The following is a 51,293-nucleotide window of genomic DNA, read 5'->3' as shown; positions in this document are numbered from 1 at the left end:
TCTTACGTCAAAAATACCAATATGCATAGTGAGATACGGTCTTATCGAGAAGAGGGCAACAAGCGCGCAGGCAAGATTTTCCAGTACGCGGCGGGTCGTCGGTCATTAATTCAAGTCTCACCCCTTGTCGTCAACGATGGTAGCTCCGAAGATAAACTGGTGAAGAATGAAGGGGCAAGAGCAGCGGATCCCATCCAGTTAAAATCGTTTAACATTTCATCCTTCAGCAATCGAAGGGGCCAGGTATTTGGCAAAGAGTGATAAACGTATTTGTGTACTCCTGCCGGGGAGAATAAAAGCAAAATTATTAACCTCTGGCGCGGCGATTGCGTGGTCACTGGATACTATTTACCCGACGTTAATCATGAATTGTTATTCAACATCTGCTGGTGCGGTAACTTTTGTCGCACACAATACTTCGGCAGCGCCAATTACAATTAACGCACGAATTTGCGTAAGCGGTATATCGAAGTCGTTTTTATAAAACGGGCATGGAGTTAACTGCAGCGCCTGAAAAACCCGCTCTCGCGGGTTTTTTATTGTCACTTAACCAAAGGTTGATCGCTGGCGGCGGTTTTGAATTTCGCCATGTACTGCGGCTGGAAGATGCACATGCGCAGCACGGTACGGTATTCACCGTTAACGAAGAATTCGTCAATCAGCTCGCCTTCGACTTCAAAGCCCAATTTGCTGTAGATGTGGATTGCCTTCGGGTTTTCTTTATCGACGATCAGGTACAGCTTGTACAGGTTCAGTACCGAGAAACCGTAGTCCATCGCCAGCTTGGCGGCGATAGTGGCGTAGCCTTTGCCCTGATGCGTCGGGTCGATGATGATCTGAAATTCCGCGCGGCGGTGGATATGGTCGATCTCCACCAACTCCACCAGCCCGACCTTGGCACCCTGGTGTTCGATGATAAAGCGGCGTTCGCTCTGGTCGTGGATATGTTTGTCGTAGAGATCGGAAAGTTCTACGAAGGCTTCATAGGGTTCTTCAAACCAGTAGCGCATCACGCTGGCGTTGTTGTCCATCTGATGGACAAACGTCAAATCATCCCGTTCCAGTGGGCGTAGCCTGACGTTGGTAGTGCTGGACATGGGGGTTCCTCAATGTCGTTATAGATAGGGGCGGTTGCAACTGTGGGCAAGTATAACGTCGGCGATGGGTTGCGGCGAAAAAAAAACGGCGCCGTGAGCGGCACCGTTTAGAAGGGGTTAAGATTGGCTTTTTAGTCTGCCGCATGCCCTTGTTCGGGCAGGCGCTCGCCATCCAGCCAGGCGGCGTTATCGCGCATCGCCAGGCGGCCTTCGACAAACCAGTTCACCACCAGCGGGTAAAGGGTATGTTCCTGAGCCTGTACCCGTTCAACCACCTCGTCTTCCTCGTCACCGGGGAAGATTGGCACCTTGGCCTGCAGGATCACCGGGCCGCCGTCGAGCTGTTCGGTCACGAAGTGCACCGAAGTGCCGTGTTCGCTGTCGCCGTTGTCGATGGCCTGACGGTGAGTATGCAGCCCAGGGTATTTGGGCAGCAGGGAAGGGTGGATATTCAGCATGCGTCCGGCATAGCGCTGCACGAACTGCGGGCTGAGAATGCGCATGTAACCGGCCAGCACCACCAGATCCGGTTGGTATTGGTCGATGGCATCCGCCAGGGCGACGTCAAACGCGGCCCGGTCGGCAAAGGCCTTGGCGTCCAGTGCATGAGCGGCAATACCTGCCGCTTCTGCACGTTGCAAACCGTAAGCCTGCGCCCTGTTGCTGAACACCGCCACAATCTCGCCGGCAATTCTGCCCTGCTGGCAGGCGTCAATCAGCGCCTGGAGATTACTCCCCTGGCCGGAGACCAACACCACGATCTTTTTCATCCGTTGATGACCACTTGTTGTTCGTCAGAAGAAGCGGTCAGTTTACCGATCTTCCACGCTTTTTCACCGGCTGCGGTCAACAATGCGATGGCGGATTCCACGGCTTCCTCCGGCAGCGCGATCACCATGCCCACGCCACAGTTAAAGGTGCGGTACATTTCGTGACGGCTGACGTTGCCGTTTTGCTGCAGCCAGTTGAAGACGGCCGGCCATTGCCAGCTGGATTCTTCGATCACGGCCTGCATGCCTTCCGGCAGCACGCGCGGGATGTTTTCCCAGAAGCCGCCACCGGTCAGGTGGGCGATAGCGTGCACGTCGATTTTCTCGATCAGCTCCAGCACCGATTTCACGTAAATCTTGGTCGGCGCCAGCAGGTGGTCCGCCAGCGGTTTGCCTTCCAGAACGGTAGTGGTTGGGTCGGTGTTGCTGACTTCCAGAATTTTGCGTACCAGCGAGTAGCCGTTGGAGTGCGGGCCGGAAGCGCCCAGGGCGATCAGTGCGTCGCCGGACTGCACTTTGCTGCCGTCGATAATCTCGGACTTTTCGACCACGCCGACGCAAAAGCCGGCCACGTCGTAGTCTTCGCCATGGTACATGCCCGGCATTTCAGCGGTTTCACCGCCCACCAGAGCACAGCCAGACTGCTTACAGCCTTCGGCGATGCCGGTGATCACGCTGGCCGCGGTGTCCACGTCCAGTTTGCCGGTGGCAAAGTAATCCAGGAAGAACAGCGGCTCAGCGCCCTGAACCACCAGGTCGTTCACACACATTGCGACCAAATCGATGCCGATGGTGTCGTGTCGTTTCAGGTCCATCGCCAGACGCAGCTTGGTGCCTACGCCGTCGGTACCGGAAACCAGTATCGGCTCGCGGTATTTCTGCGGCAACGCACACAGGGCGCCAAAACCGCCCAGACCACCCATCACTTCCGGGCGGCGGGTCTGTTTTACTACACCTTTGATGCGGTCTACCAATGCATTGCCAGCATCGATATCGACACCTGCGTCTTTATAGCTGAGAGAGGTTTTGTCGGTCACTGCGCGATCCCCACGACGGTTTGCGGTTTGAATACTGTGCTTCCGGCATTGATTCCGGAATAAGGCGCGGCAATTCTAACAGCGCAGGCAAACGTTTGCGAGTGGCTTGTGAACCAGCTCCGCTTTTTCGTCATCTATACTGTTATTCAAACTTTTGTTGATCCCGATCGGGCTATTGTGGGTGGCGCAGTCGGCAAAAGGAGGTATAATCCGGCGATTTTTTTGGCCGTAAACCACCTTAATAGGAGAAAAATGATGAAGATCGTTGAGGTGAAACACCCGCTGGTGAAACACAAGCTTGGCCTGATGCGTGAAAATGATATCAGCACCAAACGCTTCCGTGAGCTGGCCTCAGAAGTGGGTAGTTTGCTGACCTATGAAGCGACCGCCGATCTGGAAACAGAGAAAGTCACCATCGATGGCTGGTGCGGCCCGGTTGAAATAGACCAGATTAAAGGGAAAAAAATTACCGTTGTGCCTATTCTGCGTGCCGGTCTGGGCATGATGGAAGGGGTACTGGAAAACGTACCGAGCGCACGTATCAGCGTGGTTGGCGTTTACCGTGACGAAGAAACTCTGGAGCCGGTGCCGTATTTCCAAAAGCTGGTGTCCAACATCGAAGAGCGTTTGGCACTGGTTGTCGACCCTATGCTGGCTACCGGCGGCTCGATGATCGCCACTATCGATCTGCTGAAGAAAGCCGGCTGCAACAGCATCAAGGTGCTGGTGCTGGTTGCCGCGCCGGAAGGGATCGCCGCGCTGGAGAAAGCGCACCCGGACGTCGAGCTGTATACGGCCTCCATCGATCAATGCCTGAACGAGAAGGGCTACATCGTACCGGGCCTGGGTGATGCGGGCGACAAGATATTTGGTACCAAATAAACAAAAATAAAGCCGACTGATGAGTCGGCTTTTTAATGCTCGTCGTCTTTCAAGCTACAGCGTTGTTGTCTGCGGGCGCTAACCCCAGTCACTTATTATAAATAAGCTCCAGGGGATTAACGCCCTTGCCGCCTAGCTGTAACTTGAAATCCATTGAGCATATATCATTAGGCTTACACAACTGATAACGACCCAGAGGAAAAACATCCATGACCCGTCGCGTGATAGGCGTAAGCGAACGCCCGCCGCTACTCCAGACTATTCCGCTCAGCTTCCAACACCTGTTTGCCATGTTTGGCGCGACCGTGCTGGTGCCTATTTTGTTCAAGATTAACCCAGCGACGGTGCTGCTGTTTAACGGCGTCGGAACCTTGCTGTACCTGTTTATCTGCAAGGGCAAGATCCCGGCCTATCTCGGCTCCAGCTTTGCGTTTATTTCCCCGGTGCTGCTGCTGTTGCCGTTGGGTTATGAAGTGGCGTTGGGCGGTTTTATCATGTGCGGGGTGCTGTTTTGCCTGGTCGCGTTGCTGGTAAAAAAAGCCGGTACCGGCTGGCTGGACGTCATTTTCCCTCCGGCGGCGATGGGGGCGATTGTGGCGGTCATCGGCCTGGAATTGGCCGGTGTGGCGGCGAACATGGCGGGCTTGTTGCCGGCTGACGGCGTCAGCGCAGACACCACTACTATCACTATCTCGCTGGTGACGCTGGGCGTGACCATCCTGGGTTCCGTGCTGTTCCGTGGTTTTCTGGCGATTATCCCGATCCTGATCGGTGTGCTGGTAGGGTATGCGCTGTCGTTCTTTATGGGCGTGGTGGATCTGACCCCGATCCGCGAGGCGCACTGGTTCGCGCTGCCGACGTTCTACACCCCGCGTTTTGAATGGTTCGCCATCTTCACCATCCTGCCGGCGGCGCTGGTGGTGATCGCCGAGCACGTCGGCCACTTGGTGGTGACTGCGAATATCGTCAAAAAAGACCTGCTCCGTGACCCTGGCCTGCACCGTTCAATGTTCGCTAATGGCATATCGACGGTGATTTCAGGCTTCTTCGGCTCCACGCCAAACACCACCTACGGTGAGAATATCGGCGTGATGGCTATCACCAAGGTATACAGCACCTGGGTGATCGGCGGCGCGGCGGTTCTGGCCATTCTGCTGTCCTGCGTCGGTAAACTGGCGGCGGCTATCCAGGCGGTACCGGTGCCGGTGATGGGCGGGGTCTCTTTGCTGCTGTATGGGGTGATCGGCGCGTCAGGTATTCGTGTGCTGATTGAATCCAAAGTGGATTACAACAAGGCGCAAAACCTGATCCTGACCTCGGTGATCCTGATTATCGGCGTCAGCGGGGCCAAGGTGCACATCGGTGCTGCCGAGTTGAAAGGCATGGCGCTGGCGACCATCGTCGGCATCGGTCTCAGCCTGCTGTTTAAGGTCATCAGCCTGTACCGCAAGGAAGAGGAAGTGATCGAAGCGCCGGACGAGTCGGCCGAACAGAAGTAGTAAGGAAAACGGGCAGCCAATGGGCTGCCCGTCAGATTATTGACAAAGGGGATAAAAGCGTGGTTTTTCCCCCTTTGTGTTATCAGCCGAAAATCAATAAATTGATTTTCCTGATTTATTTTCAAAACCTTTAGCGCCTGCCGCCAAACATTATATGTTTGTCAGCCGTCTCACGGGCAGCCAATGGGCTGCCCGTTTTGTTGATGCGCAATAAATTAACTGCGGATTTTACGGTATACAAACAGCACCACGATGGCACCAATCACCGCCACCACGAAGCTGCCGAAGTTGAAACCGTCAACTCTGCCGTAGCCAAAGAAGGTGCTGATATAGCCCCCAACCACGGCACCGACGATACCCAGGACAACGGTCAGAATAAAACCGCCGCCGTCTTTGCCTGGCATAATCCACTTGGCTAAAATACCGGCGATCAGACCGAAGATAATCCAGGAAATAATCCCCATTTACTGCTCCTTTCTTTATTGCTAAGTATTATTGTTGTGCGGCCGGCGGGGTATTTTCTTTCCCTGCTGCATCGGCATCACTTTTTAATTCTTCCGCTTTATTTTCTGCGCTGTTTTTAATCGCTTCGGTTTTCGCTTTGGCTTGCTCGGTCAAATCATTGGCACCATTAATGGCATCGTTCTTAATGGTTTTAGCCTGATCGACCAACTGCTGGCTTTGCTTGCTGGCATCCTCTTTGATGGCGTCAGCCTTGGCTTTCGCATCATTGGTGATGGCATCAGCCTGCTTGGCGGCATCGTCTTTGATTGCCGAAGCCTTGTCTTTCAATTGGTCGGCCTGAGTGGTGGCCTCTTTCTTGATGTCCTTGGCCACTGCGGCGGCTTTATCGGTCAGATCGTCCGCTTTTTTCTGTGCGGCATCTTTCATCTGCTCAGCGCTGTCTTTGGCTTTTTCAAGATTGGCGTCGACTTTGGATGAGTCATCACAGCCGGCAAGCAATAGCCCAATGATTGAGGCCAAAAGCACTTTATTCCATACTTTCATTGTCTATATCCTTGTAGAAACCTTGTTTAAGGAGATTGCGTTTCGCCCCTCTATACTAGGATAACTCTTGGATAAAATACAAATTTCACCGGTGAAAGTCGTTGGCAATTTAATCTTGCTGCCGAGCGTTGTTCACTATTACGCCATAAAATCCTGCCGGTTCAACAGAGCCCGTTTTCTGTGGTAGACTTACCGCGTTTTCCTGCCAGTTTTGGTTGAGGTGCTTTTCTGAATACGCCGGCACAGCTTTCACTGCCACTTTATCTTCCCGATGATGAGACTTTCGCCAGTTTTTATCCGGGGGAGAACCCATCCCTATTGAGCGCGATCCAGTCCGCCGTTCGTCAGGAACATGGCAGCTATATCTATTTCTGGTCACGCGAGGGCGGTGGGCGCAGTCACCTGTTGCATGCGGCCTGTGCGGAGCTTTCGCAGCGCGGTGAAGCCGTGGGCTATGTGCCGCTGGATAAGCGAGCCTATTTCGTGCCGGAAGTCTTGGACGGGATGGAGCAGCTGGCGCTGGTGTGCATCGACAATATCGAATGCATTGCCGGTGACGAAGAGTGGGAAATGGCGATCTTTAATCTCTACAACCGCATTCTGGAAACCGGCCGCACGCGCCTGTTCATTACCGGCGATCGTCCGCCACGTCAATTGAACCTTCATCTACCCGACCTCGCTTCTCGCCTGGACTGGGGGCAAATCTACAAGTTACAGCCGCTGTCAGATGAAGAAAAACTGCTGGCCCTGCAACTGCGCGGCAAACTGCGCGGCTTTGAGCTGCCGGAAGACGTCGGTCGTTTCCTGCTGAAGCGGCTGGATCGCGAAATGCGCACCTTGTTTATGACCCTGGATCAACTCGATCACGCCTCGATCACCGCCCAACGCAAGCTGACCATCCCGTTTGTGAAAGAGATCCTCGGGCTGTAGCAGAGCCATTTCGGGCACTCTAAACGAGCGCCCTGGCTAAACTTATAAAATCTCCAGCACCTGTTCCGGTGGCCGACCGATGCGTGCCTGGGTGCCTTTGACCACGATGGGACGCTCAATCAGCTTTGGATTGTCTACCATCGCCTGCAACAGTTGGGCTTCGCTCAGGCTTTCATCCGCCAGCTTCAATGCCTTGTACAGATCTTCTTTTTTGCGCATTAACTCGCGTGCGGAACTGAAACCCAGTTCTTTCAGCAGTTTCTTCAGTTGGTCTACCGACGGCGGCGTTTCCAGATACAGCACCACGTCGGGCGTCACGCCATGCTGTTCCAACAGCGCCAAGGTTTCACGGCTCTTGGAGCAGCGTGGGTTGTGGTAAATAGTGACGTTTTTCATTTAACTTCATCCTTTATGAAAATCAGCTGCGCTGGTACTGGCGGAAACGCTGTTGCAACTGGCGCAGTTGGTCGATGCGAGCATCATAACGCGCCTGTTTCAGGCTGCCGAGTTTTTGCAGTGAACTGGCATTGCTGAGCAAGCCAATAGCCTGATCGAGACGGCCGGTCAGGGCCAGGCTTTCGGCACGGGCGGAAAGCTCTTCATCGCGCAGCCCCTGTGCGGCGCTGGCCTGCGCCAGCAGATCCCAGGCGTTGGGATCGTCCGGATGGGCGAAGGTGTAACGGTTGAGAATTTTTGACGCCTGCGCCGGTTGGTTACCTTCCACGTAGGCGTTGGCCAGGTTGAGCTGCAGCACCGGGTTGTTGCTTTGAGCGGCATTGGCGGCCTGCAGACGGGCAATCGCCTGCGGCGCACGTTTCTGACCGAGGTCGATATCGGTCATCAGATCGATCAGCCAGACGTTTTTCGGATCTTGCGTCAGCAGTGGCTGAATGATGTTACGGGCATCGTCATACTTTTTGGCCTCGTAGAACAAAATGGCGCGGCCATATTTGGCTGCCGTCTGCTCGCGTACGTTACCTTTGCTGTAAGTATCGAGCAGCTCTTCACGCAGGCCGTACCCCTCTGAGCTGTACATACCAAGCGAACGCACCTTGGCCATCAGATAATCCTGCGTCGATTGCACCAGGTGCTTGGGCATCTGGTTGGCGCGGTTGCGCGCATCGGACAGGCGGCTGTCGGGCAGGGGGTGGGTCAACAGCATTTCCGGCGGTTTGGAGGCGTAGCGTGACTGATCGGAAAGCTTTTGCAAAAAGTCGGGCATGGCTTCAGGATCGAACCCGGCGCGTTGCAGCACCTGAATGCCAATACGATCGGCTTCCTGTTCGTTCGATTGGGTAAAGCTGATCATGCCTTGCTGGGTGCCGGCCAGAGTGCCGCTCAACGCCGCCATCCCCATGGTCGGGTTGGCCATCGCCAGCAGGATGGAGCCAAGGGCACCTACCCAGGTCAGCGGGGCGTTGCGTTGCTGGTCTTCCATCGCTCGCGCCAGGTGGCGTTGAGTCACGTGCGAGATTTCGTGCGCCAGTACCGATGCGAGTTGGCTTTCGTTGTCGGTTTCGCGGAACAGGGCTGAGTGCAACACCACGTTACCGCCAAAGAAGGCGAAGGCGTTGATCTCGTCGTTGCGCACCAGATAAAAATGAAACGGCGTGCGTACCGAATAGGCGCTCGCCACCAATCGGTTACCCAATTGGTTAATATATTGTGTGAGTAGGGGATCGTTGATCAGGGGCGCGCTGGCGCGAAGCTGACGCACGTAAAAATCACCCATCGCCATTTCCTGGCCAATACTCAGGGTGCCACCCGCAGAGGTGCCCATATCCGGCAGTTGATCCTGGGTTTCCGCCTGCACCGGCGCCAGCGCCGTGGCGTTGAGTGTGCCGAGCAACAGTACTGCAATCGCTGTTTTGGTCAACCGGGTGGTCATAGTCAGGCCTTTCCCTTAAATAGTCATCTCTAAGACGTCAGCATCACACAAGAGTTCTTCTTCCTTGCCGGACTCGCCAAAACAATCAGTGCGAAAGCGTGTTGGCTCACAAAAATGCACGCATTGCGGCGCCCTGTCGGCAGATAACATCATAGTCAGCCGAAGACGACAAGGAAACTTCTGTTCGGCAATAATCAGACAGAATTGTTTGATTTTTCATTTCTGAATCTTCCCTTGATGATCAAAGTACTTGCGCCTGCATCTTGGCGTTTTTTCGCGCTCCACAAAAAACAAAGACAAAGTTTGTCCGTGTTTTAATTGACAGAATAAACGTGGACTAATATAGTCTGCGTTATTGAATTCAAGAGTGCAGCGCAAACCCAATATGGCTTACATCACTACCAGCGTTGAATACGGCATCCACTGCTTGCTTTGGTTGGTCGGCGAGGATCAACGCGCGTTAAGCAGTCGCGATCTCGCGGAACTGCAGGGAATTTCACCCAGTTTCCTGGCCAAGATTTTCCCCAAGCTGGAGAAGGCGGGGATCGTCGCCGCCAGCGAAGGCGTGCGCGGTGGGTATCGGTTGGCCCGTCCGGCAGAGGAGATCACTTTCCTGGAGATTATCGATGCCATTGAAGGACACAAGCCGTTGTTCGATTGTCAGGAAGTCCGCGGTCGCTGCGCGGTATTCGATGATAGCCCGCCTGACTGGGCCATATCAGGCAAGTGTGCGATCCATGCGGTGATGCTGCAGGCCGAAAAGGCCATGCGCGATGCGCTGGCGCTACAAACACTGGGCACTGTCGCTTCTCGTTTTGGGCGCAAGGCGCCGGAAGGGTTCTTTGGCGAGGTCAATATCTGGCTTGATGAACGCCTGAGCGAGCGTACGACTCGCAGCGGCAAGCCCCCTCGCGCCAAACCGCAATAACGCCCCCGTCATTTTTCTGATGCTTTTTACCCGCCTGTGTGCCACAGGCGGTCACCCTTCTGCACCCTTTTTCAGGGGGGCAGCGGTAAAACTCGCCTGAAAAATACGTCAGGCGCTCGACAACAGGTATTTGAAGGAGTCATTCCATGACGCAGAAAATAGTGATCGCCGGTTCTGGTTTTGCCGGGTTTTGGGCCGCTGTCTCCGCCATGCGAGCCGTAGCGCTTGCCGGTAAGGAACACAGCGTTGAAGTGACGATGGTTTCGCCGACCCCGAACGTCACCATCCGCCCTAGATTGTACGAAGCCGTATTGGAAAATATGAGCCCGGACATCTCGGCACAGCTCGCTGCGATTGGCGTTCGTCATTTGGCCGGTCTGGTTGAGGAGATAGACGGCGAAAACAAGACGCTGGTGGTGGAGAGCGTCGAAGGGAAAAAACTTCAGTTGGCGTATGACCGGCTGGTACTGGCAACCGGCAGCAAACTGTTCGTGCCTGCGGTCGCCGGTTTTGCCGAGCATGGTTTTAATGTCGATACGCTGCAAAGCGCGCAACGGCTGGATGCCCATTTAAAAGCGTTGGCGACTCAACCTGAGACCCCGGCACGCAATACCGTGGTGGTGGTCGGTGGTGGGCTTACCGGACTGGAAAGCGCTGCTGAAATGCCGATGCGCTTACGTGCCATTTTGGGCAACCAGGCCGATATTCGCGTGGTGATTGTCGATACGGCGGCCGAGGTTGGCGCCGGCATGGGGGCTGAACCTGCCGTGGTGATCCGCCAGGCACTGGAAGAATGTGGCGTTGAGTCTCGAGCCGGGGTTCGCGTTACGGCTATTGACGCAGGCAGTGTGACTTTGTCTGGCGGTGAGCGCATCGCCACCGATACGGTGATTCTGGCCGCCGGGGTACGGGCGCATCCATTAGTTGAGCAAATCCCGGGTGAGCGCGACGGTGCCGGACGTATTGTCGGTGATGCCTTCCTGCACGCGCCTGCGGCGGACGGCGTGTTTGTTAGCGGGGACACGGTCAAGGCAGCGACCGACGAGCTGGGCAATCACAACCTGATGACCTGCCAGCATGCGATGAGTCTGGGCCGTGTAGCGGGCCACAATGCCGCAGCGGAACTGGTAGGTTTGCCGCTGCACCCTTACAGCCAGCCAAAGTATGTGACCTGCCTTGATCTTGGAGCCTGGGGCGCGCTCTACACCGAAGGTTGGGATCGTCAGGTGCGCTTTACGCGTGAAGAGGGAAAAAAGATCAAACAGGAAATCAATACGCAGTGGATTTATCCACCGGCAGCGGATCGGCAGGCGTTGTTCGCCGTTGCCAATCCCGACTACGTGATTGTGCCCTGAATACCCTATGGGAGCGGAGACGCTCCCATTTTTTTCACCAGAACGGCAGCCCAGAGAGCGGTAATGACCCTGGTAACGCCCGTAAAAGCAAGGTAACCGGCGCTACTTATCGCTCCAGCCACTCAATTGCCAATTCGCGCGCTTCATCCAAATTGACATCACGACCTTCGCGGGTGATCGCCGTTTTAAGCTCATTGATCACGTCCGCTTTTTGCGTTTCATGCTCTTCATTGGCCAACGCCAGAAAGGCATCGCCTACCACCGTGCATATGCCGATGTACAAGGCCTTTGAGTCCTCGAAACCACTGTTCATAACTGTATCCTTCTGGATTTGATTGTGATCTACAACGGCAGAAAGGGCCGGTCCTGCACCACGCTTTTCATCACCAGCGTGGAGGTCAGGCGTTGAACGCCGGGCAGGGCGGAAAGCTGTTCGTCGTAAAGCCTCTGAAAAGCCGGTAAATCGCGGGCGATGACATGCAACAGGTAGTCGGGATCGCCGAACAATCGCTGCGCCTGGATAACCTGGGGAATATCCACCATGGCGTTTTCGAAGGCTTCAACAGCCTGGCGATCCCCTTCCCGCATGGTGACGAAAACCAGCGCGGAAAAGTTAAAGCCCAGACTGCCGGGATCGAGGTGAGCACGATAGCCTCTGATCACGCCAGATTGTTCCAACGCTCGCACCCTGCGGTGGCAGGGGGAAACGCTCAGCCCAATTCGGTCAGCCAGGTCGGTAACAGAAAGACGCCCATCAAACTGAAGTTCAGCAAGGATTTTGCGGTCAATCTTGTCCATTTGGAAAAATTTCCCTCAATTTGCGATTTATAAGCAAATAATTGAAACCACATTCTAACAACTTGGGGATATTCTTTTCAATAATTGAACAACTTTGGACATAAATGGCTTTCGGCCTGTTAACGCTGTCCAGCGGAGGAACGCGAAGTGATTAAATGGATAAGCCAGACTGCCGCGTGTCGGTGGCGGGGACGATATTTATGACGCTCGCCATTTTTGCGGCTTTCTGGGCCGTTTCGATTCTGTTCGTTATTACGCCGGGGTTGGACTGGGCGTACATCATCTCGGCCGGCATCCGTGGGCGGGTGGTGGTGCCTGCGGTAGTAGGGTTGCTGTGTGGGCACCTTATCGCTATAGCGATCGTGGCGGCAGGCGTGGGCGCTTTGGTGACAGGCAATCCTATGGCCCTCACGGCGCTCACCCTGCTGGGGGCTGGCTACCTGTTGTGGATTGGCATCAACATGCTGCGCCATCCCCCGACGCCGAGCGCCGGCGATGCGCAGGCGTCTGGCTCCTGGCTGCGTTGGGCCGGCAAGGGCATTTGCGTCAGCGGCCTGAACCCCAAGGTATTCCTGCTATTTTTGGCTTTACTGCCTCAGTTCACCGATGCGGGTGCCAGTTGGTCGATCCCCAACCAAATTCTCGCGCTTGGCTTGTTGCATCTGATCAGCTGCGGGGTGGTTTATTTGATCGTGGGGTATGGCTCGCAGTCGGTACTGCAGACGCGCCCGCAGGCTGCACGGGTCGTCAGCCGTTTTTCCGGCGCGGCCATGGTGTTGATCGCCGTCGGGCTGCTTGTCGAGCAGGGGATAAAGTAACGTCTCAGGCAGTTGCCTCACTAAAAAGCCCGCCGATGCGGGCTTGAAAGGGACTGGAAACTACGCCCTGACGGCAAGCAGCACGGAGGAGGCTTTGATCAGAGCGATGACACGGGCCCCGTTCTTTAACGCCATCTCCTGCAGGCTTTCATTGGTGATCACCGAGGTCAGTTTGAAACCGGTATCCGTTTTAATGTGCACGGTGCTGTTTACCGCCCCTTGCTCCACTGCACTGACTTCCCCGGCGAATTGATTGCGGGCGGAGAAACGCAGTCCGCAGTCTTCCGAAGCCAAAATAACCCAGGGGGCCTTAATCAGCGCCACCGCTTCCTTACCGGCGACCAGGCCAAGCGACTGCTGGCTTTGTACCGTCACAATAGCGACTAACTTCTCGCCGCCCGGCAAAGTGATTTCCACCTCGTCATTTACGGCGCCTTTAGCGACGGCAGACACGGTGCCGGATAACTGGTTACGGGCTGAAACTGACATAAATTCTCCTTGGTCAGACATGAGGATGAGATGGCCTTACAGCATGACCACTTCCCGCCGCGTTTGCCAATGTCGCGAGATAATTCTGTGAGCGGCGGAGGGCATTCGCAGCACGACGTTTTCCCCTGTTCAAGATGACCAATTACATTTGCTCGCCAAAAAAGTAATGAGTATGATTATTATTCTCTTTGTCATTCGCAGCTAAGGCGGTCCAGCCGCCTGCGATAAAGTGAACCCCCATTCACAAGGAAACATTGAGACGTACGGTGGAGCTCATTTCTCCTGTTGAGAAAGCCAAAAATAATCCGCAAGAGCCTCCACTCAATCAGTTTATATGGCCAAGGATTTCCTGATGAAGATGAAAGTTTCTGCGCTCGCCGTGGTGATGACCCTGGCGCTGAGCGGTTGCGTCGCCCCTAAGCAGCACGCCGCTTCTCCGATTGCCCAACCTGTCGCTGCGGCGGCTCAATCTGCCGACAACGTGGTTAGACGCGATCTGGCGGATGGCCTGTATGAGATGGCGCTGACGCCGGCGGGCGATGCCTTGTACGTGGCCAGTTCCGAAGGCTTTAAAGATGTGCAGGGCGGGGTGGTTTATAAGCTGGATGCGAAAACGCTGAAAACGCTCGGCGCTACCCACACCGATCTGAAAAACTTCGCCATGCAGATCTCCCCGGATGGCAAAACCCTTTATGTCACTAACTCCCTGGACGGCGGCATCAGCGCGATCAATACCGCCGACGGCAAAGTGAAAGGCCGCTTGCTGTTTAGCGAACGCAACGAGAAAGGGCTGCCGTATGGCGCGCGTCAAATTCTGCTGCACAAAGATACGCTATACGTAGGCGCGGTGGCTGACCCGGCGTTGATTTGGGTGGTGGACGCCAACACGCTGAAATTAAAAGCGCGGATCAAAAACACCGGCAAATGGATGACCGGCCTGCATTACTCGGAACAAACCCAGCGTTTGTACGCCGCGAACGGCAGTGGTGAAATTCTGGTCATCAACCCGAAAAACAACCGAATCGAAAAACGCTGGAAGCCACTGGGCGAGAAGCCGGCGCTGCTGCTTAACCTGGCGGAAGACAGCGAAACCGGGCGCCTGTTTGTGACCGACAATTCCAAAGCCAAAACCACGCTGGTGCTGGATATTCATAGTGGAAAACTGCTCAAGCAGCTGGATGTCGGCGACTCTCTGGCGGTGCTGTTCAATGCCAAACGCAATGAAATCTACCTCTCGCAGCGTGAGTCCGGCAAGGTGCTGAGCCTCAATGCCACGACCTATGCCGTGAAACAGAGCTGGGCGGTAACGCCAAATCCAAACAGCCTGCAGCTTTCCCCAGACGGCCAGGTGCTGTTTGTCACCGTCAAGCAACCCTTTAATAAGGATCACTCTACTCAGGGGCCGGACAGCGTCGTTCGCATTGATTTAAATAAATAAGCTCTATCGGCCCGGTAACGGGCCATTTTGTTCCACTTCTCCTCATACATGAGTGAATTATGCACAACACCAGTTCAACATCATTTCCGCAACGCCTGACGTTATTGGCGCTGGCCATCGGTGCGGTAAGCCAGGGCGCGCTGGCCGCTCCGGCAGAAAGCAGCAAAAAAAATCAGGAAGAAACCCTGGTGGTTCAGGCCACCAAAGAGAGCGATTTTAAAGCTGGCGGCGAAGATCTGGTTCCCGCTTATCTCGATGGACAAATCGCGCATGGCGGACGTCTGGGGATGCTGGGCGAACAAAAAGCCATGGACGTACCTTTTAACGTGGTCGGCTACACCGCGAAGCTGGTGCAGGATCAACAGGCGAAAACCATTGCCGATGTCATCAGCAATGACGCAGGCGTTCAGGCGGTGCAGGGCTACGGCAACTTCGCCGAAACCTACCGCATTCGCGGCTTCCAGTTGGATGGTGAGGACATGACCATGGGCGGCCTGTCGGGCGTGGTGCCGCGTCAGGTGATGGATACCCAAATGCTGGAGCGCGTGGAGGTGTTCAAAGGCGCTAACGCCTTGCTGAACGGCGTAGCCACCAGTGGGGTGGGCGGTATGATTAACCTCGAACCCAAACGTGCGGAAGAGACGCCTACCACGCAGGTGGGCATCGATTACACCTCTGACTCTCAGGTCGGCGGCAAGCTGGATGTAGGCCGTCGCTTCGGTGATGACAACCAGTTTGGCGCGCGGGTGAACCTGGTGCACCGCGAAGGTGAAGCTGCCGTCAACGATGACAAACGCCGTACCACGCTGGCCTCGGTGGGACTGGATTACCGTGGCGATCGCTTCCGCACTTCGCTGGATTTCGGCTACCAGAAGAAGACCTTCCACGGTGGAACCATGGGGGTCAACATCAGTGGCGTCGACTTTATTCCAGCCGTGCCGGATCCGACCAAAAACTACAGCCAGAAATGGGGCTACAGCGATATCGAAAACGAATTCGGTATGGTGAAGGCGGAATACGACCTCACTCAACGCTGGAAAATCTATACCGGGTTGGGCGCGCAGCATGCTCATGAAACCGGGCTCTACAGCGCACCCAAGCTGATCAATGCCAACGGCGACGCCACGGTAGGGCGTCTGGACACCAACCGCATTATCGATGCGTTCAGCGGCATGGCCGGGGTCAGCGGCGAATTCAATACCTGGGATGTCTCGCACAAGGTGAACCTGGGTTATTCTGCGCAAATCAAACGCGACAAAACCGCCTGGCGAATGTCGGCCAACAACCCGACGACCAATATTTATGACAATCACGATGTGGCGGTGCCGGATAACGCTTACTTTGGCGGCAACTATTCCGATCCGTTAACCACCGCCCGTAATCGCACCCAGGGCTGGCTGTTCAGCGATACTTTGGGGTTCTTTAGCGATCGGGTGTTGTTTACCGCAGCGGCGCGCCATCAGAAAGTGGTGGTGCGCAACTACAGCAACGCCACCGGCCTGGAGGACACCTCGTCCCGTTATACCCAAAGCCGCTGGATGCCGACCTTTGGTCTGGTCTACAAGCCGTGGGAAGAAGTGTCGCTCTACGCCAACCACACCGAAGCCCTGCAGCCGGGGAGCAACGCGCCGAAGGAAGCCACGAACTTTGGCCAGAGCACCGGTATTGCCCGTTCCAAACAAAATGAAGTGGGGGTGAAGGTCGATTTCGAACGCGTGGGCGGTTCGCTGGCGCTGTTTGAAATCAAGAAGCCTTCAGCCATGCTCAACAGCGAGAATTATTATGCGCTGGATGGCGAGCAACGTAACCGCGGCGTGGAACTGAACGTGTTCGGTGAGCCGATGCTCGGGCTGCGCCTTAACGGCAGCACCACCTGGCTGTCGCCTGAGCTGACCAAAACCAAAAATGGCACCAACGACGGCAAAGATGCTATCGGCGTTTCGAATTTCTATATGGTGATGGGCGCCGAGTATGACATCCAACCGGTTGAAGGCCTGACTGCGACCGCCAGGGTTCGCCATACCGGCTCGCAGTTTGCCGATGCGGCGAACACCAAGAAACTCAACAGTTACACCACGCTGGATCTCGGTGTGCGTTACCGGATGCGCATGAACGCGGATCAAAACACCCTGGTTTGGCGCGTTGGCGTGGATAACGTCACCAACGAGAAGTATTGGTCCAGCGTGGAGAGCAACGGCACCTATATCTTCCAGGGGCAATCGCGCACCCTTAAAGCCTCGCTGACTTACGACTTCTGATCTTCTCAGGCCTGATGGCATAGCGGCGGTTTGACTCACCGTTAAACCGCCGCGACTTTCCCCGCAGTAAATCGATCGTTTTCTTTCCCCCGGTCTGTGCCGACAATCGCTGGATGGCAAAGGGGCGGCATGGTACAACCATACGCTGAATGTCCGGCCTTCAGCCTTTCCTCTTTTTGGCTTGGCCAGCGTAGGGTCAATAATACTTATTACAGGAACAGCAATGCCTGCCAGTCAAACCTCTAGGAGCCCTCTCTGATGCTGGAGATGTTATTACAGTGGTACCGCCGCCGCTTCACCGATCCGCAAGCCATCGCGCTGTTGGTGATCCTGCTCGCCGGGTTCCTCATTCTCTATTTTCTGCATGGTATTCTGACCCCGCTGCTGGTGGCCATCGTGCTGGCGTATCTGCTGGAATGGCCAACCGCGCGGTTGCAGCGCATCGGCTGTTCGCGAAATTGGGCGGCAAGCATGGTGATGATCCTGTTTGCCGGTATCGCGATGCTGCTGGTCTTCGTGGTGGCGCCGACCGCCTGGCAACAGGGCATCAACCTGATGACCGATCTGCCGGGCATGCTCAACCAGTTCTATAACTTCGCCGCGACGCTGCCGAAGCGTTACCCGGCGCTGGTAGATGCCGGCATCATCGACATGATGGCGGAGAACCTGCGCGGACGCCTGTCGGGCATGGGCGAGTCGGTGGTGAAATTCTCGTTGGCGTCGCTGGTGGGCCTGCTGACGCTGGCGATTTATCTGATTCTGGTCCCGATGATGATGTTCTTCCTGTTGAAGGACAAGGAACAGATGCTCAATGCCGTGCGCCGGGTACTGCCACGCAACCGTGGGCTGGCCGGGCAGGTGTGGATCGAAATGAACCAGCAGATCACCAACTATATTCGCGGCAAGGTGCTGGAGATGGTGATCGTCGGGGTGGCGACCTATCTGGTGTTCGCGGTTCTCGATATGCGCTATTCGCTGCTGCTGGCGGTGCTGGTCGGTTTTTCGGTGCTGATCCCCTATATCGGTGCGGTTCTGGTGACCATTCCGGTGGTGGTGGTGGCGATGTTCCAATGGGGTGTTGGCGCCGATTTTTGGACGCTGATCGTCGCCTATCTGGTGGTGCAGGGGCTGGATGGCAACCTGCTGGTGCCGATTCTGTTCTCTGAGGCGGTCAACCTGCATCCGCTGGTGATCATTCTGTCGGTGATTATCTTTGGCGGGCTGTGGGGTTTTTGGGGCGTGTTCTTCGCTATCCCGCTGGCAACCTTGGTGAAGGCGGTTATTCATGCCTGGCCGGACGAACTGCGGGTAGAAACGGAACAGGAATAAGCGTGGATAACGAAGCGCAGCAGGTCGCTGCGCTTCGTGAGAATTATTGTTTCAGGTAATCCAGAACGATGTCGTGATGATTGGTGGTCTTAAAATCATCAAACACTTTTTCAACCTTGCCTTTGGCGTCGATCAGGAAGCTGATGCGGTGGATGCCGTCATAGGTTTTCCCCATGAAGGTTTTCTCACCCCAAACGCCGAACTGCTGCGCCACCTGATGATCCTCATCAGACAACAACGTGAAGTTTAACAACTCTTTCTCGGCAAAACGCGACAGTTTCTCTGGTTTATCCGTGCTGATGCCCAGAACTTCGACACCCGCTTTTTTCAAGTCATCCATGTTATCCCGCAAACCGCAGGCCTGTACGGTACAGCCCGGCGTCATCGCCTTGGGATAAAAATAAACAAGCACTCGCTGTCCCTGGAAGTCGGCCAAATTAATTTCCTCACCGTCCTGGTCAGGCAAACTAAACTTCGGCGCTGTGTCACCGGCTTTCAATGGGCTCATCACTACTCTCCATCTTTCTCATCATGCTGTGGATAGTTCACAACGCTAATACTGCCTTGTGCTTTCAATTCTGTACATAGGCGATGAAAGGCTTGTTCAATATTTGAGGCATCCTGATTGCCGGGGCTGTGCGCGGTGATCTGGATATACAGCTGCGGCGGCAGGTCGCCTTCCGCAGGCTGGGTGCGCGATACCAGCTCGGCAATGTTCATCTGGCTGGAGTCGAACAAATCGGTAAAGCGTTCGATGATGTGCGGCGAGTCTTTCACCTCAACCTGCACCCACACCGTGGCCGGCATCGGTGGCCTTTCGTGTGAGTTGGTGCGCTTCATCACAATCAGCAGCTCCAGCTCCGCGCCTTTTTGCGGCAGGGTTGATTCGATCAGGGTAATGGCGTTCCAACTGCCGGAAAGCAGCATGATGAAAGTGAACTCTTCACCCAGCATGGCCAGACGGCTATCTTCGATATTGCACCCGCAGCTGCTGACGTGGCGGGTGATGGCATTGACGATTCCGGGGCGATCGGCGCCGAGCGCGGTAATCACGAGATAGTGTTCATCTGGCTTAGGCAAAATGGAGCTTCCTGTCGTGCTCAATGGGGTTACCATGGTAAACATAAAAAAAACCGCCTGCCAAGCGCTTACAACGCCGTTGTTTGCTTGCTTTTGGATAGGCAGCAAAAGTACCATGAGTGACTTGTTTGTGGAGGGGACGGCCAATGTTTACGGGAAGTATTGTTGCACTGGTTACGCCGATGGACGACACAGGTGCTGTCGATCGCGCGAGCCTAAAAAAATTGATTGATTATCATGTAGCCAGTGGAACTGCGGCCATCGTTTCCGTAGGGACTACCGGCGAGTCCGCAACGCTTGCCCATGACGAGCACGTTGACGTGGTATTGCAGACGCTGGAACTGGCCGCAGGCCGTATTCCGGTGATCGCAGGTACCGGCGCCAACGCCACCGCCGAAGCCATTTCGCTGACCCAGCGCTTTGAAAATACCGGCGTAGTGGGTTGCCTGACGGTCACGCCTTACTACAACAAACCGACTCAGGAAGGGCTGTACCAGCACTTCAAGGCGATTGCCGAAAGCACCGCACTGCCGCAGATCCTCTATAACGTGCCTTCGCGCACCGGGTGTGACATGCTGCCGCCGGTGATTGCGCGTTTGGCAAAAATTAAGAATATTGTTGCTGTTAAAGAGGCAACAGGGAACTTAAGTCGTGTAAGTCAGATCCAAGTGCTGGTTGATGATGAAGATTTCATTTTGCTGAGCGGCGATGACGCCAGCGGTCTGGACTTCATGCAACTGGGCGGCAAAGGGGTGATTTCCGTGACGGCCAACGTGGCGGCGCGTGAAATGGCGCAGCTTTGCGCGCTGGCAGCACAGGGCGACTTTGCTGAAGCACGCCGCTTAAATCAGCGCTTGATGCCGTTGCATCAGGATTTGTTTGTAGAAGCAAACCCAATTCCGGTGAAATGGGCCTGTAAGGCATTGGGATTGATGGCAACCGATACGATGCGTCTGCCTATGACGCCGTTGACCGACGCTGCCCGTCCGGTAGTGGAACGCGCGTTGAAAAGCGCCGGTTTGCTGTAACTCTAAGGGAAATTTGATGGTTTATTCATTGCAAAAGTCGACGGTAGCAAAAGTCGTGGGTATTTCGCTGGTTATGATGCTGGCCGCCTGCACCACCGATCAGCGTTACAAACGCCAGGTGAGCGGCGATGAGTCTTACCTCGATGCGTCGGTGCTCAAGCCACTGAACGCACCAGCCGGTATGATCCTGCCGGTGCAAAGCGGTAATTATGATGTTCCGGCCACCACGCTGAAAGGCGGCGTCGGCAAGCAACTGGATATTCGTCCGCCGGTGCAGCCACTGGCATTGCTGAGCGGTTCACGCGCGCAATATGCCGGCGACAGCGGTACGCTGCTGTTGGAAAACAATCCGCAGAACCAGAACCTGTGGTCGCGCGTTGTCAGCATGCTGCAGACGAAAAATATCGCAATCGCCTCACGTCAGGACGCCGGTCAGACGCTGACCACCGACTGGGTGAAGTGGAACCGTCTGGATGAAGACAACCAGTACGAAGGCCGCTACCAGATCAGCGTACAGCAGCAGGGTTACCAGCAGGCGTTGACGGTGAAAACCGTGGGCCTGCAGCAGCAGGGTAAAACCGAACAGATTACCGACCCGTCAGAAGTGCAGCGCTACAACGGCATGATGATGAACACCATCGTTGAAGGCCTGGACAAGCAGGACAACCTGGCAAGCAGCCAGACGGCCAACCGCTTCGGCGCGCTGGACGTGCAGAGCAGCGCCGATGACACCGGCCTGCCGATGCTGGTAGTGCGCGGCCCTTACACCGTGGTATGGGATCGCCTGCCTGCGGCGTTGGAGAAACTGGGGATGAAAGTGGGTGACCGCAGCCGTCCGCAGGGCACCGTCGCCGTCACCTACAAATCCCTGAGCGGTAGCGATTGGGATGCGTTGGGCGCCAAGGATCCTGAACTGAAAGAGGGCGATTACAAACTGCAGGTCGGGGACTTGAACAACCGCACCAGCCTGCAATTTATCGATCCTAAAGGGAAGCCATTGACCCAGTCGCAAAACGACGGCTTGGTGGCGGCCTTCCAGGCAGCATTCAGTAAAACCAGCGTTAACTGATTGAAAAGGGGCTACGGCCCCTTTTTCTTTGAACAATACGGTATCGTTTGCGTCGCAGTTTTGGCACAATATACCCATCATTTTTGAAGCTACAACCGTGTTGGCTACGTGTATTCGCCCTGTCACTTACTTGAGTAAGCTCGCGGGGAGTCCCGCACCTGCCGCCTTGCTGTAACTCCAATTATTTTGGGTATATCACGCCTGTGTGTTAAAGCATTTTTAAAACAATTCTTTATTGGAGTATGTAAGATGCAAAAGCTAGCTGAGTTGTATCGCGGAAAGGCAAAAACCGTCTACACCACCGAAAACCCTGATTTGCTGGTGTTGGAGTTCCGCAACGATACGTCAGCACTGGATGGTCAGCGCATTGAGCAGTTCGATCGCAAAGGCATGGTGAACAACAAGTTTAACCATTTCATTATGAGCAAACTGGAAGAGGCCGGCATCCCGACGCAAATGGAACGCCTGCTGTCAGACAACGAAGTGCTGGTGAAGAAGTTGGACATGGTGCCGGTCGAATGCGTGATCCGCAACCGCGCTGCCGGTTCACTGGTGAAGCGTCTGGGCATCGAAGAAGGCCTGGTACTGAACCCGCCGCTGTTCGACCTGTTCCTGAAAAACGATGCCATGCACGATCCGATGGTCAACGAATCCTACTGTGAAACCTTCGGCTGGGTGAACAAAGAGCACCTGGCGCGTATGCGCGAGCTGAGCTACAAGGCAAACGACGTGCTGAGCAAGCTGTTTGACGACGCGGGCCTGATCCTGGTCGACTTCAAGCTGGAGTTCGGCCTGTTCAACGGTGAAGTGGTGCTGGGCGATGAGTTCTCGCCGGACGGCAGCCGCCTGTGGGATAAAAACACCCTGGACAAGATGGATAAAGACCGCTTCCGCCAGAGCCTGGGTGGCTTGATCGAAGCCTATGAAGAAGTGGCCCGTCGCATCGGCGTCAAGCTCGACTAAGCGTTGTCGCGCTCTACGGGGTCATCCGGCCCCGTCAGATTTTGACAAAGGGGGATAAAGCGTGGTTTTTCCCCCTTTGTGTTATCAGCCGAAAATCAATAAATTGATTTTCCAGATTTATTTTCAAAACCTTTAGCGCCTGCCGCCAAACATTCTCTGTTTGTCAGCAGTCTCACGGAGCCATTCGGCCCCGTTAACTTCCCGCAATATTTCTCTCTGACTGCATTTCCGGAAAAATTCTACATTTCCTCCGCTGCTCAGCACTTATAATGATAATACCCGGCATACTTGAAGCTGCATCTGTGTTGGCTGCACTCGTTCACCCGAATCACTTACTTGAGTAAGTTCATCGGGATTCACTCATTTGCCGCCTTGATGCAACTCCAATTATTTTGGGTATTGCGTACAATGACAAAAACCTAATCTGGAGTTTATTTATGCGTTGGCAAGGGCGTCGGGAAAGTGACAATGTTGAGGATCGTCGCGGGCAGTCTTCAGGTCTGGGTGGCGGCGGTGGCGGTTTTCGTGTTCCTCGCGGCAAGGGCGGTATCGCCATTCTGGTGGTGGTGTTGGTGGCCGGCTATTACGGCATCGATCTCTCGCCGCTGTTGAACGGTGGGGACGTGAGCCCGCAAACTCAGCAACAAAGCGCCAACATCAGTCCAAAAGACGATGAACTGGCTAAATTTACCTCGGTGGTGCTGGCGTCTACCGAAGATAACTGGAAAGAAGTTTTCCAGCGTATGGGCAAAACCTATCAGCCCCCCAAACTGGTGATGTATCGTGGCGTAACGCGCACCAGTTGCGGTACCGGTCAGGCGGCGATGGGGCCGTTCTATTGCCCGGGTGACAAAACGGTGTATATCGACCTGTCGTTCTATCAGGATATGAAAACCAAGCTGGGTGCCGGCGGTGACTTTGCCCAGGCCTACGTGGTGGCGCACGAAGTCGGCCACCATGTGCAGAACCTGCTGGGTATCGAGCCGAAAGTGCGCCAAATGCAGCAGGGTGCCAGCCAGGCGGAAGTGAACCGCCTGTCGGTGAAAATGGAACTGCAGGCGGACTGCTTTGCCGGCGTGTGGGGCAAATACGCCGAGAAACAGCAGATGTTGGAAGAGGGCGACTTGCAGGCGGCATTGAACGCCGCGCAGGCGATCGGCGACGACCGTTTGCAGCAGCAAGGGCAGGGACGGGTGGTGCCGGACAGCTTCACCCACGGTACTTCGCAGCAGCGCTACACCTGGTTTAAACAGGGCTTCGACAGCGGCGATCCGAACACCTGCAATACCTTCGCATCCCGTTAACATGCCATGCCGGAGCCTGACTCCGGCATTTTTTTCAGGTCTGGATCCACGGTTATGTTACTGGCAATGCAACAACTTATGCAGCAGCAGGGCATCAGGTGCCTGCTGGTGATCAGTGGCGAGCCGCAATGGTGTCGCCAGCAGGCGCTACAACTGGCGAGTACCCTGCCGGGTGACTGGCCGTGGGTAGGGGAAAACCCATCGCCGGGTCTGCAGGCATTGGCGAGCGGTGCGGTGCGAACGCTGCTGGGGCAAGAGCGCCTGCACGCGGTGTTTGATGCGACGAAAGGGCTGGACGTTGAAGCCCTGGCCGCGCTGTCGGGCACGCTGCGAGCCGGCAGTTGGCTGCTGTTGCTGACGCCGCCGTGGCAGCAGTGGCCTCAGCAACCGGATGACGACAGCCTGCGCTGGAGCGATTGCCCACAACCGATCACCACCCCAAATTTTATTCATCATCTGCAGCGGCATCTGACGGCGGACAGCGAAGTCACCGTCTGGCGGCAGGGTGAGGCGCTGACGCTGGCGCCATTGCCGCTGCGTCCGCAGTGGCAGGCACCAGACGGCCAACCCACCGCCGAGCAGCAGCGGCTGCTGGCGCAATTACTGAGCGCGGCATCGGGCATTTGGGTTTTGACCGCCGCACGCGGGCGCGGCAAGTCAACGGTAGCGGGTATGCTGGTGGCGAACACCTCGCAGACCTGCTGGTTGGTCGGACCGAGCCGCGCTGCCACCGAAGTCGCCGCCGAATGGGCGCAGGGACGTGCGCAATTCTGGGCACCGGATGCGCTGTTAGCCCATTGCCGCGAACAGGACGTCAGCGACGTAGGGTGGCTGCTGGTGGACGAAGCGGCGGCGATACCTGGCCCGCTGTTGCAGCAGTTGGTGAGCTATTTCCCGCGCGTTTTGCTGACCACCACGGTGCAGGGTTATGAAGGCACCGGCCGGGGTTTTTTACTGAAATTCTGCGCCGGACTGCCCGCGTTCCAGGCATTGGGATTAGATCAACCGATGCGTTGGGCGCAGGGCGATGCGCTGGAGCGCATTATAGATAACGCGCTGCTGTTTAACGAGCAACCCTGCTGGCAGGTAACGGATAAGCCGGTGAGCATCAGCGGGGCTGAGCAAACCATGCTGTGCGCCGATCCGCAAAGGTTAGCGCGTTTTTACGCTTTGTTGAGCAGTGCCCATTACCGTACTTCACCACTGGATTTACGGCGATTGATGGATGCGCCGGGCATGCACTTTGGTTTGGCTCAGGTAGACGATGAGGTTGTCGGCGCCCTGTGGCTGGTGGAGGAAGGCGGACTGAGCGCCGAACTGGCACACGAAGTCTGGGCTGGTCGACGGCGTCCGCGTGGCAACCTGGTGGCACAATCGCTGGCGGCGCACGGGGGGCAATGGTGGGCACCTACGCTACGTTCGCGGCGCATCACCCGCATTGCGGTGTTACCCGCACTGCGTCAACAGGGCATTGCCCGCGATCTCATTGCTCAGCAGCGCCAGCAAGTACAGGGGCTGGATTATCTCTCGGTCAGCTTTGGCTATACCGAGCCGCTGTGGCGTTTCTGGCAATCTTGCGGTTTTGAACTGGCTCGCATCGGCAGCAAGACGGAGGCCAGCAGTGGTTGTTACACCGCGATGGCGATCCTGCCGCTGAGCGAACAGGGCGAGGCGTTGCGCCATGCCGCCCATAAACACCTGGCACGTGACTGGCGCTGGTTGCAGCCGCGTATTGATCTGCAAATAGAGATCCCCGGAGACGACGGCGATACGCAGCTAGGAGAGGACGACTGGCGTGAGCTGGCAGGATTTGCCTTCGCGCATCGGCCGCTGGAGGCCAGCCTCGGGGCACTGCAACGCTTACTGTTGGCCAGTACGCTATCATTGCCCGCATTGCGGATGCATCTGCAGCAGTCGTTGGCGCCAGCAGTCTGCGTGGCACGGCTAGGGTTTAGCGGGCAGAAAGCCTTGCTGCGCCGCTGGCGACACGAGGCAGGACTGGCGCTCGAACAGCTGGATGCGCAGCACGGTCTGCGCTGGAAAGCGTGGGCCCAGTCGTTGCAATAAATTGAAGATGTTGCTCAATAAAACCCGATTTTCCTGATTTCTCAGCAGCGTATAGTAGCTGGCAGAAACCGGGGCATCTGGCGCCGGACAGGATCTTAATCACACGAGGAGTCACCGATGAAACATGAGCATTTCGTTGTCCAGAGCCCGGCAACACCGGCTGCGCAGCTGATCCTGCTGTTTCACGGTGTCGGCGATACCCCGGTGGCAATGGGGGAAATTGGCCGTTATTTCGCTAAAGAATTCCCGCAGGCGCTGGTGGTCAGCGTGGGTGGCCCCTCTGCTTTTGGTAACGGCAGCGGCCGCCAGTGGTTTTCAGTGCAGGACGTCACCGAAGAAAATCGCGTTGAGCGCATTGCCGAAGTGATGCCACTGTTTATTGAAACTGTGCGTTACTGGCAGCAACACAGCGGCGTGAATGACGCCGGCACGGCGTTGGTGGGTTTCTCTCAGGGGTCTATCATGGCGCTGGAAGCCCTGAAGGCGGAGCCTAAATTGGCCGGCCGCGTGGTGGCTTTCAGCGGGCGCTTTGCCAGTCTGCCCGACCAGGCGTTCGGTGACAGCGTGGTGCATTTGATCCACGGTGAGCAGGATGCGGTGATTTCGGTGCAACATGCCCAGGCGGCGGCGGAAAGGCTGCAGGCCAACGGCGTCGATTTTACGCTGGATGTGGAAGAGGGCGTGGGGCATGCCATCAATCAGGACATGATGGACAGCGCGCTTGAACGGCTGCATTACTACGTGCCGCAGCGCTACTGGGAAGAGGCAATGTTCGGCAAGCGCGGCGACTTGATCGCCTTTAAATAAGCTTCAGGGCGCATAATGCGCCCTGATGTCATTTTTTCTTCGGCCAGTCGTCTTCGTCATCCCACTCGGCGTTGTTATCGCGGTGCGGCGGCAGCTTCGGCTTATCGGCCAGAAAGCCTTTCACGTCGACGCGGCGTAGTTCTTTGATCCCGCTGATGATCATCCCTACTAGAATCAGCAGGATAATCCACCAGTAGTCAGCTAACCATTCCATATTCACTCCTTTCCTTCGGCGCGTATAAAACGCGAAAATATCGCTGGCAGATGGGCTTCAAGCCATTGAGCTCCGGCAATGTCCTTATCTTTCCAGGCCGCCAACAGCAGCGCAGGCGTCAGCAGATGTTCGGCTTCCTGCGCCAGCGGGCGGTAGCTCAGGTGCCAGGGCTCCACCGCCACGCCGTCGCCGTCTTCGGTGAACGGACGATAAAAGCCAAATTCGGCCATGTGTTCCGTCATCCACTGATTGAGCGGGTAAAAGTAACCGCCTTGTTCGTATTCCCACGGTTCCAGCTGCAGCTTTTGCCCTTCGGGCAACAGTGCGGGGTCATAGACATCCAGGTCGCTGCCCCAGTGATGGCGGCTGGCGCCCGGCAAGGCCGACCAACGCAGGATCGCTTCGCAGCGCTCGGCGTCAGACAGCGGCGTGATGTCGATCGGTCGGCTGTCCTTATCTAATACTGGTCGCTCGCCGCAGAATTTTCCATTCCAGATCGCCTGTTGCCGTTCAAAATCGCGAAATGTGCTGGCGGGTTGCAGATTGAACCCGGCGGCATGCGCCGCTTGCTGCATGGCGAGAAACGCGGCCACTGCGGCAGGCTGCATGCGGTGGTTACCGCTTAGCGGCGCCAGATGGTCGGTCGAGCGCCCGGTCAGCATTTCTGGCGTGATCATGCGATCAATTGCTCCATGATGCGTTGATACATGCGGCTCAGCAGTTGCAGATCGGCCGCGTGGACGCATTCGTTAACCTTATGGATGGTGGCGTTTACCGGGCCCAGCTCAACCACTTGCGCCCCCATCTGGGCGATGAAGCGACCGTCAGAAGTCCCGCCGGTGGTCAGCAACTGCGGCGTCAGCTCAGAATAATGTTCGACGGCATTAACCACCGCATCCACCAATGCGCCGCGCGCAGTGAGGAACGGCTGACCAGACAGACGCCATTCGATGCTGTAGTTCAGTTGATGACGCTCGAGCAGCTCTTCCACGCGTTGTTTGATCGTCGCATCGGTCGATTCGGTGCTGAAACGGAAGTTGAACTGGACGAACATCTCACCGGGGATCACGTTGTTGCTGCCAGTACCGGCCTGCACGTTGGCGATCTGCATGCTGGTCGGCGGGAAGAATTCATTGCCGCGATCCCACTCTATCGCCACCAGCTCATTAAGCGCCGGCATGGCGCGATGTACCGGGTTATCCGCCAGGTGCGGGTAGGCGACGTGGCCCTGAATGCCGTGGATGTGCAGGTTTGCGGTGATAGAGCCACGACGGCCGTTTTTCACCACGTCACCAACGCGTTCGGTACTGGACGGCTCGCCGACCAGGCAGTAATCCAGACGCTCGTTGCGTGCCATCAGGGCTTCGACCACTTTCACCGTGCCGTGGGTTGCGCTGGCCTCTTCATCGGAGGTGATCAGGAATGCCAGACGCCCCTGATGGTGCGGATTGGCGGCCACAAAGCGCTCGGCCGCCACTACCATGGCTGCCAACGAACCTTTCATGTCCGCCGCGCCGCGGCCATACAGCATGCCGTCGCGGATGGTCGGTTCAAACGGCGGGTTGTCCCAGCGTTTTTCGTCGCCGGTCGGCACCACGTCGGTGTGGCCGGCAAATGCCAGGGTTTGCCCCTCGCCACGCCAGGCCCAAAAATTCAGGGTATCACCGAAAGGCATAGGCTCAACGGTGAAGCCGATGGCTTCAAGACGTTCAATCATCAACGCCTGACAGCCTTCGTCGTGCGGGCTGAGGGAAGGACGTTTGATCAGTTGTTGGGCCAGTTCGATTACCGGGCAAGTCATGCTGCCACCTCGGAAATAAATTGCTGATAGCTGTCGGTGTTGAAACCGAGCAGAGCATGCCCCTTGCCGTCGCTCAGCAGCGGGCGCTTGATGATGGCCGGCTGGGCCAGCATCAGTTCGATGGCCGCATCGGCATTATCGCAGGCGTTGCGCTGCGCTTCGTCCAGTTTGCGCCAGGTGGTGCCACGGGTATTCAGCAGCGGTTCCCAGCCCAAAAGTTCGACAAAACCACGCAGTTGCTGTTCGTCCAGCCCGTTGGCGCGGTAGTCGTGAAAGTGATAAGCCACGCCCTGTTCTTCCAGCCAGCGGCGTGCTTTTTTGATGGTGTCACAATTTTTGATGCCGTACATGGTCAACGTCATGGAGTAAGAACCTTCTCTGCAACCCACACCGGCGCGTGTGGCCGGTGGTAAACCGCCGGGGGCGGTGAAATGAAAACCAGCGACCAGCATGCCGAAAAATGGCGGGGAGTTCCACCGTCCAATGGCCTGAAAGCCGGGGAAAAGCTGAAAAAAAACGGCGCGCATTTATTGCGGCGGATTTTGCTAATCTTAGTGCGCTATTCAGTCACCCTACATAAGAAGAAGATGATCATGGAAAAATACCTGATTGAAGTTGCCGAAAATGCGACGGAAGAAATAGAAGCCCTGATTGAAGCCGGGCTGAATCAATATAACGACGAGGTAACCGGCACCAACGATCGTCGCCCGTTGGCGGTGGTGGTGCGAGATCCGGCCAGCGGTGAAGTGTTGGGCGGCATCAGCGGACGTTCATCGTTGGGCATGCTGTTTGTGGATCTGTTTCATTTGCCAAAATCGCTGCGCGGATCGGGGTTGGGCAGCGAACTGCTGCGCCGTTTCGAGCTGGAAGGGCGGCGCAGAGGCTGTGTTTCCGCCGTGCTGTACACCATCAGCTTTCAGGCGCCGAAGTTTTATGAATTGAACGGCTGGACGCGCTTTGGCGAGGTACCCTGTCTGCCGGCGGGCACCAGCCGCGTTTTCATGATGAAGACGCTGTAGCTTAGCGGACCGTTACTCGTCTCTGACCTGTCGCAACTTATAACCCAGGTTCTTTTTCACCATCGGCCATTCGTGGTCGATGATGGAGAAAACCACCGTATCCCGATAGCTGCCATCCGCATTTTTCTGGTGATTCCGGAGGACTCCGTCTTGCTTGGCACCCAGTCGCGCGATAGCTGCTCTGGAAGCCTGGTTGTGCCAGTGAGTGCGAAACTCAACGGCAATCACCGCCAGAGAGTCAAACAGATAACTGAGTAGCAGTAGTTTGCACTCGGTGTTGACGGTGGTTTTTTGATGACTCTTGGCATACCAGGTGTAGCCAATTTCAACGCGACGGTTTTGCGCATCGGCATGACAAACACGGGTGGTACCGATGATTTTTTGCGTGGCGTTGTGCACGACGACGAACGGCAACGCTCGTCCTGCGGCCTGTTCACTCAAGGCAAAGTCGATGTAATCTGAGACGGTATTTTCTGTGGGTACCGAGGTAAACCAAAGTTCCCAAAGGCGTCCGTCGGCGGCTGCCTGTACCAGGGGCTGCGCATGCTCTCTACGCAGTGGGAGCAGGCTGACGTTGTCGCTTTTCAGCTCGGTTTCACCAAGCCAGCATAGGTCAGACATATTCTGCAACTTTCCTCGTTAAATTGACTGTTTAGCGGACATAGCCATTCTGCTCCAGGCGTTCCAAAGCCACGCTGTCAGCATAGACCATGCCGGTGGTCAGCTCGCGGAAGCGGTATTTTTTATAGAATGCCAGCTTGTCGGGAACCGAGTAGATAAACACTTTGCCGAGCGGCGCCAAATCCTGCATCACCCGATCCATCAGCTGTCGCCCCAGTCCCAGCCCCTGAAAGTCCGGATGGATTGCCACGTCGGCCAAATAGGCTACCGAGGTCATGTCGCTGATGGCGTGGGCGGTGGCCATCAATCGGCCATCGCGATAGCCCCAGTAGCAAAATTGGCTGTGTTGGTAAACGCGCTGCAGCACCTGCGGGTCACGTTGGCCCAGCCCTGCAGCTTCCAACAGTGCGGCCAATTGCGACCAGTCGACGCCATAGCGATTTGGATCGGTGACAATTTCCATGTTTTCCTCCTAGCCGATACGGTCCAGATCGGCAGCGTATTGGCGAATGGCGCGCTGATAACTGCTGATGTCGCTGTGTGAGGAGGTTTCCGCTAACAGCACCAACAAATCGGCCACCGCCTGTTTGGTTTCACCCTGGTTGTACAGCGTCATGGCGCGAAACAGGGTGATCTCTTTGGCCTCGGGAAATTCGGCCAACCCCTGATCGAAGGTGGCCAGCGATTGCTGATACAGGCCAAGCGCCCGATAGGTGCTGCCCAGGCCAAGCCAGGCTTCCTGTCGCTGCGGAGCCGGTAAATTGCGCGCCAGCGCGGCCTGGTAGCAGGGAATTGCCTGTTGCTCGAATCCTTGCACGTCGTACAGACAGGCTAATTGGTAGTGCAGCACTGCGTCTTCCGGTTGTTGCAGCAACTGCTGCTGCGCCAGTTCGGTGGCGTCTTGATAACGGCCCAGCTCTTTCAGTTGTTCGATGGTCAGCGTAGGGGACATGACATGGCCTCAGAGAAATGGGGGTTTTTTATACCTTTGGCACGCTACTACGGAAGAATTCATCATACAAGGGATATAGCGGTTAGAAATAAATCGGCCCCGTTATCCGGGGCCGTTTAATACTGTAGGGCGATCAGAACTCGTGCTTGAGCGTCACCATAACGTTACGTGGCTCGCCATAGTTGCGGGTGCTGTAGAAATTCACCTGCGAGTAGTATTTCTCGTCGAAAACGTTGTTCAGGTTCAACTGCACCGAGGTTTGCGGCGTCAGCTTGTAACGCGCCATCGCATCGACCAGCACGTAGGACCCTTGCTCGGCTTTGCGCTCGACAAATTCACCGTTGCTGGCGCCCTGGACGTTGGCATAAACATTACTCTGCCAGCGTGCGCCACCGCCCAGCGTCAGATCGCGCAGCGCACCCGTCAACTGATAGGTGGTGAACAGAGTGATGCGAGTGCGGGGCTGCTCGGTGTTGAGATCAACCTTATCCTTGTCCTTCAAGGAGAAATGGGTGATGCCCAACTGGGCATTCCAGCCCTGCGCCAGTTCACCGCTCAGCTCGAACTCCACCCCTTTGCTGGTTGCGCCCTGACTCTCATGATAGGTCTGTTGCAGCGCGTTGATGTTTTCCGGATTTTCATCCAGTACGCCCAGATTATCCTGAGTAATGCGGAACGCCGACAGCGAAACGTTGAGACGCTCATCCAGCAGCGCGGCCTTGATGCCCACCTCTTTGTTGACCCCTTCGATCGGCGCCAGATAGTGGCCGCTGCTGTCGAGATAGTTCTGGTCCTTGAAGATGTCGGTGTAGCTGGCATAGGCAGAGACCTGATCGGTCAGCTTATACACCGCCCCCAGGAACGGAGTCACTTTGTTCGCCGTGGTGGTGGTGGTGTTTTTAAAGCTGTTGAAGCGGGCACCGAGCACCAGATCCAGTTGATCCGTCACCGAGAAGTCGGCGCTGCTGTAAATCCCGATTTGCCGCGTACGGAAATCCTGCTGCGGCATTTTGTCTGACCACGCAGGTTCACCCAGGCCGCCGTTCCAGTCCTTCAGGCTGCCGCTAAACAGCTGTGTGGTACTGGCACTGCGATAGGTGCTGTAGCTGTGTTGCCAGGCGGAGGAACTGCCCACCACAAACTTGTGGGTACGGCCCAGCATTGAAAAGTCCCCGTTCAGCTTCAGGTCTACCGCGTGCTGATCCCGATAGCCTTCATAGCGCCCGGCGTAAGGGGTTGAAGGCTTCACCGCCCAGGTGTCCGGGTCGATCAGGCCGCCGAGGCTCATCGCCATTTTGGCATCGAAGGCCTGACGGTTGTGGGTGTAGTTGGCTACGCCTTTCCAGTCGTTAGCGAACTGGTGTTCCAGCGTGGCGAACTGGGTGCTGAGGGTGGTGTCCCAGCTTGACCAGTCTGAAGCCCCGCTGTAGTGGCGATCCCAGTTGATCTCGCTGCCGTCGCTGAACCAGCCGGTCGGCAGCGCGCCGCCCCAGGTGGAAGCTTTTGGCCGGTTTTGCTGATAGTCAGCCCCCAGACGCAGCAGGGTGGCGCTGGTCAGGTCAGCTTCCAACGTCCCGTAGACCGTCCCTTTGCGTTCTTGATGGCGATCCATGAAAGAGTGGCTGCGTTCACCGGAGGCAGCGACGCGCACCCTGACGGTACCTTCATCATTGAGCGGGGTACCGGCATCGATCGTGGTGCGATAGTGATCCCAGGAACCGGCCGAAAGCTCGGTACGGTAAAAAGGAGAAAGGCTGGAGGCTTTTTTCCTGACCAGATTGATCGCAGCGCCCGGGTTTCCGACGCCGTTCAACAATCCTGCCGCACCCCTGACGATCTCTACGTGATCGAGCGTGATCGAGTCAATTTCGGATTCCCCGCCGGAATAGCCGGAGTCAAAGAAAGTAGGAATACCATCGTATTGATAGCTGTCCACGCTGAAACCACGGTAGTTGAACGAAGAACGTTCACTATCGTAATTGCTTTCACTCACGCCGGTAGACCAGCGCAGAATTTCCTTCAGCGAGTTGGCGTTGAGATCGTCAATCAATTGGCGCGAGATCACCGAAACCGACTGTGGCGTATCCTTAATGCTCAACGGCAACCCGGTTGCCGTGGTCATCTGTTTGGTGGTGTAGGAGCCGGTATTCTCGGTGCTGCCGTCATCGCTGAAGGGGGACGCGACCACCTCCAGGGTTTCTTCTTTTTGGCTGTGGGCGGTCTGCTCGGTGCCTGCCGCCTGCGCCATCATCACCGGGACACACAATAGTGCGCCGCCGGAGAGGCGAATCATAAAACTAGCCATGGAGATGCCTCACAATCCGCCAAGATCAATCTTGATCAGGTAATCCTGTTTTTTCTCCATCTCTTCCTTGGACTGCTTGATGCTGGCGAACAGCTGCTGGCCGTCGGAAGAAAGCGCCAGGCTGTTAGGCAATGCATGGGTAGTGATGCTGTTTTTCACCTGATAGCTGTTGCTGTCGACGATGCTGATGCGTTTGGCTTCACGGTGAGTGATGTAGATCTCGCTGCGCAGCGGGTTAAATAGCACCGCCAGAGAATTTATTACGTCAATCTGGTGCAAGATTTTCCCGCTGTTGACGTCCACGACCAGGACGTTTGGCAGATCCGGATCGGTGATAAACGCACGGCCGGTTTTGCTGTCCAGAGCGACATTGAGGAAGAAGTGTTTCTTGGTCGGTTCGACCACCACGCGTTTGAGGATCTTATGGCTGGTGGCGTCCAGCGTAATCAGTTCGCCACGGCCGTTAACGCAGTAGATATGGCCGCGTTCACTGTCCAGCGCAATGCCGGTCGGGTATTCACCCATGTTGCCCAGCGTGGCAATTTTTTCCCGCTTGGCGGTATCGATGACCCACAGCACGCCTTTTTGCGCCGTGCCGGAAACATAAAGGCGCTGATTTTTCTTATCGAGCAGCAGTTCGCGCGTCGGGACAAACTGATCGTCTTTCACGCTTTCATTGAGTTGAATAGTCGCGAGTTCTTTACCGGTCTGGGTATCGATCACCGTGACTGAGCCGTCGACGGTGTTGCCGATGTACAACAGATGGCGCTGCTCATCCAATGCGGTGGCGAAGGCACGTCGCTTAGTGACGATATTGGCGTCGGTGGCCAGCGTGGCGGGGTTGACTCTAAAGACGATACCGCCGTTTTTTTCTTTGGCGAAGGAAGGCGTAGAGGCGGCAAACAGGGTGTTGCTGGTGCCATCAAAAGCCAGTTCATACAGGCCGTGCCCGACCGGTTTGGTTTGAAATTGACTCTCGGGAAGGTCAGCGGCCAGCGTTGAACAAGACAACAGCAGCACGGCAGACGCCAGGGCGCTGAGGGAGAAACCTTTGCCTGAAGTGGACAGGTGCATCTTCATATACATTCCTTTACATCAGTTTACGATTCGCCGATGCTAATGATATTGATTATTAATATCAATATCATTTAATTAATCATATGAAGATATGGTTGTTTGGCATTGAAATATAATGATTTATTAAATATCCCTCATAAAATCATGTTATTAAATGGCGATGTTTCCGGCATGTTTAAACTATGTAATGATTTTCATTTCGTTTTAATGTCTGAAAATATCCGCTATATTCGCCCGGCGACTGTTAAGAAGTGTAAATAAAAAATCATAACGACAGATCGTTATGGCGACGCTCGTGGTGGCATTGATGCGTACTGCGTTTTATTGCGTCAGCCGTTTTGGGAAGGCTTTGTGGGCGACAACACCCACCGGAAACAGGCTTTATTAGGAAAGGAAATGATCAATCAACCCTCCATGGGAAAGGGCTCCCGCATCGCCACGGCCATTGCGCTGGCTTTGATGTGCGCACCCCAGGTTTACGCACAGGAAGGCGGGACAGAAAAAGACAAGGATGCCTTGCAAGAGGATCAGGTCGTGGTGACCGCCTCCGGGTTCAAGCAGAACAAAAAATATGCCCCCGCCAGTATCTCCGTCATCGATAAAAAGACCTTCGAAAAGCAGAACAGCCGGGATGTCGCCGAAGCGGTGCAGGATGTTTCCGGGGTGTTCGTCAGCAACGGGGCCGGGAGCGAAGTGACCGGCGATGTGATGATCCGCGGCATGGACTCGAGTTACACCTCGTTCATGGTCAACAGCATCAAACAAAATACCGGCGAGTCGCGCCCGTATGGTCAGAATATCGGTACCGAAGCCGGTTTTTTACCGCCGCTGGCGGCCATCGACCGCATTGAAGTGATCCGTGGCCCTATGTCATCGTTATACGGTTCCGACTCCATTGGCGGCGTGGTCAACGTGATCACCAAAAAGCCGTTTGGCGTACGGGAGTGGATTGGCTCGATTGCCGGCAACAGCTTCCTGCAACAGCATCAGGACTTCGGTAACACCCAACAAGCCAATCTGTTTTTGATGGGGCCCTTGGTGCCCGATGTACTGGGCCTCAGCCTGTCGGCGGACTACCTCGATCGCCGTGAAGATGAAAAACCTAACGCCTTCAGCAAAAACAACAAGAAGTCGCTCGACATGACGCTCGGCTTTGCCGCCAATGAAACTAACCTGTTCGATCTGAACCTGGCCAAAGGAGAGAAAAAACGCAGCCGTTCTGCCAAAGGCGGCGGTACGCCGTGGGGCTGGGACTTCGATCGCGATGCTCTGAGCCTGACTCATTCAGGTTGGTACGTGGATGACAGTGTCGCCACCACCAGTTATTTCCAGTACGAGAAAGGCGAATCGGTATATCGCTCCGTCAGCCTGGCCCCGCAGCATATCCAGACCGAAAATTATGTGCTGAATAGCCAGGCCAAACTGAGTTTGGGGGAACATAACCTGACCGTCGGTGCCAATTACAGCCGCGAAACGCTCAATGACGATTTCTACGCCGACAGTAAAAAAGCGCCGGGGATCGATCCGGTAACCAAAATTTCGCGTGATGGGTGGGCACTGTTTGCCGAAGGGCAGTGGAATATCGATGACTTTTCGCTGACAACCTCGGCGCGTATGGACAGGGACAACTACTTCGGCACCCACATCAGCCCGAAACTCTACGGCAACTGGATTTTAGACGAAGCCTGGGCGCTGAAGGGCGGGATCTCTTCCGGCTATAAAAAACCTTCGCTGCGGGAAAACTCGGATCAATTCATTACGCCGCGTGGCAGCAACCCGCCTTATCCCTATCTGTCGGTGGGCAACAGCGAGCTGAAGCCGGAAACCAGCGTGAATACCGAGCTGGGCCTGTACTGGAACAACAACCGTGATTTATCCCTCGACGCCACGGTGTTTTATACCGACTTCAAGGACAAAATCGCTGAAGTTAACATCTGCGAGGCGAGTGAGAATCACCCTTGCGTGGTTAACGGCTATAACGCCGATTCCATTGATAAATATTTCAATATCGGCAAGGCCAATGTCTACGGTGTGGAGCTCAATGCCGATTGGCAGGCGACTGACAGTTTGAACCTCAGCGCAAACTATACGTTTAACAAGAGTGAACAGAAAAACGGCATCAACAAGGGTTATGCGCTGAATGACTTCCCGAAACACATGGCCAACTTATCCGCCAAGTGGGCCGCAGCTTCGGCATTGGACGTTTGGTCCAAGGTCAATTATCGCAGCCGCAACGAGGATACCGGTAATCATACCCGCTATAGCGCTTATGCCTTGTTGGATGCCGGCGTGATTTATCGCCTGGATAAGCACACTCAGGTGATGGCCGGCGTGTATAACATCTTGGATACGGCCCCTAAACGCACCACCAATTGGGGCGCTTATCCGCAGCTTGAAGGCCGTCACTACAACCTTGGCCTGCGCGTTGATTTCTAAATCTCGCTGAGTTAAAGCTCCGGCCGCCAGCCAATGGCGGTCGGTTTAGATCTTTTATCTATCTCATTTGCTGGATTGATATCGGAAGGGAATAGCCGTAGTTCTTGCTCGATAAGATAAGTACGAAAATGTGCACTATCCCCTGTTTTCGCGGGTGGCATCGTTCCCGAGGTGCTTCACTTGCTCAAAAAACAGGCGTAGAATTCGCTTCGTCTATTAATTGAGGTTGTGAATTATTATGGTTGATCGTGAGTTGGGAAACTGGAAAGACTTCATCGATGAGATGTTAGGTAACTGACACTGCGGTAAAGTTGATAGCAAGGTTGGTTTATTGGTTGGTCATTGAAACACCTTGGGATCGAGCCTCGGGTTCGAAATAAAGCAGCATCGGTTACCCGACGCTGCTTTTTTATGTCCGTTATTCCCCTGCGTCTTCCGTTGTAGTGGCTAAATACCCGTCATACTTAAAGCTGCATCTTTGTTGGCTTTCCTCACTCACCCCAGTCACTTACTAGTGTAAGCTCCTGGGGATTCGCTGCGTTGCCGCCTCGATGCAACTCCAATTATTTAGGGTATAGGTTGCTTGCCAGGGAAACGGCGGCGTACCAGCACGAAGAATAATGGCACGAAGAAGATCGCCAGCAGGGTAGCGGAAATCATGCCGCCCATCACCCCGGTGCCCACCGCATGTTGGCTGCCGGAGCCGGCGCCGCTGCTGATGGTCATCGGCAGTACGCCGAAGATAAAGGCCAGCGAGGTCATCAAAATCGGCCGCAGGCGCATGCGCGAGGCTTCCAGCGTGGCCGACATCAGATCCTGCCCTTTTTGATTCAGCTCGTTGGCGAATTCGACGATCAGAATGGCGTTTTTCGCCGACAGCCCGATAATGGTCAGCATCCCCACCTGGAAGTAAACGTCATTTTCCAACCCACGCAGCCAGGTGGCAGCAACGGCACCAATCAGGCCGAGCGGCACCACCAGCATCACCGAGAACGGAATCGACCAGCTTTCATAAAGCGCTGCCAGGCACAGGAACACCACCAGCAGTGAAATGGCGTACAGCGCTGGCGCTTGCGAACCGGAAAGGCGTTCCTGGTAGGACATGGCGGTCCATTCCAGACCGAAGCCGGTCGGTAACTGGCTGACGATTTTCTCCATTTCCGCCATCGCGGTACCGCTACTGACGCCCTCAGCCGCTTCGCCGACAATCTCCAGCGCCGAGTTGCCGTTATAGCGTTCCAGACGCGGTGAGCCGTATTCCCAATGCGAGGTGGCGAAGGCGGTGAACGGCACCATGCCGCCTGCGCTGTTACGCACGTACCATTTGTCGATGTCGCCGGGCAGCATGCGGAACGGTGCGGCAGCCTGCACATAAACCTTCTTCACCCGGCCGCGATCGACAAAGTCGTTGACGTAGGTGGAACCCCAGGCGGTCGACAGCGTGTTGTTGATGTCATCGATGGAGACGCCCAGCGCCTGCGCCTTGCGTTGGTCGATATCGATTTGCAACTGCGGGCTGTCATCCAGGCCATTGTGACGCACCCGTGAAAGCAGGGGATTGGCCGCAGCCAGTTGCAGCAACTGATCGCGTGCCGCCATCAGTTTGTCGTGCCCCTGGCCTGCGTGATCTTCCAGTTCCATATCGAAACCGGATGAGTTGCCCAGGCCGGTGATGGCCGGCGGGCTGCTGGCTATCACCCGAGCCTCGTTAATCTTATTAAACTCATGAGTCGCGCGATCGATGATATCGAAAGAGCTGTTGGCACCTGAGGTGCGCAACTCCCAGTCTTTCAAACGAATAAACATACGCGCCACGTTCTGTCCGTTACCGCCCGGCCCGGCACCGATGGTGGAGAACACCGACAGCACATCTTCTTTTTCTTTGGTCAGGAAGTAATTTTCCACCTTTTCCACGACCTTGGTGGTTTGCTGCAGGGTCGATCCTGGCGGCAGCTGCACCTGAACGGTGAATACGCCACGGTCCTCCTGAGGCAGGAAGGAGGTCGGCAGCTTGATGAACAGCAGCGCCATCCCGCCGAGCAGCAACACGTAAATCAGCATATAACGCAGGCTGGAATGGAGCACCCGCGCCACACCACGCTCGTAGCGGTCGGCGTTGCGGTTGAACATGCGGTTGAACCAGCCGAAGAAGCCGCGCTTGCCGTGATGGTGGCCTTTGGCAATGGGTTTGAGCAGGGTGGCGCACAGGGCAGGGGTCAGGATCATCGCCACCAGCACCGACAGCACCATGGCGGAAACGATGGTGATGGAGAACTGGCGGTAAATGGCGCCGGTAGTGCCGCCGAAGAACGCCATCGGGATAAATACCGCCGATAGCACCATGGCGATACCGACCAACGCACTCTGGATTTGCCCCATGGATTTGCGCGTAGCTTCCCGTGGCGGCAAACCTTCTTCGCTCATCACGCGTTCGACGTTTTCCACCACCACGATGGCGTCATCCACCAGCAGCCCGATGGCCAGCACCATGGCGAACATGGTCAGGGTGTTGATACTGAATCCGCAGGCGGAAAGGATGGCAAAGGTGCCCATCAGCACCACCGGCACGGCGATGGTGGGGATCAGCGTGGCGCGGAAATTCTGCAGGAACAGGTACATCACCAGGAACACCAATACAATGGCTTCCAGCAGGGTTTTCACCACGTCTTTGATTGAGGCCTTAACGAACGGGGTGGTTTCATAGGCGACTTTAGCCTCCAGCCCGTGCGGGAAATACTGCGACAGTTCGGCAATCTTGTCTTTCACCAACTGATCGGTTTGCAGCTCGTTGGCCCCGGACGCCAGCTTGATGTTCATGCCGGCGGCCTGCATACCGTTATAGCGGCTGAGGTAGTCGTAGTTTTCGCCACCCAGTTCAATGGTGGAAACATCGCCCAGCGTCACCAGTGAGCCGTCCTGATTGACCCGCAGGGTGATTTGCTTGAATTGTTCCGGCGTTTGCAACTGTGATTGTGCGTTAATGGTGGCGTTGAGCGCCTGCTTGTCGACCGACGGCGTACCACCAAGCTGGCCGACCGCCACCTGCGCATTCTGCGATTGGATCGCGCTGACCACGTCCTGGGTGGTGAGCTGGTAGCTGTTGAGCTTGTTGGGGTCGAGCCAGATGCGCATGGCGTATTGCGAGCCGTAGACGTCCATGCTGCCCACGCCGTTGATACGGCTGAGCGGATCCTGCAGGTTGGAAACGATGTAATCGGCAATATCCTGCTTGTCCATGCTGCCGTCGGTGGAGACGAAGGCCACCATCATCAGCGTGGTATCGCCGGATTTCGACACCGTCACGCCCTGGGTCTGCACCGCCTGCGGCAGTCGTTTGATGGCCGCCTGCAGCTGGTTTTGCACCTGCTGCATCGCCTCGTTAGGATCGGTGCCGGCCTCAAAGGTCAGCGTGACCGTCGCCCGGCCGGTATTGGTGCTCTGTGACGACATATACATCATGTTGTCCAGGCCGGTCATGTTCTGTTCGATAATTTGGGTGACGGTGTTTTCCAGCGTTTGCGCCGAGGCGCCAGGGTAGTTGGCGCTGATGCGAACGTTTGGCGGCGCGAGGTTAGGGTACTGTTCCACCGGTAATGAAAAAATCGCCAAGGCGCCGGTCAGGCAAAGAATAATTGCCAGAACCCAGGCGAAAATCGGGCGATCAATAAAAAAATTGGCCATGCAGCGCGAACCTCGTTGTGACTTGTTCTATCTTTAAGACGCATCAGAATTGCGTTTATCAGCGGCTGGGAAGGATTCCGGCGCTTATGCACTTTACTCGGGAAGTGGGAGTAAAGCGTGGAGAAAAAAAGGAGATAATGTAAATAACGGTAGGATAAACGCGCAATATTGCCATCATTGCCGTTAAAAACGTCATTAAGACAATTTTATTGCAATCAAGGACCTGACCGCTGGGGTTCCCGCGACGTCATCAGGACTCACCTTAAAGCAGGAGCAAGGCATGGAAATTAACCCGGTATTTGCCCGTCGTCTTTATCTGTGCTGGTTAATCAGCCACAGCGAACGGCCAAACGTCCCGCGGCTGATGGAATTGACCGGCTGGCCGCGTCGCACCCTGCAAGACGTGTTGAAAGCCTTGCCGGGCTTGGGAGTGGCATTGCAGTTTGTTCAGCAGGGCGTGCGCAATAACGACGGTTTTTACCAGTTGGAAAGCTGGGGGCCGATCAACAAGAGCTGGGTTCACCAGCATCATCAGGCGTTGCTTGCCGCCATCGAATAAACCCTCCCCGGCGCGCCGGGGAAGCCTTATTGACTCCGGTGTTCCAGATACATCACCGTCGCGGCCACGCGTGAACGCACGTCCAGTTTGCGCAGCATGTTACGGATATGCACCTTCACCGTCTCTTCAGAAATATGCAGTTGCGCCGCCACCTGTTTATTGGACAGGCCACGCGCCACTTCCTGCAAGACGTCCAGCTCGCGTTCGGTCAGCTCGGCAAAAGGATTATGTTGTTCACTGCGGGATAACAGGTAGTCCGCCACCGCGTCGCTGATCACGTTTTGTCCTTCCGCCGCTGAGCGAATATGCTCCAGCAGCTGTTCAGGTTCGCTGTCTTTCAGCAGGTAGCCGTCGGCTCCCGCGTCAATCAGCGCATAAACGTCGTTGCGCGAGTCTGATACCGTCAGCACGATGATCCGCGCATCGACGCCTTCATTGCGCAGCGCCTTCAGCGTGTCCAGGCCGGACAAACCTTTCATATTCAGATCGAGCAGGATCACGTCCGGAGCCTGCTGCAGCGCGAAAGTAATGGCTTCGTTGCCGTTGCTGGCTTCGGCGACCACGTTGAACAGCGGATCCAGCCCCAACAGCTGCTTGATGCCTCGGCGCATCAGCGGGTGGTCGTCGACGATCATCACTCGGTAATTCTTCATCACCATGAAATATGCTCCCTGTAGCGAGTAAAGCCACTCAAACGCGCTGTCCAGCACGCTTCACAGTGGGACTGACTCTTATAAAATAGTGGCAATTGGCGCCACAAACATCCTGAAATGACCGTCGGACATCGTTAAACCGTAACGAAGGGTGAACGGTCGTGGTTTTATGGCGGAAATGTCAGGCGGACTTCCGTGCCGTCTGGCTCACCCCGCTGGATGCGCAGCGTTCCCCCCAGCCGCGCGGCGCGTTCGCTCATGATGGTCAGCCCGTAGTGACCTTCAGGTTCATTCAGGCTGGCAATACCGCAGCCATCGTCAGCGATGCTGATCCTGTTGTCACCCTCGGCCGTGACCTCACAGCGAATCACGATCTCCCGTGCATCGGCATGTTTGATGGCGTTGAGCACCGCTTCACGCACAATTTGCAGCGCATGTACCTGCTGCTGAGCGTTAAGCGCCTGGGAAGAAAGCCGACAGTGTAACTGAATCCGCGCTGCGGTAAGAACCTTTAATGGCGCCAACAATTGGTTCAATGCGGTGTTCAAGTCGGCTTCCTGAATGTTCAGGCGGAAGGTGGTCAATAGCTCGCGCAGCTGGCGATAAGCATCGGCCAGAGCCCGATCAAAATCGGCGATAATCTCTTGTGCGTCGGGGGTGCTGTCCGCCAACGTGCGCTTGAGCAAAGTGAGCTGAATACGTAAAAACGACAGGGCCTGCGCCAGAGAGTCGTGCAGTTCCCGGGCGATGGTGGCGCGCTCTTCCATCAACAGGAATTGCATGTGCTGTTTCTGCGCCCGGTTAAAATAAACCCCGCGGCTGAGCATGTTGGCCACGCTCTGCATCAGGTGCGGATGCGGCGGATGTTCCTGATATTGCCAGCTCAGTTCCCCCAGCGGTTTGTCGCCCTGGATGATGGTCAGCGATTGCCAGTCCAGCGTCGATGAAGGGAGACCGCTGTGCAACTGCCATTCGCTGAGGCTGTCCGCCACTTTTAAGCGGATGCAATGCAAATCTTCACTTTGACGCACGATATGCAGGATTTTCTCAAAAGCCTGCTGATCTATCTGCCGCACGCTCAGCGCCTGCGAGCAGTTGTACAGCACCTCCAGCGTCTTGTTCGCCTGTTGCAGGCGCTGGGTTTTCACCTGCACTTTCTGTTCCAGCGACTGGTAAAGTTTGGCCAGATCGCCGGACATGGCGGTAAAGGCCTGCGACAGCACGCCCAGCTCGTTCGGCAGTGCGGTATCCAGCGGGAGATGGTTAAAGTCGCGCTGTTGCACACGCTGGCTGGCGTCTACCAGATGCTTGAGCGGCGCCACTACCTGACGGCGCATAAAGCGGATGCAAAACAGCACCAGACCGATGATGGCGATATAGCCCACGACGCTAATGGTGGCCACGATGGTCAGTTTCAACTCGGAATAACGCTGCAGCGCTAACACGAAATGGTCAATCTGGTTAACATAGCCGGCGATATTGGCCTGATAATCGGCCGACTGACCGGCCTGGATTTGCTGTGCCAGTGGTTGCCAGGCGTGCTGCAGCGACAGGTATTTTTCCCGCACGTCTGCAGGCACGTAAAAACGATCGAGCTTTTGCAATGCCGGGGCTTGCAGAGACTGCTGATACTGCAGCAGGTGTTGTTCCAGCTCCGGGGCGGAGCGGGTGAGATCATACGCCAGCCGGTAGCTCTGCATGCGCAGTGAACCGGCGATGTTGACCGCTTCGGCATCGCGCAGGCTGTCCGCGACGGTGGTCAGCGCCAACCCGGTAGAGAGCACGGACAGAATCACAATGCAAAACAGCGCCTTGGCCAGGCTGCTGGTCACTGAACGTTTAACAAGCAATCCTTCATCCTTCTCTTGCAGGCAATGGGCATTGCCGGGTTTCATTCGAAAGCAAAATTATAACTTTTGCAACTAAAATGCGCGGCATTGTGCGCCAGGTCGTTTGTCGCAGCGGTAAGCATCTACGTTATATAATCAACTAGATAGCGTTTGACGGCAGATCGGGGACGAAAACCCCGCGAACCCCATTAATAGATTGATCTGGCGCAAGCTACCCCCGTATTTACCCCTTTAGGGGGATTATATACCCCCCGCGCTCCTCTTATCTTACCCCCGTCTTTCTCAGGGGTTTATGCCTGTCAGCATGATGAAACCCACTGGGCACAGCAGCAACAATAACAATACAAAAACAGGTTCTATTTACACGCGATGCCGTGTTTGCAATGTCAAGGATAACCAGCATGACCATATTGTCGCGACGCAAACTGCTCGGAGGACAATGGCGTCAGCCAACTGCAGCGATCCGTCCCCCGTGGTCGCGGCAAGGATCCCTTTTTATTACCGATTGCACCCGCTGTCAGGCCTGCGTTCGCGCCTGTGAAACCGGGGTGCTCATCAGCGGCAGCGGCGGTTTTCCCGAAATTGATTTCCAACGCGCGGAATGCACGTTTTGCGGGCGTTGTGCGCAGGCCTGCGCGGAACCCGTGTTTCGTCCACTGACGGAAACCCCCTGGCGACAACACGCGGTATTCGGTACTGCCTGCCTGGCACAGCGGGGCGTGGAGTGCCGCAGCTGCCAGGACAGCTGCGAGCCCCAGGCGATCCGCTTTCGGCCCCGCTTGGGCGAAATGGCGCAGCCGGTACTGGATGTAGCAGCCTGCAACGGCTGCGGTGCCTGTGTCGCCGGTTGCCCGACCGGCGCCGTCACCTTAACCCAGAGCGAAAATAATAATGATGAATAGCGAATGGCATGTCAGCGGTCTGGTCGTGCAGGCGAGACCGGAAAGCTTTCCCCAACTCGTCACGGCCTTGCTGGCGATCGCTGACACGGAAATTCCGGCGCAGGATCAGCAGAACGGCAAGCTGGTGGTAGTGATGCAAGCGGCATGCTCTCAAGGGCTGCTGGAAAAAATTGAGTCGGTGCGCAATCTGGATGGCGTGCTGGCGGTATCGCTGGTTTATCACCAGCAGGACACTCAAGGTGAGGTAACGCCATGAAACTCAGTCGTCGAGACTTCATGAAAGCTAATGCCGCGGTAGCCGCTGCGGCCGCCGCCGGGCTGACTATTCCCACGGTGGCACAGGCGGTAGCGGGCAGTGCTGACGCTATCAAATGGGACAAAGCGCCATGCCGTTTCTGCGGCACCGGCTGCGGGGTGCTGGTCGGCACTCAGAATGGCCGTATTGTTGCCTCGCAGGGCGATCCGGACGCGGCGGTCAACCGTGGGTTGAGCTGTATCAAAGGCTATTTCCTGCCAAAAATCATGTACGGCAAAGACCGTCTGACTCAGCCGCTGCTGCGCATGAAAGACGGCCAGTACCATAAAGAAGGCGAATTTACCCCGGTCAGTTGGCAGCAGGCTTTCGACGTCATGGCCGACAAGTTCAAGCAGGCTTTGAAAGAGAAAGGCCCAGAGGCGGTCGGTATGTTCGGCTCCGGCCAGTGGACGGTGTGGGAAGGCTACGCTGCCGCCAAGTTGCTCAAGGCCGGGCTGCGTTCCAATAACCTGGATCCTAACGCACGTCACTGCATGGCGTCGGCGGTGGTGGGCTTTATGCGTACCTTCGGCATGGACGAGCCTATGGGCTGCTATGACGATATCGAGCAGGCCGACGCCTTTGTGCTGTGGGGCTCCAACATGGCGGAGATGCACCCGATCCTGTGGTCGCGCATTACCGACCGTCGCCTGAGCAACCAGCACGTCAACGTCTCGGTGTTGTCCACCTTCGAGCACCGCAGCTTCGAACTGGCGGACAACGGCATGGTGTTCACGCCGCAGACCGATTTGGCGATCATGAACTACATCGCCAACTACATCATTCAAAACAACGCGGTAGATCAGGACTTCCTGAATCGGCACGTCAACTTCCGCCGCGGTGCGACGGATATCGGCTACGGCTTGCGTCCGACGCATCCGCTGGAGAAAAAAGCGAAAAACCCGGGTTCAGATGCCTCCGAGCCGATGAGTTTCGAAGAGTACAAAGCCTTCGTGGCGGAATACACGCTGGAAAAAACGGCCCAAATGAGCGGCGTGCCGGAAGACCAGTTGGAAGCGCTGGCGAAGCTGTATGCCGACCCGAACATCAAGGTGGTGTCGTACTGGACCATGGGCTTCAACCAGCATACGCGCGGCGTGTGGGCCAATAACCTGTGCTACAACCTGCATTTGCTGACCGGCAAGATCTCCAAGCCCGGCTGCGGGCCGTTCTCCCTGACCGGCCAGCCTTCTGCGTGCGGTACCGCACGTGAGGTCGGGACTTTCTCTCACCGTCTGCCGGCTGACATGGTGGTCACCAATGAGAAACACCGCCAAATCGCCGAACAGAAATGGCAACTGCCGGCCGGCACCATTCCGGCGAAAGTCGGTTTGCATGCGGTGGCGCAAGACCGTGCGCTGAAAGACGGCAAGCTGAACGCCTACTGGGTGATGTGTAACAACAACATGCAGGCCGGGCCGAACATCAATGAAGAAAGGATGCCGGGCTGGCGCGATCCGCGCAACTTCGTGGTGGTGTCCGATCCCTATCCAACCGTCAGCGCATTAGCCGCCGATCTGATCCTGCCGACGGCCATGTGGGTGGAGAAAGAGGGCGCCTATGGCAATGCGGAGCGTCGTACTCAGTTCTGGCGTCAGCAGGTGAAAGCGCCGGGCGAGGCAAAATCCGATCTGTGGCAACTGGTGGAGTTCTCCAAACGCTTCAAGGTTGAGGAAGTGTGGCCGGCCGATCTGCTGGCGCAAAAGCCGGAATATCGCGGCAAAACGTTGTACGACGTGCTGTTCGCCAACGGCCAGGTCAATAAGTACCCGCTGTCGGAAATCCCGGCGGACCAGCTCAACGATGAGGCGCGGGAAGTCGGCTTCTATCTGCAGAAAGGGTTGTTTGAGGAGTATGCCGGTTTCGGGCGTGGCCACGGTCACGATTTGGCGCCGTTCGACAGTTACCACCAGGCACGCGGTCTGCGTTGGCCGGTGGTGGACGGCAAAGAAACGCTGTGGCGCTACCGCGAAGGAACGGATCCGTATGTGAAGGCGGGCGAAGCGGTGCGTTTCTACGGTAAACCCGACGGCAAGGCGGTGATCTTTGCGCTGCCGTTTGAACCGGCGGCGGAAAGCCCGGACGGCGAATACGATCTTTGGCTTTCCACCGGTCGGGTGCTGGAGCATTGGCACACCGGCACCATGACCCGACGGGTACCGGAGCTGCATCGCGCCTTTCCGCAGGCGGTGTTGTTTATCCATCCGCTGGATGCCAAAAGCCGTGGCCTGCGTCGTGGTGACAAGGTCAAGGTGCTGTCGCGCCGCGGTGAGGTGATCAGCTCCGTCGAAACTCGTGGCCGTAACCGCCCGCCAAGAGGGCTGGTGTATATGCCGTTCTTCGATGCGGCGCAGTTGGTGAACAACCTGACGCTGGACGCCACCGATCCGCTTTCTAAAGAAGTCGACTTCAAGAAATGCGCCGTGAAGTTGCAGAAGGTGTGAGGCTGACGAATTGCGAATGAAGACCCCATTTTATTACCCGGGAGCCAAATAAAAATGAAAAGCCCTGTTATGAAAAAGACGCTTGCCCTGTGGGTGACCTTATTGTCGCTGGCGTTCGCCGGCCTGGCGTTTGCCGCGGGTGATGTTGATCTCAGTAAATCTCCGGAAGTGTCCGCCTCGGTCGGCGGGCCGATTTCGATGCCGAAACAGCAGGAGCGGATGGCGCTGAACTATGTCAATCAGCCGCCGATGATCCCGCACAGCGTTGACGGTTACCAGATCAGCAAGAACACCAACCGTTGCCTGCAGTGCCACGGGGTGGAGCATTACCGCACCACCGGCGCACCGCGCATCAGCCCGACGCACTTTATGGACCGGGACGGCAAGGTGCTGAGCGATGTCGCGCCACGTCGCTACTTCTGCCTGCAGTGCCACGTACCGCAAACCGACGCGGCGCCGATTGTCGGCAATGATTTCCAGCCCATGCCGGGCTTTGGGCGCTAAGCGGGGGAGCTATGAGCGAACGCAAACACACCACGACTGAGAAAAAGCCCGGCCTGCTGTTACGTTTATGGCGCTGGTGGCGCAGGCCAAGCCGCCTGGCGTTGGGCACGCTGTTGCTGCTGGGCTTTGGCGCCGGGATCATCTTCTGGGGCGGCTTCAATACCGGCATGGAGGCGGCGAATACCGAGCAGTTCTGTATCGGCTGCCATGAAATGCGTGAAAACGTCTACGAGGAGTACATGGGCACGGTTCATTACAACAACCGCAGCGGCGTGCGTGCGACCTGCCCGGATTGCCATGTGCCTCATGAATGGGCACCGAAAATGCTGCGTAAGATAAAGGCCAGCAAGGAGCTGTACGCCAAGGCGTTCGGCCTGATCGACACGCCGCAGAAGTTTGACCAGCATCGGCTGGCGATGGCGAGCAACGAATGGGCGCGAATGAAGGCCAACGATTCTCAGGAGTGCCGTAACTGCCACAACTTCGAGTATATGGACTTCACCGCACAGAAAACCGTGGCGGCGAAGATGCACGACAAGGCGGTAACGGAAGGCAAGACCTGTATCGATTGCCACAAGGGGATTGCGCACAAGCTGCCGGACATGCGCGACGTTCCTAACGGGTTCTAAATCTTTTGCGGTCAAATGCCCCGTAGCGCTCCATGAGCCGCGGGGCTTTTTGTTGCAAATCCATTGCCCCTTCGGCGCTTAATCGCGGTATCATTTTTGCGTTTCAGCTAACGGAAAAGAAGAAGGGTTCATGTCGGCGAAAATTGAGAATGTGAAGAAAGAGCTGCTTTCGGATAACTGGTATGTGCTGCACAAATATACTTTTGATCTGAAGCGTAAGGATGGCGGTTCCGTTCAGCAGATGCGCGAAGTCTACGATCGTGGTAATGGCGCAACCATTTTGTTGTACAACCGTGCCAAAGGGACCGTGGTGCTGACCAATCAGTTCCGCATGCCGACCTATGTGAACGGCAACGACAGCGGCATGCTGTTAGAGGCCTGTGCTGGCTTGTTGGATGCCGATTCTCCAGAGCAATGCGCACGTCGCGAAGCGGTAGAAGAAACCGGTTTTCAGGTCGGTGACGTGCAGAAGATTTTCGAAGCCTATATGTCGCCAGGCGGCGTAACCGAGATCGTCCATTTCTTTATTGCCGAGTACCATGACGACGAGCGCAATGCGGCCGGCGGCGGTATCGAAGACGAAGATATTGAGGTAGTAGAACTGCCCTTTACCGAAGCGGTGGCGATGATTGCCGACGGCCGTATTAAAGACGGCAAAACCATCATGCTGCTGCAGTACCTGCAAATTCATCGGATCATGGGCTGAGACCTGCTGGTCATCTCGCCGGTGAACGGCGAGATGACCCCACGTTCGCTAACTATGCTTGTGGGCGTTAGGTGGGCCCGTCGGTATTTTTTGTGGCATCGTCGGCATGTATAAGGAATGGCAGAGCCGCTTATTGTTTAATTGCTTGCTTCTCCTCAGCTCGCCTGGCGTGGTCTTTAGCTGTTTTTTGAATATTCGGGTAAAAACCTGCTGAGAGTCAAAGCCATAGTCTAGTGCGATATCCATGATTTTTCTGTCGGTGAACCTCAGGGCGATAGCCGCCTCGGTGACTCGTCGCATTCTGATATATTGGGCAATGGTCAGTCCGGCATGCAATTTGAAAAGCCGCTGAATATGGAATCTGCTGTAGCCGGATTTCTTGGCAATGGTTTCAATATCCAGCTCTGCACCCAAATTGTTTTCTATCCATTTAATCATGTCATTAATAAAAATCTGCATATTAATTGCCATGGAAAACTCCTTTTATCGCATCGGCTTTTTGGGGTGTTCATACTCTGTTGCTTGGGTGAATGGCCTCTGATTTATAAAAAGAATGCTGACAGCGGGCGGGATAGGTTCCTGATGTCACGCATGGCTAGAGGGAAAGATACCGTCGAACAGCAGATCGATTTCATTGGGGGTTAACAAGGACGAAATATCGGCACCGTTGACATACCAATAGGACAGGGAGTGAAAACCGTTCTCTTTGAACAGGGCGTCCAACGTGCTGGTCGCGATGGTGATCGGGACGTAAACCAGGTTGTTCTTTATCATGGCGTGCAGCTTATGCTGCCCCAAAATCAAACCCAGTTTGAACGTATAGTGAATAATGGCGTCTGCATTGACGCAGAGCAGGCGCTGCAGGTTAATCACCATAATGTCATGCGAGATAACCTTCACGATAACGGCGTTTTTCGTCTCCTCATCCCAGATTAAAATGTCGCCATCCGCCAGCGTGCTGTTGGGTGGCATAAACACGGCCAGCCTCAGCCCATCATGGGTGGATTGTTGATGACATTCTTTTTCCAACTGCGCGGAATCCAGAATGAGATAGTCTGGTGAGGTTCCGCGGATCTTGTCTTGCCACTCTTTGTGCCGATTTATGTTTCCAAGTGTTTCACTGATAATAATCATGGTGTCTCCCTCATGTCAGTTTTAAATATCCCTATATCATTGTCTCAGTTGATTCTAAATGCGGAAGGAAACACTTTTCTCTTGTTTTTTTTATTTTATCCTTTTGGGTTTTTAAAATAGGAATGAAAATTACACGCTATGTTCGTATCGTTCAATCTATTAATTTTTATCTTTTGATCGGTTAAATCTATCGGTGGTATCGATCAAAAAATAAATATCAATAGTTGTTGGCTATTGTGTTTTGTCGAGATTGTTTTTAATCAACTGATTTTATTGGTTGTTTTGTTTTTGTTGTTTAAATGTGCACAGCATGTTCCAAGGCGCGCTGTTTCATTAGTTATATGAGGTGCTTATTAATATGCCATTTTGCAATAAAAATAATGGCACTAAAAATCAATAAACATCTCGAAAACTGATTTCTTAATAAAACTATCGCGGGGGTTATTTTATTTTCATTATGTCTGGTGCGGGTTTTAACGTCATTTTAAATAAAGTAAAGTTATAAACTACCTGCTTGTGGTTAACTCAATTGAGTGGAAGTTAATAGGAGTTTTAAAAAGAGTCTCCACCAGAACGAAAAAGCCCGGCAAGATGCCGGGCCTGGGGTAACGCGGCGCGAGATGCCTTATTTCAGCAGTGCCTGCGCCTTGGCCACCACGTTATCCACGG

Annotated in this window: 52 protein-coding genes; 26 read left to right on the top strand and 26 right to left on the bottom strand. The window is 55.6% G+C overall.

What is annotated here, in order from left to right; translation table 11 throughout:
* A partial coding sequence (locus NR114_RS13615; protein WP_256814327.1) for a hypothetical protein occupies window positions 1–261 on the top strand: 261 nt, incomplete at its 5' end.
* Window positions 262–542: 281 nt separating this feature from the next.
* Here the strand turns inward: NR114_RS13615 and speG are convergent.
* The 3 genes from speG to purM all read right to left on the bottom strand — a co-directional run bounded on the left by speG (window position 543) and on the right by purM (window position 2,904).
* A complete protein-coding gene (gene speG, locus NR114_RS13610; RefSeq protein ID WP_020828075.1) occupies window positions 543–1,097 on the bottom strand; it encodes a spermidine N1-acetyltransferase in 555 nt (184 codons plus the stop codon).
* A 131-nt stretch (window positions 1,098–1,228) separates the two neighbouring features.
* Window positions 1,229–1,867, bottom strand: coding sequence for a phosphoribosylglycinamide formyltransferase (gene purN, locus NR114_RS13605; protein WP_048762761.1), 639 nt, complete (start codon window positions 1,865–1,867; stop codon window positions 1,229–1,231).
* On the bottom strand, window positions 1,864–2,904 hold the full coding sequence (gene purM / locus NR114_RS13600; protein ID WP_020828073.1) for a phosphoribosylformylglycinamidine cyclo-ligase: 1,041 nt from the start codon (window positions 2,902–2,904) through the stop codon (window positions 1,864–1,866). The genes purN and purM overlap by 4 nt, the downstream gene beginning before the upstream one ends.
* A gap of 255 nt (window positions 2,905–3,159) precedes the next feature.
* Here purM and upp point away from each other — a divergent pair, with 255 nt between their 5' ends.
* Together upp and uraA are read left to right on the top strand one after the other, a co-directional pair.
* Window positions 3,160–3,786, top strand: coding sequence for a uracil phosphoribosyltransferase (gene upp / locus NR114_RS13595; RefSeq protein ID WP_020828072.1), 627 nt, complete (start codon window positions 3,160–3,162; stop codon window positions 3,784–3,786).
* Between the two features lie 209 nt (window positions 3,787–3,995).
* Entirely contained in the window at window positions 3,996–5,285 is a 1,290-nt protein-coding gene (uraA, locus tag NR114_RS13590) for a uracil permease (RefSeq protein ID WP_020828071.1), read from the top strand.
* Window positions 5,286–5,500: 215 nt separating this feature from the next.
* On the opposite strand, the gene NR114_RS13585 is transcribed toward uraA, so the two are convergent.
* Together NR114_RS13585 and NR114_RS13580 are read right to left on the bottom strand one after the other, a co-directional pair.
* On the bottom strand, window positions 5,501–5,749 hold the full coding sequence (locus tag NR114_RS13585) for a GlsB/YeaQ/YmgE family stress response membrane protein (RefSeq protein ID WP_002487967.1): 249 nt from the start codon (window positions 5,747–5,749) through the stop codon (window positions 5,501–5,503).
* 28 nt (window positions 5,750–5,777) lie between these two features.
* Window positions 5,778–6,293: a hypothetical protein gene (locus NR114_RS13580; RefSeq protein ID WP_020828070.1), complete on the bottom strand. Its 516-nt coding sequence runs from the start codon at window positions 6,291–6,293 to the stop codon at window positions 5,778–5,780.
* 228 nt (window positions 6,294–6,521) lie between these two features.
* Between NR114_RS13580 and hda the strand changes: the two genes are divergently transcribed.
* A complete protein-coding gene (hda, locus tag NR114_RS13575) occupies window positions 6,522–7,223 on the top strand; it encodes a DnaA inactivator Hda (protein ID WP_041414814.1) in 702 nt (233 codons plus the stop codon).
* A gap of 42 nt (window positions 7,224–7,265) precedes the next feature.
* Here hda and arsC read toward each other — a convergent pair whose 3' ends face one another.
* Window positions 7,266–7,619 (bottom strand): arsenate reductase (glutaredoxin), encoded by a 354-nt coding sequence (gene arsC, locus NR114_RS13570; RefSeq protein ID WP_020828066.1) that lies wholly within the window; start codon window positions 7,617–7,619, stop codon window positions 7,266–7,268.
* 22 nt (window positions 7,620–7,641) lie between these two features.
* Window positions 7,642–9,111 carry a M48 family metallopeptidase gene (locus NR114_RS13565; protein ID WP_020828065.1) on the bottom strand — a complete coding sequence of 490 codons (1,470 nt, stop codon included), beginning with the start codon at window positions 9,109–9,111 and terminating at the stop codon, window positions 7,642–7,644.
* A 385-nt stretch (window positions 9,112–9,496) separates the two neighbouring features.
* Here NR114_RS13565 and NR114_RS13560 point away from each other — a divergent pair, with 385 nt between their 5' ends.
* Window positions 9,497–10,039 carry an Rrf2 family transcriptional regulator gene (locus tag NR114_RS13560; protein ID WP_048762778.1) on the top strand — a complete coding sequence of 181 codons (543 nt, stop codon included), beginning with the start codon at window positions 9,497–9,499 and terminating at the stop codon, window positions 10,037–10,039.
* Between the two features lie 146 nt (window positions 10,040–10,185).
* Window positions 10,186–11,394: an NAD(P)/FAD-dependent oxidoreductase gene (locus NR114_RS13555; protein WP_234529413.1), complete on the top strand. Its 1,209-nt coding sequence runs from the start codon at window positions 10,186–10,188 to the stop codon at window positions 11,392–11,394.
* A gap of 106 nt (window positions 11,395–11,500) precedes the next feature.
* Here the strand turns inward: NR114_RS13555 and NR114_RS13550 are convergent, their stop codons facing one another.
* Both NR114_RS13550 and NR114_RS13545 read right to left on the bottom strand, forming a co-directional pair.
* Window positions 11,501–11,707 carry a DUF2767 family protein gene (locus tag NR114_RS13550; protein ID WP_020828062.1) on the bottom strand — a complete coding sequence of 69 codons (207 nt, stop codon included), beginning with the start codon at window positions 11,705–11,707 and terminating at the stop codon, window positions 11,501–11,503.
* Between the two features lie 29 nt (window positions 11,708–11,736).
* Window positions 11,737–12,192, bottom strand: a complete 456-nt coding sequence (locus tag NR114_RS13545) for an Lrp/AsnC family transcriptional regulator (RefSeq protein WP_020828061.1) — start codon at window positions 12,190–12,192, stop codon at window positions 11,737–11,739.
* A 200-nt stretch (window positions 12,193–12,392) separates the two neighbouring features.
* Between NR114_RS13545 and NR114_RS13540 the strand changes: the two genes are divergently transcribed.
* The gene (locus tag NR114_RS13540; protein ID WP_048762779.1) at window positions 12,393–13,010 is read left to right on the top strand and encodes a LysE family translocator; all 618 of its coding nucleotides are present in this window, start codon (window positions 12,393–12,395) and stop codon (window positions 13,008–13,010) included.
* Between the two features lie 60 nt (window positions 13,011–13,070).
* On the opposite strand, the gene NR114_RS13535 is transcribed toward NR114_RS13540, so the two are convergent.
* On the bottom strand, window positions 13,071–13,499 hold the full coding sequence (locus NR114_RS13535) for a molybdopterin-binding protein (protein WP_048762765.1): 429 nt from the start codon (window positions 13,497–13,499) through the stop codon (window positions 13,071–13,073).
* A gap of 352 nt (window positions 13,500–13,851) precedes the next feature.
* Between NR114_RS13535 and NR114_RS13530 the strand changes: the two genes are divergently transcribed.
* From NR114_RS13530 to NR114_RS13520, 3 genes are all read left to right on the top strand, one after another.
* Window positions 13,852–14,937 (top strand): YncE family protein, encoded by a 1,086-nt coding sequence (locus tag NR114_RS13530; RefSeq protein ID WP_046372957.1) that lies wholly within the window; start codon window positions 13,852–13,854, stop codon window positions 14,935–14,937.
* A gap of 59 nt (window positions 14,938–14,996) precedes the next feature.
* A complete protein-coding gene (locus tag NR114_RS13525) occupies window positions 14,997–17,195 on the top strand; it encodes a TonB-dependent siderophore receptor (RefSeq protein WP_234529412.1) in 2,199 nt (732 codons plus the stop codon).
* A 258-nt stretch (window positions 17,196–17,453) separates the two neighbouring features.
* Complete coding sequence (locus tag NR114_RS13520) at window positions 17,454–18,524, top strand: AI-2E family transporter (RefSeq protein ID WP_020828056.1); 1,071 nt, start codon at window positions 17,454–17,456, stop codon at window positions 18,522–18,524.
* A gap of 43 nt (window positions 18,525–18,567) precedes the next feature.
* Here NR114_RS13520 and bcp read toward each other — a convergent pair whose 3' ends face one another.
* Window positions 18,568–19,032, bottom strand: a complete 465-nt coding sequence (gene bcp, locus NR114_RS13515) for a thioredoxin-dependent thiol peroxidase (RefSeq protein WP_020828055.1) — start codon at window positions 19,030–19,032, stop codon at window positions 18,568–18,570.
* Between the two features lie 2 nt (window positions 19,033–19,034).
* The gene (locus tag NR114_RS13510; RefSeq protein WP_197022814.1) at window positions 19,035–19,640 is read right to left on the bottom strand and encodes a glycine cleavage system transcriptional repressor; all 606 of its coding nucleotides are present in this window, start codon (window positions 19,638–19,640) and stop codon (window positions 19,035–19,037) included.
* 110 nt (window positions 19,641–19,750) lie between these two features.
* Here NR114_RS13510 and dapA point away from each other — a divergent pair, with 110 nt between their 5' ends.
* The 6 genes from dapA (at window position 19,751) to ypfH (ending at window position 26,842) form a co-directional block, all read left to right on the top strand.
* A complete protein-coding gene (dapA, locus tag NR114_RS13505; RefSeq protein WP_020828053.1) occupies window positions 19,751–20,632 on the top strand; it encodes a 4-hydroxy-tetrahydrodipicolinate synthase in 882 nt (293 codons plus the stop codon).
* Window positions 20,633–20,648: 16 nt separating this feature from the next.
* Window positions 20,649–21,701, top strand: coding sequence for an outer membrane protein assembly factor BamC (gene bamC / locus NR114_RS13500; RefSeq protein WP_020828052.1), 1,053 nt, complete (start codon window positions 20,649–20,651; stop codon window positions 21,699–21,701).
* A 249-nt stretch (window positions 21,702–21,950) separates the two neighbouring features.
* A complete protein-coding gene (gene purC, locus NR114_RS13495) occupies window positions 21,951–22,664 on the top strand; it encodes a phosphoribosylaminoimidazolesuccinocarboxamide synthase (protein WP_020828051.1) in 714 nt (237 codons plus the stop codon).
* 437 nt (window positions 22,665–23,101) lie between these two features.
* Window positions 23,102–23,968 carry a neutral zinc metallopeptidase gene (locus tag NR114_RS13490; RefSeq protein ID WP_115058306.1) on the top strand — a complete coding sequence of 289 codons (867 nt, stop codon included), beginning with the start codon at window positions 23,102–23,104 and terminating at the stop codon, window positions 23,966–23,968.
* 54 nt (window positions 23,969–24,022) lie between these two features.
* On the top strand, window positions 24,023–26,035 hold the full coding sequence (locus tag NR114_RS13485) for a tRNA(Met) cytidine acetyltransferase TmcA (protein WP_234529411.1): 2,013 nt from the start codon (window positions 24,023–24,025) through the stop codon (window positions 26,033–26,035).
* 117 nt (window positions 26,036–26,152) lie between these two features.
* On the top strand, window positions 26,153–26,842 hold the full coding sequence (ypfH, locus tag NR114_RS13480) for an esterase (protein WP_020828049.1): 690 nt from the start codon (window positions 26,153–26,155) through the stop codon (window positions 26,840–26,842).
* 28 nt (window positions 26,843–26,870) lie between these two features.
* Here ypfH and NR114_RS13475 read toward each other — a convergent pair whose 3' ends face one another.
* From NR114_RS13475 to NR114_RS13460, 4 genes are read right to left on the bottom strand one after another with little or no spacing between them, the layout of a single operon-like run.
* Window positions 26,871–27,056, bottom strand: a complete 186-nt coding sequence (locus NR114_RS13475) for a YpfN family protein (RefSeq protein ID WP_234529410.1) — start codon at window positions 27,054–27,056, stop codon at window positions 26,871–26,873.
* 2 nt (window positions 27,057–27,058) lie between these two features.
* Window positions 27,059–27,733: a M15 family metallopeptidase gene (locus NR114_RS13470; protein WP_234529409.1), complete on the bottom strand. Its 675-nt coding sequence runs from the start codon at window positions 27,731–27,733 to the stop codon at window positions 27,059–27,061.
* Window positions 27,730–28,857, bottom strand: a complete 1,128-nt coding sequence (dapE, locus tag NR114_RS13465) for a succinyl-diaminopimelate desuccinylase (protein WP_020828046.1) — start codon at window positions 28,855–28,857, stop codon at window positions 27,730–27,732. Before dapE ends, NR114_RS13470 begins: the two co-directional genes overlap by 4 nt.
* The gene (locus NR114_RS13460) at window positions 28,854–29,219 is read right to left on the bottom strand and encodes an ArsC family reductase (protein ID WP_116690005.1); all 366 of its coding nucleotides are present in this window, start codon (window positions 29,217–29,219) and stop codon (window positions 28,854–28,856) included. Before NR114_RS13460 ends, dapE begins: the two co-directional genes overlap by 4 nt.
* 231 nt (window positions 29,220–29,450) lie before the next feature.
* Between NR114_RS13460 and NR114_RS13455 the strand changes: the two genes are divergently transcribed.
* Window positions 29,451–29,876 (top strand): GNAT family N-acetyltransferase, encoded by a 426-nt coding sequence (locus NR114_RS13455; protein ID WP_041415576.1) that lies wholly within the window; start codon window positions 29,451–29,453, stop codon window positions 29,874–29,876.
* Window positions 29,877–29,888: 12 nt separating this feature from the next.
* Here the strand turns inward: NR114_RS13455 and NR114_RS13450 are convergent, their stop codons facing one another.
* From NR114_RS13450 to NR114_RS13430, 5 genes are all read right to left on the bottom strand, one after another.
* On the bottom strand, window positions 29,889–30,497 hold the full coding sequence (locus NR114_RS13450) for a GNAT family N-acetyltransferase (RefSeq protein WP_020828043.1): 609 nt from the start codon (window positions 30,495–30,497) through the stop codon (window positions 29,889–29,891).
* A 31-nt stretch (window positions 30,498–30,528) separates the two neighbouring features.
* Window positions 30,529–30,960, bottom strand: coding sequence for a GNAT family N-acetyltransferase (locus NR114_RS13445; protein ID WP_020828042.1), 432 nt, complete (start codon window positions 30,958–30,960; stop codon window positions 30,529–30,531).
* A gap of 9 nt (window positions 30,961–30,969) precedes the next feature.
* Window positions 30,970–31,449 (bottom strand): tetratricopeptide repeat protein, encoded by a 480-nt coding sequence (locus tag NR114_RS13440; protein WP_256814312.1) that lies wholly within the window; start codon window positions 31,447–31,449, stop codon window positions 30,970–30,972.
* A gap of 133 nt (window positions 31,450–31,582) precedes the next feature.
* Complete coding sequence (locus tag NR114_RS13435; protein ID WP_256814311.1) at window positions 31,583–33,754, bottom strand: TonB-dependent siderophore receptor; 2,172 nt, start codon at window positions 33,752–33,754, stop codon at window positions 31,583–31,585.
* Window positions 33,755–33,763: 9 nt separating this feature from the next.
* A complete protein-coding gene (locus NR114_RS13430) occupies window positions 33,764–34,834 on the bottom strand; it encodes a YncE family protein (RefSeq protein ID WP_048762770.1) in 1,071 nt (356 codons plus the stop codon).
* Window positions 34,835–35,227: 393 nt separating this feature from the next.
* Here NR114_RS13430 and NR114_RS13425 point away from each other — a divergent pair, with 393 nt between their 5' ends.
* Window positions 35,228–37,267, top strand: a complete 2,040-nt coding sequence (locus NR114_RS13425) for a TonB-dependent receptor domain-containing protein (RefSeq protein ID WP_256814309.1) — start codon at window positions 35,228–35,230, stop codon at window positions 37,265–37,267.
* A 238-nt stretch (window positions 37,268–37,505) separates the two neighbouring features.
* Window positions 37,506–37,565 (top strand): protein YpfM, encoded by a 60-nt coding sequence (gene ypfM, locus NR114_RS13420; protein ID WP_100396732.1) that lies wholly within the window; start codon window positions 37,506–37,508, stop codon window positions 37,563–37,565.
* A gap of 269 nt (window positions 37,566–37,834) precedes the next feature.
* Here ypfM and acrD read toward each other — a convergent pair whose 3' ends face one another.
* Window positions 37,835–40,948 carry a multidrug efflux RND transporter permease AcrD gene (gene acrD / locus NR114_RS13415; protein ID WP_046372965.1) on the bottom strand — a complete coding sequence of 1,038 codons (3,114 nt, stop codon included), beginning with the start codon at window positions 40,946–40,948 and terminating at the stop codon, window positions 37,835–37,837.
* 280 nt (window positions 40,949–41,228) lie between these two features.
* On the opposite strand from acrD, the gene NR114_RS13410 reads away from it, so the two are divergent.
* Window positions 41,229–41,507, top strand: coding sequence for a helix-turn-helix domain-containing protein (locus NR114_RS13410; RefSeq protein WP_020828036.1), 279 nt, complete (start codon window positions 41,229–41,231; stop codon window positions 41,505–41,507).
* 26 nt (window positions 41,508–41,533) lie between these two features.
* Here NR114_RS13410 and narL read toward each other — a convergent pair whose 3' ends face one another.
* Together narL and narQ are read right to left on the bottom strand one after the other, a co-directional pair.
* Window positions 41,534–42,166, bottom strand: a complete 633-nt coding sequence (gene narL, locus NR114_RS13405; RefSeq protein WP_020828035.1) for a two-component system response regulator NarL — start codon at window positions 42,164–42,166, stop codon at window positions 41,534–41,536.
* Between the two features lie 161 nt (window positions 42,167–42,327).
* Window positions 42,328–44,010 carry a nitrate/nitrite two-component system sensor histidine kinase NarQ gene (gene narQ, locus NR114_RS13400; RefSeq protein WP_046372966.1) on the bottom strand — a complete coding sequence of 561 codons (1,683 nt, stop codon included), beginning with the start codon at window positions 44,008–44,010 and terminating at the stop codon, window positions 42,328–42,330.
* A 401-nt stretch (window positions 44,011–44,411) separates the two neighbouring features.
* Between narQ and napF the strand changes: the two genes are divergently transcribed.
* The 6 genes from napF to nudK all read left to right on the top strand — a co-directional run bounded on the left by napF (window position 44,412) and on the right by nudK (window position 49,490).
* Window positions 44,412–44,912: a ferredoxin-type protein NapF gene (napF, locus tag NR114_RS13395; RefSeq protein ID WP_048762772.1), complete on the top strand. Its 501-nt coding sequence runs from the start codon at window positions 44,412–44,414 to the stop codon at window positions 44,910–44,912.
* The gene (gene napD / locus NR114_RS13390) at window positions 44,902–45,168 is read left to right on the top strand and encodes a chaperone NapD (RefSeq protein ID WP_020828032.1); all 267 of its coding nucleotides are present in this window, start codon (window positions 44,902–44,904) and stop codon (window positions 45,166–45,168) included. The genes napF and napD overlap by 11 nt, the downstream gene beginning before the upstream one ends.
* Window positions 45,165–47,651: a nitrate reductase catalytic subunit NapA gene (napA, locus tag NR114_RS13385; protein WP_115058345.1), complete on the top strand. Its 2,487-nt coding sequence runs from the start codon at window positions 45,165–45,167 to the stop codon at window positions 47,649–47,651. Before napD ends, napA begins: the two co-directional genes overlap by 4 nt.
* Window positions 47,652–47,705: 54 nt before the next feature.
* Complete coding sequence (napB, locus tag NR114_RS13380; protein ID WP_041414810.1) at window positions 47,706–48,155, top strand: nitrate reductase cytochrome c-type subunit; 450 nt, start codon at window positions 47,706–47,708, stop codon at window positions 48,153–48,155.
* Window positions 48,156–48,166: 11 nt separating this feature from the next.
* Entirely contained in the window at window positions 48,167–48,784 is a 618-nt protein-coding gene (gene napC, locus NR114_RS13375) for a cytochrome c-type protein NapC (protein WP_020828029.1), read from the top strand.
* A gap of 130 nt (window positions 48,785–48,914) precedes the next feature.
* On the top strand, window positions 48,915–49,490 hold the full coding sequence (nudK, locus tag NR114_RS13370; RefSeq protein WP_020828028.1) for a GDP-mannose pyrophosphatase NudK: 576 nt from the start codon (window positions 48,915–48,917) through the stop codon (window positions 49,488–49,490).
* Window positions 49,491–49,538: 48 nt separating this feature from the next.
* Here the strand turns inward: nudK and NR114_RS13365 are convergent, their stop codons facing one another.
* Window positions 49,539–49,961, bottom strand: a complete 423-nt coding sequence (locus tag NR114_RS13365) for a helix-turn-helix domain-containing protein (RefSeq protein WP_020828027.1) — start codon at window positions 49,959–49,961, stop codon at window positions 49,539–49,541.
* A gap of 114 nt (window positions 49,962–50,075) precedes the next feature.
* Window positions 50,076–50,624, bottom strand: coding sequence for a hypothetical protein (gene ureE, locus NR114_RS13360; protein WP_020828026.1), 549 nt, complete (start codon window positions 50,622–50,624; stop codon window positions 50,076–50,078).
* Window positions 50,625–51,293: the final 669 nt, after the last annotated feature.

It is taken from the genome of Serratia sp. Ser99 (assembly GCF_024519545.1).
Classification (GTDB): domain Bacteria; phylum Pseudomonadota; class Gammaproteobacteria; order Enterobacterales; family Enterobacteriaceae; genus Serratia; species Serratia liquefaciens.
This window is presented reverse-complemented; position numbering and strand designations above follow the sequence as displayed.

Coding starts and splice junctions, on each gene's coding strand:
- NR114_RS13535 (WP_048762765.1), bottom strand. CDS start 13,499: ATGTCAGTTTCAGCCCGTAACCAGTTATCCGGCACCGTGTCTGCCGTC.
- NR114_RS13365 (WP_020828027.1), bottom strand. CDS start 49,961: ATGGCAATTAATATGCAGATTTTTATTAATGACATGATTAAATGGATA.
- NR114_RS13540 (WP_048762779.1), top strand. CDS start 12,393: ATGACGCTCGCCATTTTTGCGGCTTTCTGGGCCGTTTCGATTCTGTTC.
- NR114_RS13580 (WP_020828070.1), bottom strand. CDS start 6,293: ATGAAAGTATGGAATAAAGTGCTTTTGGCCTCAATCATTGGGCTATTG.
- napA (WP_115058345.1), top strand. CDS start 45,165: ATGAAACTCAGTCGTCGAGACTTCATGAAAGCTAATGCCGCGGTAGCC.
- acrD (WP_046372965.1), bottom strand. CDS start 40,948: ATGGCCAATTTTTTTATTGATCGCCCGATTTTCGCCTGGGTTCTGGCA.
- napC (WP_020828029.1), top strand. CDS start 48,167: ATGAGCGAACGCAAACACACCACGACTGAGAAAAAGCCCGGCCTGCTG.
- NR114_RS13545 (WP_020828061.1), bottom strand. CDS start 12,192: ATGGACAAGATTGACCGCAAAATCCTTGCTGAACTTCAGTTTGATGGG.
- arsC (WP_020828066.1), bottom strand. CDS start 7,619: ATGAAAAACGTCACTATTTACCACAACCCACGCTGCTCCAAGAGCCGT.
- narL (WP_020828035.1), bottom strand. CDS start 42,166: ATGGTGATGAAGAATTACCGAGTGATGATCGTCGACGACCACCCGCTG.
- NR114_RS13425 (WP_256814309.1), top strand. CDS start 35,228: ATGATCAATCAACCCTCCATGGGAAAGGGCTCCCGCATCGCCACGGCC.
- purN (WP_048762761.1), bottom strand. CDS start 1,867: ATGAAAAAGATCGTGGTGTTGGTCTCCGGCCAGGGGAGTAATCTCCAG.
- speG (WP_020828075.1), bottom strand. CDS start 1,097: ATGTCCAGCACTACCAACGTCAGGCTACGCCCACTGGAACGGGATGAT.
- dapE (WP_020828046.1), bottom strand. CDS start 28,857: ATGACTTGCCCGGTAATCGAACTGGCCCAACAACTGATCAAACGTCCT.
- NR114_RS13510 (WP_197022814.1), bottom strand. CDS start 19,640: ATGGTAACCCCATTGAGCACGACAGGAAGCTCCATTTTGCCTAAGCCA.
- purC (WP_020828051.1), top strand. CDS start 21,951: ATGCAAAAGCTAGCTGAGTTGTATCGCGGAAAGGCAAAAACCGTCTAC.
- napF (WP_048762772.1), top strand. CDS start 44,412: ATGACCATATTGTCGCGACGCAAACTGCTCGGAGGACAATGGCGTCAG.
- uraA (WP_020828071.1), top strand. CDS start 3,996: ATGACCCGTCGCGTGATAGGCGTAAGCGAACGCCCGCCGCTACTCCAG.
- NR114_RS13560 (WP_048762778.1), top strand. CDS start 9,497: ATGGCTTACATCACTACCAGCGTTGAATACGGCATCCACTGCTTGCTT.
- NR114_RS13550 (WP_020828062.1), bottom strand. CDS start 11,707: ATGAACAGTGGTTTCGAGGACTCAAAGGCCTTGTACATCGGCATATGC.
- NR114_RS13460 (WP_116690005.1), bottom strand. CDS start 29,219: ATGACGTTGACCATGTACGGCATCAAAAATTGTGACACCATCAAAAAA.
- NR114_RS13520 (WP_020828056.1), top strand. CDS start 17,454: ATGCTGGAGATGTTATTACAGTGGTACCGCCGCCGCTTCACCGATCCG.
- NR114_RS13565 (WP_020828065.1), bottom strand. CDS start 9,111: ATGACCACCCGGTTGACCAAAACAGCGATTGCAGTACTGTTGCTCGGC.
- NR114_RS13450 (WP_020828043.1), bottom strand. CDS start 30,497: ATGTCTGACCTATGCTGGCTTGGTGAAACCGAGCTGAAAAGCGACAAC.
- NR114_RS13435 (WP_256814311.1), bottom strand. CDS start 33,754: ATGGCTAGTTTTATGATTCGCCTCTCCGGCGGCGCACTATTGTGTGTC.
- NR114_RS13410 (WP_020828036.1), top strand. CDS start 41,229: ATGGAAATTAACCCGGTATTTGCCCGTCGTCTTTATCTGTGCTGGTTA.
- bcp (WP_020828055.1), bottom strand. CDS start 19,032: ATGAGCCCATTGAAAGCCGGTGACACAGCGCCGAAGTTTAGTTTGCCT.
- NR114_RS13585 (WP_002487967.1), bottom strand. CDS start 5,749: ATGGGGATTATTTCCTGGATTATCTTCGGTCTGATCGCCGGTATTTTA.
- NR114_RS13555 (WP_234529413.1), top strand. CDS start 10,186: ATGACGCAGAAAATAGTGATCGCCGGTTCTGGTTTTGCCGGGTTTTGG.
- NR114_RS13485 (WP_234529411.1), top strand. CDS start 24,023: ATGTTACTGGCAATGCAACAACTTATGCAGCAGCAGGGCATCAGGTGC.
- NR114_RS13470 (WP_234529409.1), bottom strand. CDS start 27,733: ATGATCACGCCAGAAATGCTGACCGGGCGCTCGACCGACCATCTGGCG.
- NR114_RS13530 (WP_046372957.1), top strand. CDS start 13,852: ATGAAGATGAAAGTTTCTGCGCTCGCCGTGGTGATGACCCTGGCGCTG.
- upp (WP_020828072.1), top strand. CDS start 3,160: ATGAAGATCGTTGAGGTGAAACACCCGCTGGTGAAACACAAGCTTGGC.
- NR114_RS13455 (WP_041415576.1), top strand. CDS start 29,451: ATGGAAAAATACCTGATTGAAGTTGCCGAAAATGCGACGGAAGAAATA.
- ypfH (WP_020828049.1), top strand. CDS start 26,153: ATGAAACATGAGCATTTCGTTGTCCAGAGCCCGGCAACACCGGCTGCG.
- nudK (WP_020828028.1), top strand. CDS start 48,915: ATGTCGGCGAAAATTGAGAATGTGAAGAAAGAGCTGCTTTCGGATAAC.
- NR114_RS13440 (WP_256814312.1), bottom strand. CDS start 31,449: ATGTCCCCTACGCTGACCATCGAACAACTGAAAGAGCTGGGCCGTTAT.
- NR114_RS13430 (WP_048762770.1), bottom strand. CDS start 34,834: ATGAAGATGCACCTGTCCACTTCAGGCAAAGGTTTCTCCCTCAGCGCC.
- napD (WP_020828032.1), top strand. CDS start 44,902: ATGATGAATAGCGAATGGCATGTCAGCGGTCTGGTCGTGCAGGCGAGA.
- dapA (WP_020828053.1), top strand. CDS start 19,751: ATGTTTACGGGAAGTATTGTTGCACTGGTTACGCCGATGGACGACACA.
- NR114_RS13525 (WP_234529412.1), top strand. CDS start 14,997: ATGCACAACACCAGTTCAACATCATTTCCGCAACGCCTGACGTTATTG.
- napB (WP_041414810.1), top strand. CDS start 47,706: ATGAAAAGCCCTGTTATGAAAAAGACGCTTGCCCTGTGGGTGACCTTA.
- bamC (WP_020828052.1), top strand. CDS start 20,649: ATGGTTTATTCATTGCAAAAGTCGACGGTAGCAAAAGTCGTGGGTATT.
- NR114_RS13445 (WP_020828042.1), bottom strand. CDS start 30,960: ATGGAAATTGTCACCGATCCAAATCGCTATGGCGTCGACTGGTCGCAA.
- NR114_RS13490 (WP_115058306.1), top strand. CDS start 23,102: ATGCGTTGGCAAGGGCGTCGGGAAAGTGACAATGTTGAGGATCGTCGC.
- NR114_RS13475 (WP_234529410.1), bottom strand. CDS start 27,056: ATGGAATGGTTAGCTGACTACTGGTGGATTATCCTGCTGATTCTAGTA.
- ureE (WP_020828026.1), bottom strand. CDS start 50,624: ATGATTATTATCAGTGAAACACTTGGAAACATAAATCGGCACAAAGAG.